The organism is Paenibacillus sp. sgz302190 (genome assembly GCF_059820445.1).
Genome location: NZ_JBZYAO010000011.1, coordinates 1 through 57,671, shown reverse-complemented (window position 1 = coordinate 57,671; position 57,671 = coordinate 1). Strand labels below are relative to the sequence as shown.

At 48.5% G+C, this 57,671-nt stretch carries 35 protein-coding genes and 2 pseudogenes (1 of these 37 running past the window's edge); 10 read left to right on the top strand and 27 right to left on the bottom strand.

Annotation, left to right across the window (positions count from 1 at the left end; all coding sequences use genetic code 11):
- The 3 genes from AC6RNO_RS14395 to AC6RNO_RS14385 all read right to left on the bottom strand — a co-directional run.
- Nucleotides 1-8,021 carry the 5' portion of an amino acid adenylation domain-containing protein gene (locus tag AC6RNO_RS14395; RefSeq protein ID WP_497105825.1) on the bottom strand. The gene continues 1,801 nt to the left of window position 1, outside the view, so the window shows 8,021 of its 9,822 coding nt (coding positions 1-8,021); it begins with the start codon at nt 8,019-8,021; its stop codon lies beyond the left edge, outside the window.
- A 31-nt stretch (nt 8,022-8,052) separates the two neighbouring features.
- Entirely contained in the window at nt 8,053-19,911 is an 11,859-nt protein-coding gene (locus AC6RNO_RS14390; protein WP_497105824.1) for an amino acid adenylation domain-containing protein, read from the bottom strand.
- 383 nt (nt 19,912-20,294) lie between these two features.
- Complete coding sequence (locus AC6RNO_RS14385) at nt 20,295-21,257, bottom strand: tyrosine-type recombinase/integrase (protein WP_488436169.1); 963 nt, start codon at nt 21,255-21,257, stop codon at nt 20,295-20,297.
- Between the two features lie 106 nt (nt 21,258-21,363).
- Here AC6RNO_RS14385 and AC6RNO_RS14380 point away from each other — a divergent pair, with 106 nt between their 5' ends.
- The 3 genes from AC6RNO_RS14380 (at nt 21,364) to AC6RNO_RS14370 (ending at nt 23,945) form a co-directional block, all read left to right on the top strand.
- The gene (locus AC6RNO_RS14380) at nt 21,364-21,951 is read left to right on the top strand and encodes an HD domain-containing phosphohydrolase (protein ID WP_497105823.1); all 588 of its coding nucleotides are present in this window, start codon (nt 21,364-21,366) and stop codon (nt 21,949-21,951) included.
- Nucleotides 21,952-21,980: 29 nt separating this feature from the next.
- Nucleotides 21,981-22,283 carry a hypothetical protein gene (locus AC6RNO_RS14375; RefSeq protein ID WP_474681838.1) on the top strand — a complete coding sequence of 101 codons (303 nt, stop codon included), beginning with the start codon at nt 21,981-21,983 and terminating at the stop codon, nt 22,281-22,283.
- Nucleotides 22,284-22,364: 81 nt separating this feature from the next.
- Nucleotides 22,365-23,945: a hypothetical protein gene (locus AC6RNO_RS14370; RefSeq protein ID WP_497105822.1), complete on the top strand. Its 1,581-nt coding sequence runs from the start codon at nt 22,365-22,367 to the stop codon at nt 23,943-23,945.
- Between the two features lie 100 nt (nt 23,946-24,045).
- Here the strand turns inward: AC6RNO_RS14370 and AC6RNO_RS14365 are convergent, their stop codons facing one another.
- The 9 genes and pseudogenes from AC6RNO_RS14365 to AC6RNO_RS14325 all read right to left on the bottom strand — a co-directional run bounded on the left by AC6RNO_RS14365 (nt 24,046) and on the right by AC6RNO_RS14325 (nt 34,456).
- Nucleotides 24,046-24,678 carry a cysteine hydrolase family protein gene (locus AC6RNO_RS14365; RefSeq protein ID WP_474681840.1) on the bottom strand — a complete coding sequence of 211 codons (633 nt, stop codon included), beginning with the start codon at nt 24,676-24,678 and terminating at the stop codon, nt 24,046-24,048.
- A gap of 22 nt (nt 24,679-24,700) precedes the next feature.
- The gene (locus AC6RNO_RS14360; RefSeq protein WP_474681841.1) at nt 24,701-25,348 is read right to left on the bottom strand and encodes a cupin domain-containing protein; all 648 of its coding nucleotides are present in this window, start codon (nt 25,346-25,348) and stop codon (nt 24,701-24,703) included.
- A gap of 173 nt (nt 25,349-25,521) precedes the next feature.
- Nucleotides 25,522-26,364 carry a YitT family protein gene (locus AC6RNO_RS14355; RefSeq protein ID WP_474681842.1) on the bottom strand — a complete coding sequence of 281 codons (843 nt, stop codon included), beginning with the start codon at nt 26,362-26,364 and terminating at the stop codon, nt 25,522-25,524.
- Entirely contained in the window at nt 26,361-27,827 is a 1,467-nt protein-coding gene (locus tag AC6RNO_RS14350) for an NAD-dependent malic enzyme (protein WP_488436175.1), read from the bottom strand. The genes AC6RNO_RS14355 and AC6RNO_RS14350 overlap by 4 nt, the downstream gene beginning before the upstream one ends.
- 5 nt (nt 27,828-27,832) lie before the next feature.
- A complete protein-coding gene (locus AC6RNO_RS14345) occupies nt 27,833-29,227 on the bottom strand; it encodes an amino acid permease (protein ID WP_474681844.1) in 1,395 nt (464 codons plus the stop codon).
- Nucleotides 29,224-30,660 (bottom strand): aspartate ammonia-lyase, encoded by a 1,437-nt coding sequence (aspA, locus tag AC6RNO_RS14340; RefSeq protein ID WP_497105821.1) that lies wholly within the window; start codon nt 30,658-30,660, stop codon nt 29,224-29,226. The genes AC6RNO_RS14345 and aspA overlap by 4 nt, the downstream gene beginning before the upstream one ends.
- 36 nt (nt 30,661-30,696) lie before the next feature.
- Nucleotides 30,697-32,142 carry an aldehyde dehydrogenase family protein gene (locus AC6RNO_RS14335; protein WP_488436177.1) on the bottom strand — a complete coding sequence of 482 codons (1,446 nt, stop codon included), beginning with the start codon at nt 32,140-32,142 and terminating at the stop codon, nt 30,697-30,699.
- Between the two features lie 54 nt (nt 32,143-32,196).
- A pseudogene (locus tag AC6RNO_RS14330) lies at nt 32,197-33,240 on the bottom strand (homoserine dehydrogenase); the annotation flags it as partial.
- A 10-nt stretch (nt 33,241-33,250) separates the two neighbouring features.
- Nucleotides 33,251-34,456, bottom strand: coding sequence for a cystathionine gamma-synthase family protein (locus AC6RNO_RS14325; protein ID WP_497105820.1), 1,206 nt, complete (start codon nt 34,454-34,456; stop codon nt 33,251-33,253).
- Nucleotides 34,457-34,784: 328 nt separating this feature from the next.
- Here AC6RNO_RS14325 and AC6RNO_RS14320 point away from each other — a divergent pair, with 328 nt between their 5' ends.
- Both AC6RNO_RS14320 and mmuM read left to right on the top strand, forming a co-directional pair.
- Nucleotides 34,785-35,438 carry a GntR family transcriptional regulator gene (locus tag AC6RNO_RS14320; protein ID WP_474681848.1) on the top strand — a complete coding sequence of 218 codons (654 nt, stop codon included), beginning with the start codon at nt 34,785-34,787 and terminating at the stop codon, nt 35,436-35,438.
- A gap of 123 nt (nt 35,439-35,561) precedes the next feature.
- Entirely contained in the window at nt 35,562-36,512 is a 951-nt protein-coding gene (mmuM, locus tag AC6RNO_RS14315; protein WP_497105819.1) for a homocysteine S-methyltransferase, read from the top strand.
- 462 nt (nt 36,513-36,974) lie between these two features.
- Here mmuM and AC6RNO_RS14310 read toward each other — a convergent pair.
- The 15 genes and pseudogenes from AC6RNO_RS14310 to fabG all read right to left on the bottom strand — a co-directional run.
- A pseudogene (locus AC6RNO_RS14310) lies at nt 36,975-37,387 on the bottom strand (class II fructose-bisphosphate aldolase); the annotation flags it as partial.
- A gap of 61 nt (nt 37,388-37,448) precedes the next feature.
- Complete coding sequence (locus tag AC6RNO_RS14305) at nt 37,449-41,753, bottom strand: hemoblobin-interacting domain-containing protein (RefSeq protein ID WP_497105818.1); 4,305 nt, start codon at nt 41,751-41,753, stop codon at nt 37,449-37,451.
- 295 nt (nt 41,754-42,048) lie between these two features.
- On the bottom strand, nt 42,049-42,630 hold the full coding sequence (locus tag AC6RNO_RS14300) for a beta-sandwich domain-containing protein (protein WP_497105817.1): 582 nt from the start codon (nt 42,628-42,630) through the stop codon (nt 42,049-42,051).
- A gap of 17 nt (nt 42,631-42,647) precedes the next feature.
- Entirely contained in the window at nt 42,648-43,652 is a 1,005-nt protein-coding gene (locus tag AC6RNO_RS14295; protein WP_474681852.1) for an ABC transporter ATP-binding protein, read from the bottom strand.
- On the bottom strand, nt 43,649-44,443 hold the full coding sequence (locus AC6RNO_RS14290; RefSeq protein WP_497105914.1) for an ABC-2 family transporter protein: 795 nt from the start codon (nt 44,441-44,443) through the stop codon (nt 43,649-43,651). Before AC6RNO_RS14290 ends, AC6RNO_RS14295 begins: the two co-directional genes overlap by 4 nt.
- 11 nt (nt 44,444-44,454) lie before the next feature.
- On the bottom strand, nt 44,455-45,252 hold the full coding sequence (locus tag AC6RNO_RS14285) for an ABC transporter permease (protein ID WP_474681853.1): 798 nt from the start codon (nt 45,250-45,252) through the stop codon (nt 44,455-44,457).
- A 12-nt stretch (nt 45,253-45,264) separates the two neighbouring features.
- Complete coding sequence (locus AC6RNO_RS14280; RefSeq protein WP_497105816.1) at nt 45,265-46,986, bottom strand: AMP-binding protein; 1,722 nt, start codon at nt 46,984-46,986, stop codon at nt 45,265-45,267.
- 22 nt (nt 46,987-47,008) lie between these two features.
- The gene (locus tag AC6RNO_RS14275; RefSeq protein ID WP_497105815.1) at nt 47,009-48,214 is read right to left on the bottom strand and encodes a 3-dehydroquinate synthase II family protein; all 1,206 of its coding nucleotides are present in this window, start codon (nt 48,212-48,214) and stop codon (nt 47,009-47,011) included.
- A gap of 13 nt (nt 48,215-48,227) precedes the next feature.
- A complete protein-coding gene (locus AC6RNO_RS14270) occupies nt 48,228-49,022 on the bottom strand; it encodes a 2-amino-3,7-dideoxy-D-threo-hept-6-ulosonate synthase (RefSeq protein WP_497105814.1) in 795 nt (264 codons plus the stop codon).
- A 13-nt stretch (nt 49,023-49,035) separates the two neighbouring features.
- A complete protein-coding gene (locus tag AC6RNO_RS14265; RefSeq protein ID WP_497105813.1) occupies nt 49,036-50,457 on the bottom strand; it encodes an AMP-binding protein in 1,422 nt (473 codons plus the stop codon).
- On the bottom strand, nt 50,420-51,268 hold the full coding sequence (locus AC6RNO_RS14260) for a hypothetical protein (protein ID WP_497105812.1): 849 nt from the start codon (nt 51,266-51,268) through the stop codon (nt 50,420-50,422). The genes AC6RNO_RS14265 and AC6RNO_RS14260 overlap by 38 nt, the downstream gene beginning before the upstream one ends.
- Nucleotides 51,262-52,446 (bottom strand): beta-ketoacyl synthase N-terminal-like domain-containing protein, encoded by a 1,185-nt coding sequence (locus AC6RNO_RS14255; protein WP_497105811.1) that lies wholly within the window; start codon nt 52,444-52,446, stop codon nt 51,262-51,264. The genes AC6RNO_RS14260 and AC6RNO_RS14255 overlap by 7 nt, the downstream gene beginning before the upstream one ends.
- Complete coding sequence (locus AC6RNO_RS14250) at nt 52,443-52,703, bottom strand: hypothetical protein (RefSeq protein ID WP_488436185.1); 261 nt, start codon at nt 52,701-52,703, stop codon at nt 52,443-52,445. Before AC6RNO_RS14250 ends, AC6RNO_RS14255 begins: the two co-directional genes overlap by 4 nt.
- 14 nt (nt 52,704-52,717) lie before the next feature.
- Nucleotides 52,718-52,981 carry an acyl carrier protein gene (locus AC6RNO_RS14245; RefSeq protein ID WP_474681861.1) on the bottom strand — a complete coding sequence of 88 codons (264 nt, stop codon included), beginning with the start codon at nt 52,979-52,981 and terminating at the stop codon, nt 52,718-52,720.
- A 78-nt stretch (nt 52,982-53,059) separates the two neighbouring features.
- Nucleotides 53,060-53,800: a 3-oxoacyl-ACP reductase FabG gene (fabG, locus tag AC6RNO_RS14240; protein WP_474681862.1), complete on the bottom strand. Its 741-nt coding sequence runs from the start codon at nt 53,798-53,800 to the stop codon at nt 53,060-53,062.
- Nucleotides 53,801-53,981: 181 nt separating this feature from the next.
- Here fabG and AC6RNO_RS14235 point away from each other — a divergent pair, with 181 nt between their 5' ends.
- The 5 genes from AC6RNO_RS14235 to AC6RNO_RS14215 are packed head-to-tail and all read left to right on the top strand — an operon-like array spanning nt 53,982 to nt 56,924.
- Complete coding sequence (locus tag AC6RNO_RS14235; RefSeq protein ID WP_497105810.1) at nt 53,982-54,995, top strand: hypothetical protein; 1,014 nt, start codon at nt 53,982-53,984, stop codon at nt 54,993-54,995.
- Nucleotides 54,985-55,464 carry an FAS1-like dehydratase domain-containing protein gene (locus tag AC6RNO_RS14230; RefSeq protein WP_488436188.1) on the top strand — a complete coding sequence of 160 codons (480 nt, stop codon included), beginning with the start codon at nt 54,985-54,987 and terminating at the stop codon, nt 55,462-55,464. Before AC6RNO_RS14235 ends, AC6RNO_RS14230 begins: the two co-directional genes overlap by 11 nt.
- Complete coding sequence (locus AC6RNO_RS14225; RefSeq protein WP_497105809.1) at nt 55,461-55,856, top strand: MaoC/PaaZ C-terminal domain-containing protein; 396 nt, start codon at nt 55,461-55,463, stop codon at nt 55,854-55,856. Before AC6RNO_RS14230 ends, AC6RNO_RS14225 begins: the two co-directional genes overlap by 4 nt.
- A 19-nt stretch (nt 55,857-55,875) precedes the next feature.
- Nucleotides 55,876-56,313: an OsmC family protein gene (locus tag AC6RNO_RS14220; RefSeq protein ID WP_497105808.1), complete on the top strand. Its 438-nt coding sequence runs from the start codon at nt 55,876-55,878 to the stop codon at nt 56,311-56,313.
- 44 nt (nt 56,314-56,357) lie between these two features.
- Nucleotides 56,358-56,924 (top strand): GNAT family N-acetyltransferase, encoded by a 567-nt coding sequence (locus tag AC6RNO_RS14215; protein ID WP_497105807.1) that lies wholly within the window; start codon nt 56,358-56,360, stop codon nt 56,922-56,924.
- The last annotated feature ends 747 nt before the right edge of the window (nt 56,925-57,671 follow it).

The following is a 57,671-nucleotide window of genomic DNA, read 5'->3' as shown; positions in this document are numbered from 1 at the left end:
CTTCTCGATACATCGATCCCGGCTTTCATCGTTAGGATCACTGGGTACATACTCGTAAACCATCCCACTGTACGCGTGATATCCACATCCGGAATGATTTGTTCTCTCCCGTGCCCTTCCATATTCACAACGATTTCTTCCATGCCTGTCCATTCATGAATGGCCATTCCCAGTGCCGTCAGCAATATATCATTAATTTCCGTATTATACGTATGATGTGTCTGCTTTAACAATTGCTCGGTTTCCGCTGCTGTCCACTGAATGGTTATCGTTTCACTATCTTTCCCGATAGTCTCATCACAATCAACATCTTTAGGCAGCGGGTTTATTTCAACCTGCTCCATACGACGCCAATATTTATCTTCTTGCTCCATCGCAGCGCTATCTGCAAAAATAGACATTTGTTCTGCCCATTGTTTAAACGAAGCCGTTTTCTGTGGAAACCGAATTTCTTGACCTCTTAAGAACTGATCATGTCCTGCTTGAATATCTTCATATAAAATACGCCATGAAACCCCGTCAACCACCAAATGATGAATGGCAATAAGTAAATGATCTCCTTCGGCACATTGGAACAAGCCTAGTTTTATGAGAGGCCCGTGATACAGATCTATACTGCACTGAATTTCTTTCGCTTTATTTTCAATGATAGGTGCAGGGTTTACTTCTTTTTTAAGGTCAACGATTTCAAGACTGAATAATTGTTCTTCCTCTATCCCCCGACTCCACGCTTCATATCCGCCTTCAGCCGCTTGACGGTAAACGATACGAAGAGCATCATGATGCTTAACAATCTTATTCATCACGTTGTGAATGAAACTGACTTCAAAACCTTGTTCTCGATAGAACATCATTTCCTGATTGTAGTGATGTGCGTCCGCCATATTTTGATCAAAGAACCAGCGTTGAATCGGTGTCAGCATCACCTGTCCGGTAACTTCCCCTTGCTCAGAAATGGTGCTCGCTGATTTAACGTGTAAACTTAACTCCGCTACTGTCGGATATGTGAAAAAATGCTTCATTTCCACTTTATATCCAGCTTGGAACAAGCGTGAGGAAACTTGAATGCATTTAATCGAATCGCCCCCAAGTTCAAAGAAATTATCCAGGATGCTAATCTTTTGAACGCCGAGCACGGCTTCCCAAGCAGATGTTATCGTTTGTTCTATATGGGTTTGTGGCGCCATATATTCTGTTCCCTTTTGCATGCTTTCTTCTGGAGAAGGCAATGCTTTTCGGTCAATTTTTCCATTTGACGTTAACGGTATTTGCTCTAATCGAACAAAATAAGACGGGATCATATAATCCGGGATTTCTTGAGATAATGCCATTCTAATTTCCTTTGCTGTTAGTGGGCTGTTGCCTTTCCAATACGCACATAATTGCTTCGTTCCATCGTCATGTTCCCGGGCAATAACGACCGCTTCTTGAATGGAGTCTATTTTCAAGAGTGCTGTTTCCACTTCGCCAAGCTCAATTCTGTAACCGCGAATTTTCACTTGATGATCAATCCGTCCCAGATATTCAATATTTCCATCCGGCAGCCATCTCGCGGCATCTCCCGTTCTGTACATTTTCCCTTTTGTAACAAATGGATTATCAACGAATTTCTCTGCTGTTAAATCAGGTCGGTTCAGATAACCTCTGGCAAGCCCCTCACCTGCTACATACAACTCTCCCTGCACGCCGATCGGTTGAATTCGTAGTTGTTTATCCAAAATATACATTTGCAAAGTAGGGATCGGTTTTCCAATATTGCTTTTTCCTGCATGTATTTCGATCCCGGTTATTTCTTTATATGTTACATGAACCGTTGTTTCGGTGATTCCATACATATTAATCAACTGTATGAATGGATATTTTACCCTCCAATCCTTTAATACCGCTGGATTGAGGGCCTCTCCTCCAAAAATCACTTTTCTTAATTTCAACTCTCCTCCATGATCTTTCAGCTCTTCTTGAAGAAGATGATAGAAGTACGTTGGCGTTTGATTCAATATCGTCACTCGCTCATCTTTTAACAATTGTAAAAATTGTTCCGGACTTTTTGCCGTCATTTGCGGCACGATGACTAATTTTCCGCCATAGAGCAATGCCCCATACATTTCCCACACAGAAAAATCAAAACAAAAGGAATGAAACAACGTCCATGTGTCTGAGGCATCAAAGTCAAACAAATTTTTACTATTAAACAATAAACGAACGACATTTTTATGTTCAATACACGTACCTTTTGGTTTACCTGTCGTTCCTGAAGTATAAATGACGTATGCCAATCCCGTTGGTGCAACGGTGATTCCCAAGTTTGAATTGTCTTCATGATAAAACTCGGGATGATCCAGGTAGGCAACCTTTCCTGCAAAAGATATGCGTTCCTGCAAATGACTTTGCAGCAATAATACATGTACTCCCGAATCCTCAAGCATATAACGAATACGATCCTCCGGATATTCGGGGTCAATTGGCACATATGCTCCGCCGGCTTTCAAAATCGCGAGGATGCCAATGATCATATCTAACGATCGCTCAGCTATGATCCCAATTAACTGATCCGCCTCAATCCCTTTGACTTTGAGCGTTCTTGCCAATTGGTTGGCTTTCTCGTTCAGATCTTTATAGGTCAAGTTTTGATCCTCAAATACAACCGCCACTTGTTCAGGAGTTCGCACAGCTTGCTCTTCAAACAGCCCGTGAATCGTCTTGTCCAATGGATATTCAGCCATGGAATCATTAAATACTTCTAAAATTTGCGTTTTCTCTTGTGTTGTTGTCCATTCCATTTCATTTATACGGATATGCGGGTTGTTGATCACTTGCTCCAACACTTGAATCAAATGATCGCGAATGCGTTCTACGCTTGCCCGATCATAGACGTTTGCATTGTAATAGAACATCCATTTCATTTCTTCACCTGGTTTGATAATCAGGTTAAAATCATAATTCGTTTGTTCATCCGCTTCTACATTTGTAATCTGAAGAGCTGTCTTCTCTTGATCTCCAAACTGTTCCATAATGCCTTGTACGGGATAATTTTCGAATACCAGAATATGATCGATCAAATTTTGTTTTTGTTGTGTTACAGCTTGAATCTCATATAATGGATACGTATCGTAATGATGCGAAGCGACAGCTTGTTCCTGATTCCGCTTCAAGAGCTCTATAAATGTCTCATTTCCTTGGGCCTGAATACGTACGGGGATTGTATTGATGAATAAGCCAATGATGCTTTCAACACCGACGATCGCCGCCGGTCTGCCCGATACCACACTCCCGAATACAACATCTTCACTGCCATTATACTGCTGCAGTAACATTCCCCATGCTGTCTGCATGAACGTATTCAGCGTAACCTGATTCTGACTGGCTGCTTGTGTCATTTGCCTAGTCAACTCTTTACTTAGTGTAAAAATCATATTCTCTGAACGATACTCGTCACTCTTCGTTATTGTATTTTCTTTCGGCAGAGCCGTTTGCTCGTCATAACCTTTTAAGTAGTCACTCCAGTATTTCAAAGATTGTTCATGATCTTGCTTTTCCAACCATTCGATATATTGTTTGTATAGGATCGCTCCCTTTTCCTCAGGTTTTCTTTGTTCTTGAATAGCAAAGTATCCTTCGAATAACTCCTTTATAACAAGAGATAGACACCATCCATCCATCAAAATATGATGATAATTCCAAATAAAACGATATGTTTTATCATGGGTATGCAAGATCGAGATACGCATTAACACATCTTGAGACAAGTCGAAACCTTTGATTTTATCTTCTCTCGTATAGGACGCCACATACGCTTCACGTTCTTCTTCGTTCATTTCACGCAAATCTTCATATATAAGTCCATTCTGTTTATGTCGATATACGACTTGCAGTGGTTTATTCTTCCATTTGCTGTGAAAATTAGTTCTTAATATGGTATTTCGTTGCATCATATGATCCAAACTCTTCGTGAAAGCTTCCACATCCAAAGACCCATGAAGATCAAGCGTCGTTTGAATAAAATAAGCTTCAGAACTTGAATGAAGCAGATTATGGAAAAACATTCCGTTTTGCATAGGCGATAACGCATATATATCTTCTATTTCACCAATGTGTGCGGATTGCTGTACAAATCCTTCTAATTCTTCAATGGTGATTCCTTTTAACGAAACATCACTTGGTGTTAATTCCGGTTTCTCTTTCGTCACGCAGTGCATGATAATTTCTTGGAGACAATCCCTAAATAATTTTGTCAATGACTCCATCGTTTCCTTTCGATATTGCGTGCGGCTATACCGAAGTGAAAGCGACAATTTGCCTTCTACAATTAAGGCGTTTATGTCAATAAGATGATTTCTTGTGTGGTTTTCGCTTGCTGTTGCACCGCCCGAGTATGGGGATATCTGCATCGCACTGTTTTGAATATCCTGATCGAATTGTCCCAAATAGTTGAAACTAATTTCAGGATTCAATGTAAATGGAACCTCTTTCCGATTCCCCGTTAAATACCTTGAAATACTATAACCAATGCCTTTTTGGGGAATTTTGCGAAGATTATCTTTGTTTGTCTTGATGAGGCGGGACAAATTTGAGCTTGCTTCCATATTCAGTACAACAGGATACTGGCTAGTAAACCAACCGATCGTACGCGTAATATCGAGATCCGGTATAATTTGTTCTCTTCCATGTCCTTCCAGATTGACCGGAACTTTATCCATGCCAGTCCAATGATGAATAGACATGCCTAATGCGCTTAACAGCAAATCGTTAATCTCCGTTTTATAGGCACGATTCGCTTGTTTTAATAACTGCTCCGTTTCTGCTGCTGTCCATTCCAAAGTTATTTCTTCACTGTCTTTTTCCAGCGCATAATCCTGTCTGTCATCTTTAGGCAGCGGCTTATATGCTGTTTGTTCGATTTCATTCCAATATTCAAGCTCTTGTTTTATGGCTTCACTGTCCGCATACAATTTCAGTTGTTCTGCCCATAATTGGAATGAATCTGTTTTTTGGGGTAGTTGAATCGGTTCTTCATTGCATAATTGTTCATATCCCCTCGAGATGTCTTCTATCAAAATTCGCCATGAAACCCCGTCGATGACCAAATGGTGAATAACAATCAACAGATGATCTCCATCTGCACATTGAAACAAGCCTACCTTCATCAAGGGTCCCTTACCCAAGTTGATACTACTTTGAATTTCATTTGCTTTATTCTCTATCTGTTGAGAAGGATCAGTTAATGGGGTGAAATCCATCACTTCAAACGTATGTAACGGTTGTTTTTCCACCCCTTCATTCCATGCTTCATAACCATGTTCCGTTGGGCGGTATACGATACGAAGCGCATCATGATGCTCGCAAATTTTACTTAATACGCGGCGAAGGGTGGCTCCGTGAAAACCTTCCTTCCGATATAACATAACAGATTGATTATAGTGATGGGCATCCACCTTATATTGCTCAAAAAACCAATGCTGAATTGGAGTCAGCATCACATTTCCAGTTATGATCCCCTGTTCTGACATCGCGCTAATCGGTTGAACATATGGAATTAAGCTTGCTATGGTTGGATATTTAAACAAATGATCCATCTGTACCTGATAGCCCGCTTGATATAATCTCGAAGAAACTTGAATCGATTTAATCGAATCCCCTCCAAGCTCAAAGAAATTATCCAAAACCCCAATTTGCTCAACGCCTAGTACCGTTTCCCAGATGGATGCGAGTTGTTGTTCCACCATAGTTCGCGGTGCTTCGTACTCCATTCCCTTCAACATATTTTCTTTTGGAGCAGGCAGCGCTTTGTGGTTAATTTTTCCATTAGACGTAAGCGGCATCTGATCCAGTTGTACAAAATAGGACGGAATCATGTAGTTTGGCAGCTGCCGGGACAGCTCTTCCCGCAGTTTTCCTATCGTTATTGCTTCCTTACCTACCAGGTATGCACATAATTGCTTTGTTCCCGCTTCATCTTCTCTGGCCATGACGATTGCCTCTTGGATCATGCTTATGTTTAAAAGTGCCGTTTCCACTTCGCCAAGTTCGATCCGGTATCCGCGAATTTTCTCTTGATGGTCCATCCTTCCTATATATTCAATGTTTCCATCCGGCAACCATCTTGCGAGGTCACCCGTCTTGTACATTTTTGCTCCCAAAACAAACGGATCATCTACGAATTTCTCCGCCGTCAGGTCTGGACGGTTTAAGTAACCTCTAGAGAGCCCTGCTCCTGCTACACATAATTCTCCCTGTACCCCAATAGGCTGCAATCCATTCTGTTCCCCTAATATATAGACTTTATTATTCGCAATAGGCTTCCCGATTGAGATGTCTTGATCCGCGCAATTGATAGAAAGAACCGTGGATACGACACTATTTTCGGTTGGACCATATTCATTGCAAACTTCGATGTGCGCATTGATGTGCTGCAATTTGTGCATTAAGGCAGGTATAATCTTCTCACCCGCAGCGACGACATTTTTCATTGAAATCCAATCTTCTGCGTTCACATTTTCCAATAGGGTCATCAAAAAACCAGGCGGACTTTGGATGTGCGTGATTCCCTGCTTTTTTATCATGGTATTGATTGCTGCAGCATCTTTACATTGTTGTTGGTTTAACACATATACCGTCGATCCAGATATAACCGGACCAAAAAAATGGGTAATAAACGAATCAAAAACGAATGGATTCAGCATCAATACCCGATCTTCTCCAGTAAATTTATAAAATTCCGATTTCCACTGAATGGAATTCGCAATGCTGCTGTGTTCGATCATAACTCCTTTAGGATTCCCTGTTGTTCCTGACGTATAGATCACATATGCCAAGTCACGCGGACTCGCTGATTGCTCCAAGTTCAAATGATTGGTATTGTAACTCTCTTCATCATCAAGGACGATGCATGTCCCTTCAAAATTTTCCGTTTTCTGTAAATGACTTTGCAGCAGCAACCATTTCACTTTTGAATCCTCTAATACAAAATGAATACGTTCTTCCGGATATTCCGGATCGATTGGAACATAAGCTCCCCCAGCTTTTAAAATACCGAATAAGCCTACGATCATCTCGAGCGAGCGTTCCGCCATAATCCCAACTAACTGACCCGCTTGCACACCATTAGATTGAAGCGTCCGGGCCAATCGATTCGATTGTTGATTTAATTCTCTGTACGTTAGTTGTTTATTCTCAAATACCACAGCTGCATGATCCGGTGTTCGTTCCACCTGTTCTTCAAATAATTGATGCATCGTCTTGTTCTTTGGATACTCCGCCGCTGTATCGTTAAAATCAAATAAAAGCTTGTTTCTATGAAGCTCTGAATGCATTTCTACTTTACTTAGCTCCAGGTCAGGTTGGTTTAAAACAACGGAAAACAATCGGTCTAAATGTTCTATAACTTGAACCATAAAATCTTGATCATAGCGATCCTTATCATAAAATAATTTCAGATGAATGAACTCATTCTCCAGATCAAAATGGAAAATAGTAGCTGCTGCTTTTACGTTGTTTTCATCAAGGGATGAATGAATTTCATTTAAAGAAACAATGGTATGGATCATAGGTAAGTGGTTCGAATCATATTGTATATTTAAATGTTCGACCATTTTTCTGAAAGGTACTCTTTGATGCTGGATGGCTTCGCTTAAACCTAATTTCACTTGATTAAATAAGGATTTAAATGACATCGTACTATTTATATGATTTTTTAAAATTAAGAACTTATTCGAAAGCGAAAGGTCATTGTTCTTTTCATCAATCGTCGGCATGCCAATAATCATCTTTGTTTCACTCGTATATTTATAAAGCAGGCAATTAACTCCGGTTAATAATATCGTATAAATCGCCATATGAGCGTTTTTCGAGATGGACTTGATTTTATGTGAAACGTCGTATGACAAAGGTTTATATATATAATTGTGATTATCCGTATCGCCTGAATGCTTTGAAGTTGTTTTACAATAGGGCAAATGAATAAGATAATCACCATCTTCAAACCGACTTGCCCAAAAAGATTCTTGTTTTTTAAAAATTGACATACGTCACCCCGATCCACATTTGTATGTTATATTAAAAATCCACTTCAATTAAATCTGTTAGCGTATCCCGATTCATTAATTCTTCAACCAGCTTGATTTTGTTAATTTCGATATGAGGGTTTTGACAAATGGATGTTAAAAGTAACAACAAATTTCTTGACATCGCTTCAATCGTTGTTTTCTCAAATAAGGTTGTACTATATTCAAAAGCGGCTTCCAGTTTATGATCAGAAACGGTTGTATATAATGTTAAATCAAATTTGGATACCCTATTATTTTGAGCATAAGGTTTACATGTTGCACCATCCATTTGAAACTCCGCTGCATCGGTATTTTGCAATACGAACATCGTGTCAAACAACGGATTGCGCCGGGCATCTTTGATTATTTGGACTCTCTCGATCAATTCCTCAAAAGGATAATCTTGATTTTCATAGGCGTTTAACATATTTTCTTTAACTTCAAGCAAGTACTCCGTAAATGTTTGTTCTCCCCTAGGATAATTTCTAACAGCAAGTGTATTCACAAACATCCCCATAACCGGTTCCAATTCTGCATGGGTCCTTCCGGCAATCGGCGTTCCAACGATGATATCTTCTTGTCCGCTGTATTTGGACAAAAGAATGGTATAGGCTGCCAATACAATCATATACAGCGTCGTTCCTGTCAGAGCTTCCATTTTTCTTAAGCCTGCAAAAATTTCTTCCTCCATAGCAATTTCGAATACATCTCCCTCATAGCTTAGGGATTCAGGTCTCTCATAGTCTGTTGGCATATCCAATAAAGGGATCTTTTCACTAAAGACATCAAGCCAGTACTTCTCCTGCTTTTTCATCCGGTCACTTTGAAGTTGAACCTGCTGCCATTCAGCATAATCCTTGTATTGAATTCGAAGAGGTGAAAGCTCGGCTCCCTTATACAACTGGCTAAGCTCAGTCATTAGAAAGTTGACGGATAACCCATCTGAAATGATATGGTGCATATCTACAAGCAATACATGACGCTCCTGCTCAAGTTCAATAAGCCCCGTTCTCATAAGAGGCGCTTGGCCGAGATCGAATGCGCGAACAAACTGTTGAATTTGGTTTTCGATATCTTCTTCCGTTGACTCTATCCATTCAATTCCAAAATTCACTTCAGGATGTATAATTTGTTTAGGCTCTCCGTGTATGATTTTAAATGCCGTCCGAAGAGACTCATGACGACGAATTAATTGTTGGAACGCTTCTTCTAATCTCATACGATCAAGCGATCCTTCGATCATAAAGAAGCCTGACATGTTGTAAACGAGTTCTTTGCCGCCTTTGATGCTCATAATGTACATTCTCATTTGCGCCGAAGAAATAGGGTAGTATTCTTTCTCCTCAGCTTTGGGGATGGATGCTAATACATTCCGCTCCATATGGTCAATGGACTGAGCCATCTGTTCGATCGTGAGCCATTCAAAGACGTTTCTTACAGATATAGTGACATTCATTTTTCGATTGATTTTGGACACCAGCTTTGTCGCTCGTAAAGAGTTGCCTCCTACATCAAAGAAAATATCTTTTACGCTGATTTTTTTTACGGCAAGCACGTCTTGCCAAATGGCCAGCATCTGTTTTTCCACCATCGTACGGGGCTCTACATATTCGCTTCCCGTTTGTATGTTTTCTTCTGGAACCGGAAGCAATCTGCGATTCATTTTTCCGTTCGATGTCAGAGGCATGTGATCCAATTGTATAAAGTAGGATGGAACCATGTAATTCGGTAAAACATTTGACAGTTTTTCTTTCAACTCTTTAACCGTCAGCGTGTAATCCGCTGTGAAGTATGCACATAAAGATTTGTCCCCGTTCACATCCTCATGTGCAATGACGATGACCTCTTTCACACACTCTATATGCAACAGTGCTGCTTCGACTTCCCCTACTTCGATCCGGTATCCGCGAATTTTTATTTGATGATCCATTCGTCCCAAATACTCGATGTTGCCATCCGGAAGCCATTTTACCAAATCTCCCGTCTTATACATTTTTGCTCCCTGGACAAACGGATCACTTACAAATTTCTCCGCTGTCAGCTCAGGTAAATTCAAGTACCCTCTGCCTACCCCATCGCCGGAAATACACAATTCTCCTACGACTCCCACAGGCTGTACTTTTTCATGTCTATTCAAAATATACAGACGGTTATTTCCTAATGTTCGGCCAATCGGCACGTAAGCCCGGCTATTCTCCGAATCAAGCTGCTCTGGAATCACACTGAACACAGCAACATCCACGCAACATTCTGTCGGGCCGTATACATTGATAATGGTTGGCGGCGCTATTTGGTTGAGCGAAAATAATGATGTTATTTCAGCTACACTTTGCTGAGGAAGAGCCTCCCCGCCAATCAGCATGTATGTTAACGATATCCTTTGAACGTTTTTTGCTTTTAAAAGTAATTTCAAGTGCGCAGGTGTACCGTCTGTTAAATCAATTTGATTGTGTTGATAGTAATTCATTAAATCTTGTCCATCCAGTATCGTTTCCTTGTCCACGATATATAAGGTATGGCCTAATAGCAGTGCGCCGAAAATTTGCTTGACAGATGCATCGAAATAGTAAGGCGCCAGTAAAGCGATATGCAAATTTTTATGCTGATCATCAATAACCTGGCTATACAACGCTTTAACCAAGTGATGAACCTGACGGTGTTCAATCATCACGCCTTTCGGCTTGCCTGTTGTACCTGAAGTATAGATCACATAAGCCAACTGCTTGGAATCTCCTGCGGACTCCAAATTCGACATATGATCTGCATAGGCTTCTTTGTCGTTCAAATCAATAACTTTGCCATTGAAAGATACAGACTGCTTAAGATGCCTTTGCGTGACTAACAACGTTGCTCCCGAATCATGTAAAATATACCGGATACGCTCTTCCGGAGAATCCGGATCGATCGGCACATACGCCCCTCCCGCTTTTAAAATTCCAAAGATGCCAACCATCATGTCAATAGAACGCTCTGTCATGATGCCTACTAATTGGTCCGCATATACTCCCTCCGCTCTTAGCGTACGCGCCAACCGATTCGCACGTTCGTTCAGTTGACGGTACGTCAATTGCTGATCTCCAAATACAACGGCCAATTGATCGGGGGTCCGCTCCGCCTGCGCTTCGAATAATTCCTGGATTGTCTTATCCCGCGAATAATCTATCTTTGTATCGTTACATTCATTTAAAAGATAGTTTTGCTCACTTTCAGACACCATTTGAATGTCTGACAAGACAACATTCGGTTCGATCACAATGTCTCTGAGGATGTTGATAAAATGCGTTTTCATCCTGTCAATGGTGTCCCGTTCAAATAGTTCCGTCTTATAATTAAAGTGCATTTCAAGGCACTCTCTGTCATCTTCAACGATGAACATTAAATCATACAACGATATACCGACATTTAATTCTCTAACTTTAAACTTGCAATCATTTTCTTGCCTTTGATTCAACTCTGTATTTAAAAAGATATACATCGTATTGAAGAGCGCTGTCCCGGTTGTATCACGATGCGTATTTAACTTCTCTACAAGGTTGTCAAACAGATAGTCTTGGTTATCCAATGCATCCAGGGATAGTTTTTTTATTTCTTCGAGATAGCATCGAAACGATTTATTCCCCGCCGGCTGTGATCGAATGGCTACCGTCTGAATAAAGACACCTATCATTTTTTCGACATCAGGATGGTTTCTTCCTGAAGTTGGCGTACCTACAATAATATCTTCTTGAGCCGAATAATGATGAAGCATCACATTATAAGCTGCCAATAGAACCATAAATAAAGTGGTTCCCGTTTGTTTGGCAAGCTTATCCAGCGAATTCTTCAAATATGGATCCAAAACGAATGACAATCTTGACCCTGCCGAAGTTAAAGAAGGTGTTCGAACAAAATCAGTAGGCAAATTAAGGTTCGGAATCTCCCCTTTAAATTGATCCAGCCAATATGTTTCTTGCTGCTTATAAGACTCTCCCGCCAAAAATTGTTTCTGCCAAGCTGCAAAGTCTTTGTATTCAACTTCAATTTCAGGCATGCTTCTTCCGTCATAATCATCGATGAGTTCATTAGCGAGAATACCAACGGAATACCCGTCCGAAATAATATGATGCATATCGATGAGTATTTCTGCATGATCATGGTTTACTCGAATGAATTCGGCACGTATTAATGGAGCCTTTGACAAATCAAATGGTCTTGCAAACTCCTTCACATCTTGTTCAAATTGACTAGGACTTTTTTGAGACCTTTTCACTTCAAAATCAACCGATGGGGCAATATTTTGGGAAAGTTCTCCGTCAACAAGATGAAAACTTGTGCGAAATACTTCGTGACGTTGCACCATTTGTTCCAATGATGAAATCAATTTATGTTCATCTATATTTCCTGTGACCGTGATGTGCCCGCACATGTTTTGAAATAGGCTATTCGGCTCAAATTGATCCAGAAAATAGATCCGCTGTTGGGCTGAGGATGTTTCATAGAATTCTTTTACTTCCAATGCCTTAATAGGCATAAAAGTTTCTTCTTTCTCGCCCGTAATCAGACTGGCAAGTTCCTTAAGATGTTGATTCTTAAAAAATTGTACAATCGAAATTTTGTGATGGAACTGCTCTTGTACCTTTGAAAGCATCACCGTCGCCTTGAGCGAGTTCCCTCCGAGATCAAAAAAATGATCATTTCTCCCCACTTGATCCACGGATAATAGTTCCTCCCAGATCAGCGCCAGCTTTCTCTCCGTATCATTGGCCGGATTTTCAAACACGGCTGCTTGATTGGCGCTAAGAACGCGCTCATATGCAAAACGGTTGTACATTTCATTTAATTGATCTTGTTGTTCAGGTGAAAATAACGTTAAAGACGAAATTTCAGCCTGTGGATGATTCGCCATATTTTGCAGCAAGCCAATAAATCCTTCAGACCACATTTTCATCATCTCATGTCCAATGAGATCGGTATTATAATCAAAATCCAGGATCAATTCATAGCTGACATCCGTAATATTAAGAAATAAATCATAAGGAACACGTTTAATGGGATACGACATAAATTCGGTCTCTATATGTTCAAATTGAAGACGATGAATCGTTCTATCCATATTAAATAAAATGCGGGTATCCGGCGCCGGCATATTGGGAAGTTGTTCGGATACGATCGTCAACGGAACATGCTGATGTTTCATTACGCGAGCTAACGTTTCCTTGATATAAAGGATATTGTCTAAAATGGACTGATCCGTTTGCACGGTATTGTGAACAGGTACAATATTGACGCAATTGCCAATAAGCACATTTGTATTCATATGGGACTGACCCGCCGTAGGAACGCCAATCACAAGTTGAGACTGACCTGTTAGTCGATGCAAATATAAATGAAACGCGGCGAACATGGTTACAAACAAGCTGCTCTTATTATTTATACTTAAAGTTCTCAGTGATTCGGTTAATTGACGATCCAACTTCATCGAATGTCTTTCCCCTGAATAACCTTTTTGAACATCCTGGAACTGCATCGTTGGTAAAATTAATTTGGGGAATGATAAGGAAAATTGCTCTTTCCAAAACTGAATCCCTTGGGTAAATGTACCTTTTTCATGTTCAAGCTGCTGCCATGTTAAATATTCACGGAATGAAGTGGCTTCAGGTAATAGAACTGGAACCCCTCGAATAAGAGCAGAATAGGTTTGTTCCAACTCTTGAATGAATACAGCAATCGACCAACCGTCTGCAATAATGTGATGAAATGTAAGTACCATAAGATATTGATTCGCTGCCTGTTTAAGCAAACTGATTCTAAATAGAGGCTCCCCGGACTGTAAATCAAATGCTTTACTCGCATCGTTAGATAACCAATTGGAAATTTCCAGTTTTTGGATCTCGTGGACATACTGTGAGAAATCCATACATGCGCACTGAAATTCAATTACGGGTCTAACTTGTTGTGTTTCACGATCTGCATGAATCACCGTTCTCAAAGCATCATGACGATGTGCTATCCGATTCACTGCCTGATTCAGTGTTGAAGGTTCTACATTCCCTGTCATCTTTAAAATAACACTTTGATTTAATGCCGCATTCGCATTTTCCCCATGTAGTGAAGTCAATAAAAGATGCTTTTGCTCTAAAGAAAGTTGATATTCCGGAATAGGCGAGTCACCAGGTATAAATCCAAGCTCGCGAAGTTCATAGATCGTTTCTTTCACAAACTTAATGATGGTATTCATGTCATCCATCGTATGCATGGTAGATATAAAACAGTTGCGACCTTCCCAAATATATAAACCTTTATAAATTAAATGATAGAAAAACAGCTCCAGATCCCCAAATGAAATAAATCTAAAAAGCGATCCATAGTTTACCATTTGTATAGGTACATTGGATTTTTTAAAAAACTCATTTAACTCTTTTACAAGATAATCCGTTTTTTCATTTAGGTCCTTATATAATTTCCCTCCTTCGGATTGAAGATACTGCAGCACCGTTAACGATACTCTCATCGTAAGCGGGTGTGTACAAAATGTTCCACCGACAAAAGTTTTCTTGTCCGCAGCTGCAGGATAGGACTGATCGCCGAAATTCCAAGTTCCTCCATCCACAGCGTTCATAAATTCGGCTTTGCCTGCAACGATTCCAATAGGCATGCCGCCACCTATAACTTTTCCATAAGTAATCAGATCTGCTTGAACGCCAAACCATTCTTGTGCTCCACCCAAACCAATTCTAAACCCAGTGATGACCTCATCGAAAATAAGTGCTGCTCCAAATCGTTTTGTAATCTCTCTAAGCTGCTGTAAAAATTGCCTTGGCTGCACATCAGGTCTTCGGCTTTGCACCGGTTCTACAAGTACAGCAGCCAGTTCATCACCGAGACTTTGAATGATATCCAGTGTTTGCGGATGGTTATAATTAAGAATAATCAAATCATTCATAAAGCTTTTTGCAATGCCGGGAGCCATTGGAAGCGCAGAAGATACAACATCCTCCGGATTCGCCACACCCAGCACACCGTCATGCGTACCGTGATAGGATCCTGAAAACAATACGACTTTAGAACGCCCCGTTGCCGCTCTCGCTAAACGCAGCGCAACCATAACTGCCTCTGTACCTGAATTATAAAATGCGACACGCTCTACACCTGTCAACTCGCAAATTTTTTCTGCGACGTCTCCTGCCAAGTCTGACATGGGACCTAATGGAGGCAATTGGTCTTGAATACTGTCCGCAATTACATTTTGGATAAAAGAAGGATTATGACCGAATAGATTTACACCAAATCCCATGGTCAGATCCAAATACTCATTCCCATCCATATCCCATATCTTTGAACCATCCGCACGTATAGAAATAATCGGATACACCATTTCTTTCCAATAAGAACGAAATCCGGATACATTGCGATTATTCGCATGGGCAAAACGAGTTTGACCTGTTTTTAACTTAGAGCCTTTTGTTTTTGCGGTATACTTGGAAATAAATTGTTCGACATACTGCTTCTGGGGATGTGAAAACCCGCTCTCTTCATGAACTTTTAATACTTGATAAGGTATGAATGGTTTCGCTTCCTTCGATTCCGTAACTTGTTTGATTTCCTTCATATCTTTCATATTTTTCATATCTTTCATTTCGTTCATTTCAGCGGTTTCTTTGACTTGAACAGCATTGATTTGGTCGCCTAACAATAGATTCAAACTTTTTAATTGTGATTCCATCAGATGAATGGCAGAAATCACAATTTGCTCCGAAACATTCGCGGATGATTGTACCGCAACCGTATTGTTCACGACTGCATGATTTTCATTGTGTTCCTCAACATTTTTATCATTTATATGCTCAGACACATATTTAACTAAGTACTTAATGTTGGTAAGAGTTTCGAAAAACATTTCCATGGGAATATCCAAACTGAACATTTCTAATATTTCTTTCTTGATTTGCATGAGAATAATGGAATCCAATCCCATTTGGAGAAAATGAGCATGAACATCTAATTCATCCAACTTAATTCCAGAAGCACGACTTATACTTGTTTTAATTTTCAATTCAATATCCTTTGTATTCATCTCCATTTGGACCTCATTCCTCTCTGAAATGTATCCCGTTGGTATCGGATGTTTCACTTCAACCCAACACCTCCTCTGTTCAAATGGATATAACGGCAATGGAATTTTTCGAATGACTTCATGGCCATAAAATTTCTCCCAATCGATCACTGCCCCCTGTGTAAATAACTCGGCTAATTGCTTCAACGATTCTGCTTTTGCCTGTTTATATAGACTATCGGAAATAAACTTTTTATCTTTTTTTCCATAGCCAAAATAAACATCTGTCAGATTACGCTCTCCTCGTACGATTCGTTTTAATTTTTCATTTAGTTCTTGTGTACTGGTTATAATGATGGCCAAACGATAATCTAAACTAGCTCTTCCCGTACTCGCTGTATAACAAATTTGTTGAATGGAAACATCACTGTGATCAGTTGTATATTGCTGATAACTTCTCACCAGTTCATCAAGTGCCCGTTCATTCGCTGCAGACAGAACAAATAGATTAGGCTCTTGAACCGTAATTTTATGTTCTGTTTTCAAAGGCACAAATTCTTCGAGTACAACATGCGCATTTGTACCGCTGAAACCGAAAGAACTAACCCCGCATCGCAGGGGCTTACCTTCCTCACCAAAAGCCATTGACTTTTGATTCACATAAAAAGGTGAAGCTTCAAATTTAACCAATGGATTAGGCCTATCAAAATGAACCAATGGCGGAATTTTCTTATTTTGAAACATGAGTATAGATTTTATTAACCCGGCTATGCCCGCTGCTTCAAATAAATGCCCGATGTTTGTTTTTACAGATCCGATAGCACAAAATTGTTTCCGATTCGTATATTTCTCAAAAGCTTTACACAGACCATTAAACTCAACGGGATCACCTAATTTAGTCCCTGTTCCATGTGCTTCAATAAAACTAAGCGTATCTGGAGAAATTCCAGCTTCCTTCCACGCTTGTTCGATCACATTCGTCTGTGACTCAGGATTAGGTGCAGTAATTCCCACCGTTTTGCCATCTTGATTAATCGCACTTCCTTTAATCACACCATAGATATAATCCCCATCGTTAATGGCTTGCTGCAATGGTTTCAATAGTACAGCTCCGACACCCTCGCCAAATCCAGTACCGTTGGAATTTTCGCTAAACGTTCTTGTTAATCCGTCTGGAGATTCCATATCCAATCCAATACTCATAGGTAATAATGCCGTTCGAACGCCGCCTGCTATTGCCATTTCACAATCTCCAGCGAGCAATCCTTTACACGCCATATGAACAGCAACAAGTGAGGAAGAACAAGCGGTATCAATCGTAATCGCAGGGCCTTTTAAATTCAAAAAATAGGCGATTCTACTCGCCAGTACGGATGGTAAATTTCCAATAATATAATTTTTAAGTTCCTCGGGATAACTGGCCGTCACGAGCCGTTCATAATCATATCCCACTTTAGAGTAACCCACATAAACGCCTACATTTCTTCCATTGATTCCTTCACCTGCATATCCTGCGTCTTCAATCGTATGCCATGCCGTTTGTAAGAACATTCTTTGATTCGGGTCCATAAATTGTGCTGTTTTCGGCGTTAAACCAAAGAACGAATAATCGAATTGATCAATTTGATCCAAATAACCGCCCTTAATAAACTGACTTTCATTCATTTCACTTCGAATGGATTGTAAATAATCCGTTGCGTCTTTTACCCGTTTTTCAGGATAATTATGAATACAATACATACCATTCTCTAAAGTACTCCAAAATTCATGCGTATTCGATGCTCCCGGGACATTTAGAGACATGCCAATAATAGCAATATCATTTGATGATGGATGATCTCCAATGATTTTGTTGACTTGTTTAGTTTCGTCATCGTTTTTAGCAAGATATTTTGCCAATTCGGATATAGACGGATATGTAAAGAGGTCAGTAATAGCAAGCTCTTCTCCATATTTTTGTTCTATACGTTCAGCGATTTGAGCCAGTTGCAATGAAGTTGCGCCCATATCAAAATAACTATCCCCAATACCAATCTTCTTCCCTGCCAACACTTCAGAAAATAGTGAAATTAATTCAGTTTCTAAAACATGAACAGACACAGGAGCCGTTTCTTTTGTTTGATCCTTCATGTTCCATTCATGGATGAATGAGGACTCTGTTAAGAATTTACCTGCTTCATATTGCTTAGCTAACTGATATCGCTGTATTTTCCCACTCGTTGTTTTTGGTAGTTTTTTAATGGGCAAGACATCTTTGACGCTCCATCCTCCGTGTATATACAAGTGTTTTTTGATTTCTTTAATAAGGGGTAGAAATTGTTCGATCGTTTTTTTATAAACCACAAATACAACAATTTCTTCACCTTTGCTCGTAGAATCATAAACACCGCAAGCTGCAACTCTTCCTAAGTCGATACCATCCAATTGAATCGCTACGCGCTCAATATCATGGGGGTATACATTTTTACCATTGATGAAAATAATATCTTTTTCCCGCCCGGTTACGACAAGATTCCCATTCATGATGAAACCCAGATCCCCTGTATTCACCCAACCATCTGGAGATAACAATGTCTTTGTTGCTTGCGGATTATTATAATAACCTTGGGTAACGTTATCCCCCTTGATTTGAATTTTTCCAATAACATAATCGGGGACAACTGTATCTTCCTGGTCACAGATTCTAAGCTGGCAATAATCAACAGCCTTTCCAACTGAAACAAACGATGCTGCATGCTCAGCATCTTTGTCTAATTCAATCACATGCTCTCCGAAGTTCAGATGATCCCGGTGTACATGCACAGCAGTAAATTCTTCTTCTACGTTTGGAAAAGCAGCTGCAACAGAGGCCTCAGCTAATCCATAAACAGTGAACATTGCCGTGTTCCTCAAGTGATACTTTGACAATACGTTTAAAAACTCATGGCATACTTCGGGTAATATAGGTTCGGCACCATTATAAATGATTCTGACACATGACAAGTCCCATTCCGCTGCTTTTTCTTCACGAAAGAAATTCAAGAAATACTTATAGCCAAAGTTAGGAGAGGATAGCACGGTTGCTTTGTGTTCATTTACTTTTTTCATCCATAGAACGGGTTTTCGAATAAATAATTCGGTTGGCATCAAGTACTGATTTATACCTGTCACGAGCGGCACGAAGTGGAATCCAATTAACCCCATATCATGGGTAAGCGGCATCCAGGAGAGGAAAGAATCACTTGAACTGATTTTTGCATCATTTATAGCAGCACAATTATTGTAAATTAAGTTTCGATGCGTGAGCATAACGCCTTTGGGATCACCTGTTGATCCGGAAGAGAATTGAATAAATGCCAACTCTTCCGGCTTAGGTTCATAACATTTTACAGATGTATAATCATATACTTTATCTTGTATAATATCCGTTTTAGCTTCTAATTGATGATGAAAATCGAATAATTCATGTTCTAAAGCGAATTTTTTCATTTTATCCAGTACCTTCTCAGATGCAATCATGAATGGGTTGTTTAGCAAATCCCAAATACGGCATACTTTCAAGTTCTGTTCTTCATCTTCACCAACGCTTACTGGCACGGGTATCATTCCACCAAGTATACAAGCCCAAAATGCTACTAAAAATCGTTTATTTTCTTGTATTTGAAAAATAATCTCTTGCTTTGGTTTCATTCCTATTTCTTGTAAATAGCCTAAATATCCTCGAGCTTCATTAAATAATTGACTGTACGATATAAAAGTTTCTATTTTATCAGCATCAATAAAAAGAATGCCACGGTCAGTTATTTTACTTCTGTCTCGTATGGCATCTACTAACGTTTGAAATTGCTTCGTATACATATCTCTCCTCCAACTCTATCTCTATATGCTTTTTCTGTAATTTTAAGTAAAATTTTACCATAGAAATATATGTATGACAATGATTTAATTGTAAAATGAAAAACAGGCTACCATCTTAAAGAGGTCGCCTAGAATGTTTTATAAGTGTTACATGAAAATAAACTTGATGTTATTTATACCGAATTTCATCAGTCAACGCGGTTTCATTCATTGAAATTTGTTTTGCTGAACAGCGGAAATTATTTATTTTTTTCGAAAAAGCCTCCGGAAAGATGCATAATAAGAGTTGAATAGGACATAATAAAATGTCGAACAATAGTGATTGTTCGACATTCATCAGACGCTGTACCTATATTGTTACCAATTATAAAGCAGATTGCTATTCATAACAAGGCATTTTTCATCATATTTCGCATACTTTCGGCAACAAAATCGGGAGCGCTTTTTTTCATCAGTTCCACCGTATGCAAATAACGCTGCGTTGTGTTAATTTGCACATGGCCGAGCGTGTATTGCACCTGCTGAAGCGATGCGCCGCCCAGCAATGCCAGAGTTGCGTTCGTGTGGCGAAGCCAATGTGGCGTCACTTGCTTGGTAATACCGCTTTCCTTGCAAGCCCGCTTGACGATCCGCTCCACCTGGCGAATCGTAATGGGAAAGATGCGGCTGTTTTCGTCCGAAGCTGAACCTTCCGCTTGTATTTTCTCCCGGATTGCCGGGTCGTTATGCAGCTTCCATAGCGCCTCAGGCATTTTTATTTGTCTGGTTTTTCCTCCCTTTCCGTTCGTTACGGTCAACCACGCACTGCTCTCTTCGAAATCAGTATGGAAATCGCTCCACCTCATTTGCACAAGCTCCGAAACCCGCAGCCCCAAAATGACCATATAAAGCACCATCATCCATTCCCGCATATTTTTTTGGCTCAAATGCGCCAGCAGGCTCATCAGTTCCCGTTGGTTAAGAAAATGATTACCGCTGGTTACCTGAATTTTCGGAAGACGGATGGAGAGCGAAGGATCGTGCCTGAATAATGCAATATTGGCGTTGCTTCCCCATTTGTAGAAGGAACGGAGCGGCGAGATCAGACTTGCTACGGCGGATGCGGTCAGCGGCTTGCTCGCGATCGTGCCCTTCATGAGTGCGGTCTTGTATTGCTCCAAATCATGCCAAGTAACCTCGCTGAAAGGCTTGACTCCAATGAATGACCGGAAACAACTGAGTGCACGACCATAATTGCGGATCGTGTTGGGACGGTGGTAACCGGCAAGAAAGCTTTGAACCACTTGTTCGTCGTTCATGCCTGAAATATCAATGGATACAGGTTGGTTGTGAGTTCGCGCCTGCATATTTTTTTCGGTCTCCTTTCTACTGGCATTCGAACAATCACTATTGTTCGACTTGCACGACAGAGCTGAAATACTTATGTGCACACAGAAACAGGAGTGGTCAAAAATGATGGCAAATCGAATTCGGATGGATCTGCTGGCATTGGTATTAAGGCAGGATCCCGGCACGTTCGCGCATTGTGTTCGTGTCGGCATGCTGGCCAAAGCAATGGCGAAGGTTGTCAAAATGTCGGATCAAGAAATAGAGATGTTCTCTGCGGCCTGCAGCTTTCACGATATCGGCAAGCTGTTTCTGCCCAAGGAGTTGCTGCTCAGGCGTGAGCCGCTTGATGAAACGGAAAAGGCGCTGATGCGCGAGCATCCCAAGCTGGGAGTACAGCTTCTTCGACACAGACTCGGCTGGAAAAACAAAGAGATGCTGGATACCGTACGTTCCCATCATGAGCGTTGGGACGGACAAGGTTATCCCGACGGGCTTCGCGGCGCGGATATACCGCCGTGGGCGCGCATGTGCGCCATTATCGACGCTTATGACGCCATGGTTCAGCCCAGACCTTACAATCGGGTCAAAACACCCGAGCAGGCAAGGGAAGAACTGTGCAAACAGAGCGGCCGTCATTTCGACAGAACTTATGTAGACGCATTTCTCGAAATTCCGCAATTGTCGATCGAACAAGCAACCGTGTGTCCATAATCATTCCCGAGAGGAAGGAAGGATCTACTATGATTGCAATGACCGTACAATCACTTCGCCCCGGACAAACATTGGCCAAGCCGGTATTGAACCAAAACGGCACCATGATGCTGGGCGAAGGAACGCAGCTTACGGAACAATATATAGAACGGCTGCGCAAGACAGCACAAAACTTTGCCATTTTCTACATTCCCCTTCCCTGCTACAATGAAAAAAGACGGTGTAACGAAGACGGGGAATCACTTGCTCATCTCCCAGTCGTCGATGGTGTATTCGATGTTGGCATTGACCACGAAGGCCCTGCAATTGTAGTTTGCTTATCGTGCTTTTGATCGCCACTAAAAGAACTCTTCATTTCCTTGACGCTAGCTGCTAGACTTGAGAAAACAGACGATGAACGAAAGGTGATGAACTTGACCAATATCCTGGATCACATAACAAGCATGGTGAAAGAAATGACATGGACTGAATTGCAGCATACGGTACTGCGTCTAGCGGAACAAAATGAGCATGTCCGATCCGCTCTTCATCAAGTATGGAAAGTGAAGGAGCGAGAGGCCCGTCTGGCGAAGTCGATTGAATGGACGCCTGATGACTGGTTTAAAGCACAAAAGCATTTTGAACCGATCATTCAAGATGAGTTCAATCAATGTGCTGCTTTGTTTGAAGATCGTTATGAACGCAGTTATCGAGGCTATCATGATTATTCTGATGAAGGACGCTGGGATTATACCGCCGGTCTGGAACAGCTTGAGCGCTGGTTTGCGGAGCTGCTGGAAATGGCTGCCGACGGCGAATGGATCGATGCTTCCGTTGGGATGCTGCTTACCCTGCAGCGTTTGGATGATTGGGCACAAGAAAATGGAGATGAAGACATGGGCGGCGAGGATTTGCAGGATGAATGTGTGTCTTTTTGGCCCAAATCGGAAGAACTCATCAAGATTATTCGGGATTCGTCTGCCCCCATCAGCAACAAAAGCGCGTTTTTCCTAGAATTGATCGACTGGATAGTCGGACTTTGCGAGGAAGAAGAGGATTGGGCGGCATGGAGACAAACGCTCGGTTACTGCTTATTTGGCGGTGAGCATTATGAGCGGTTAAAGAACTATGTTACCCGTTTCGAGCCGAATTTGTTTCGTGATACCGCTGCTGCGGAGGCAATCGAACCGGAGGTGATCCGTTGGTGGGTTCAGATCAGCCTCGAATCAGACCGCGAAGCAGAGGCGGAACGCGCGGAAGCCATGCTCAACGCATTCGATGCGGACACTTCCGCCTGTTTTGTCCGTTATTACGAACGTTTTCATCGCTTGGATGAAGCGATCACTCGACTTCAATTCATCACCGGCCAAATGCAAGAGCAGCTTCAGAGGCAATCGTCCGAACCTTTCCGCGCGATTCGATTCCACTACGTATCCGAACAGCAAGTAAATCACTATTTTGAATGGCTGGTCGCGATATATGAACAGGCCGAACGCCAAGCGGAAGCGATTTCGTGCCGTGTCCATTGGTTCGAAACACTGCCATCACTGGAGCTATTCCAGGTCTGTTTGAACGAAACTCCCCCGGAAGAAAGAGACCGTCAGGCGAAAAAATGGATGGCTCATGTTGCTAGCCTGAAACGTCGTGGATTCGAAACTCTGTTAATTGATATGCATCTGCACATTGGTGAGCTGGACCGAGCCTGGTCGGTTTATCAAGAAAGGCGCCTGGATACATCCGATAGGCTGAGCGATTCTGTACGGCGGTTGTTCGAAGCGGTCAAAAAGCATGATCCGATAAGGCTTCTTCCGGTACTTCGCCAATTTGCCGAGAAGAGAATTGCCGAGAAAAGCCGCTCCAGCTATCAACATGCCGCGGCGTGGTTAACTGAATTGAAATCCATTTATCTTCTGCTAAATCAGACAGAGGAATGGATGCTCTATTTGCAAGAAGTGAGAGAAGAGCATCGTCGTCTACCGGCTTTACAAGATGAAATCACAAAAGCCAAGCTTTAGAGCTTGGCCGAAGTGTGGAAACATCACAATAAGCCGAGAAAGCGATCCTTTTGTATTATTGTCATTCATGACACGTAACTGCACCTGCATGTAATGTCTCTTATAAATGGGAAATAGCTTCCCGTGTTGTCCAAGTAGCGGCGGCAAATGCCTTGTAATTGGTAACGGCTGCTTGGAAATCCCTTTCACTAGTAGCTGCTGTCGCATCGTATACAACAGCGGTTTCAAACCCATTTTCGATTAAATGCCTCATATGGGACTCTACGCAAATGTTGGAAAGTACTCCTGCAATAACCGTCTTCTCTTTTCTATGTTGTCGCAACTGGTATACCAAGTCATTTGTTTGCGGACTAGCAACCTTGTGCGGAGTTGAAACGATTGTTCTCCTGTCAAAAATGTAAGGTTTGAAAGAAGGAACAAAATCAGCTCCTACAGACGGTGGTGTGTATTCATTTGCTTTTTGATACATTCCAAGACCTAATAACATCTTTTGTTCGGATCCGGTAAATTGCCAGCCATAATCATGAGGGTATAAATAATGGGGGGATATAAAAAGCTGATACCCTTTATTCAAGGCAGTGCTCATTAAGAGTTCAAGGTTTTGTATCGTGTTGTTTTGCTCAATCGTATCTTTTGTTAGATGATAGCCTCTTCCCCCTGGACTCATGAAATCATTTTGCGGGTCTGTAATTACAATGGCGGTATGACTGGGATGCGGTTTAAACTGCAACATACACTTCTCCCTCCCTTATGAACTAGCCCCAATATGGATTGCGCCTGGATATATATGGATTTTGGCGCTGTTGATGGTGACTATATGGTAGTTGTTGATACTGTAGATTGGAGCGACGGGGCATATTTTCATTTTTACTATTGCAATTTTTATATGGACCGATATATGTTGTAGGCTGTACGGGGGCGATTGCTTGTTTCCATTGATTTTCGTCAAGACAATACGTATGTGCCATAATATTTGCAGGAGTAAATTTGAGCAGATCGGAACCTAAAATCACCTCTGGAGTCGGTGCGTTAAAAATGGCCAAAAGATGTGTTTTATCCGTTGTCGCTATCTCATAATGCCACCAACCTTGCGGAACGTTGGCAACCTGTCCCGGTGTAATGGAGTAATTGAGAATTTGTTTGGTAAAGGGGTTCAACATCGATACAGTCGCAGCTCCGGAAATACAATAGACTAACTCGGCTGCATTTTGGTGATAGTGAGGTTCCACAACGTTATTAGCGCTTAAAAAAATGTCCAGCAAGGACACATTTTCCAATGTATTTAACTGTTGGATGCCTAGTACGTTAATTAAATTGTTTTTATCCTTTATAAACAAGGGACTGGTATTGACATCAAATGCGAATTGAGCTGACGGTGATGTGTAATCCATATACGAAACCATAATTATACTCGCCTCTTTACATGAGCAATGAAAAACTTTATAGGCATTTATATGTATTTACAGTTTGTTTGGTGTAAGCGGAGATAAGAAAATAAGTGCACCGCGGTTTTTGAACAAAAAAAAGCGGAAGGCCGCCGCGCAGAAACCGTCAGCTTACTTCCGCAAATCTCCAACTATCCTTTTTCGTGCATCGGATTAAAGCCTTCTCCGAAAACCTCGAACACATCATTTACTGTGACAAAAGCTTCCCGGTCGATCGTATGGACCAGCTTCTTCAACCTGCTAATTTCGGAGCGGCCGACTACGCAGTAAATAATCGTTTTCTCATCATAGCTGTAGCCGCCCTTGCCGTACAAAAAGGTCGTACCTCTTTCAAGCTCATCGTGAACTCGTGCGGAAATCTCTTCCGCCCGACGACTCACAATAATAGCCGCTTTGCCTTTTAGCGTTCCTTCCAGCACGTAATCGATGACTCTGGAGCCGATAAAAACAGCGACGATCGTGTACATCGCACGTTCTCTGTCCAAATAGATGAGTGAGAGCACAATCGTAATACTGTCGAACAAAAACACGGTCCTGCCGATCGGCCAGCCGAACACCTTTTTCAGCATCTGGGCAATAATATCCGTTCCTCCGCTGGTCCCTCCGTACCGGAAGACGATGCCTAAGCCTACTCCGACTGTCGCGCCGGCGTATAGAGAGGCCAGCAGCAGGTCGTGCATGGCAAAATGAATATTTTTAAACATATATACGAATAAAGAAAACATCAGTGTGGCAAAAACCGTGTAAAGAAAAGCTCTTCGTCCCAGCACCTTCCAGCCGATAAAGAACAACGGGAGATTCATCAGGAAATTCGTAATCCCCGTTTCCCAGCCGAACATGTACTTCAGCAGCAGGCTGACACCGGTAATGCCTCCCTCCGCCAGACCATTCGCCGTATTAAAATAGTTGATGCCAAAACCCATAATGGCGGAGCCCAGGGTGATGGCCGCACCATTCTTTATATGCTCATTCATGCATACCCACCGCTTGCAGATAAGACCGCGGCGTCTTCCTTCGCAGATTCCCGCATCATGTTCCGTCTGGCGGCCCCGGATTGATAGGCCGCGTCGATGACGGCCTCCCGTACTTTTTCCACGACCATTTGATTAAACACACTTGGGATGATGTAGGACTCATCCAGTTCTTCATCGCTAACGACGGAGGCAATCGCTTTCGCGGCGGCCAGCTTCATTTCTTCGGTTATCCGGGAAGCGCGGCAATCGAGCACGCCTCGGAACAGTCCGGGAAAGCACAGCACGTTATTAATCTGGTTCGGGAAATCCGATCTGCCGGTTGCCATAACACGCACGTACGGCGCGGCTTCCTCCGGCATAATTTCGGGCGTCGGGTTCGCCATCGCAAATACGATCGGATCCGCCGCCATATGTTTCACATCTTGGGCGCTCAGCACTTTGGGACCCGACACGCCGATGAAAATATCGGCTCCTCGGATAACTTCACTCAGCGGTCCCTTCAAATTTTGCGGATTCGTATGATCGGCATACCACTGCCAAGCCTGATTATCGTAATGCTGCCCCCGAGCAATCGCACCTTCCCGGTCCACCCCGATGAGGTTGGTTACCCCCAAAGCCAGCAGCATCTTCGTACAGGCAATGCCGGCCGCACCGATACCGCAAACGACCACTTTGCAGCGGGTCAAATCCTTTTTGACGACCTTCGCCGCATTGAGCAGACCCGCCAGAATGACGACAGCGGTCCCATGCTGGTCATCGTGGAACACCGGAATATCCAGCTCGTCGATCAGCCTCCGTTCGATTTCGAAGCAGCGCGGAGCGGATATATCCTCCAAATTGATGCCCCCGAACGTAGGGGCGAGCGCTTTAATAATGTGAATAATGTCCTCGGTGCTGTGCGCGTCGAGACAAATCGGGAATGCATCGACACCCGCCATTTGCTTGAACAGCATGGCTTTTCCCTCCATGACGGGCATCGCGGCCTCCGGGCCGATGTTCCCGAGCCCCAGCACGGCCGATCCGTCCGAAACGACGGCGACCGTGTTTCTTTTGATCGTAAGCGAGTGCGCTTTGGGCGGATCGTTGTAGATCGCCATGCACACCCGCGCTACCCCTGGGGTATATACCCGCGAAAGATCTTCGCGGTTTTTGATCGCGATTTTGGGGACCGTTTCTATTTTCCCGCCCAGATGAGAGAGAAAAATTTGATCGGAAACATGGATGACCTGTACCCCTTCCAAATTTTTGATTGCGCTTACAATTTCGTTTGTGAGGCTGTCATCGCCCACTTGTACGGTAATATCCCGGATCGTCTTCGCTTTGCCCGATTGTGCGACATCGACCGCAACGATATCGCCCCCCGCTTGTCCGATAGCCATTGCAATGCGGCCGAAAGCTACCAGTTCTTTTCTCATTTCCAGCCTTATTACAATCGTTGTGCTTCCTCTTGCCATTCCCGCCATCAAGCTCACCCCTTATTAAGCGTTTTTTTTCTGTTCTTTACATAGTAAATAAGATAGCATGCCGCTACAAAAGGAATTCCGCAATACAAGGCGATGCGTTGGGCAGGGTCGAAGTATAAGCCGATGCAAGAGGCCAAGCACAGGATGAAGGCAGCGATCGGTACAATCGGGTATAGCGGCGTCCTATATTTCAGATCGTTCAGGTTGCCGCCCTGCTTAAGGAATTGTCTGCGGAACATGAATTGGGATGCGACGATTCCCATCCATACCGCCACTACGGCAAAGCCGGAAACAGCTATGAGAACGACATAAACGGTATCCGCCGCGTAAACGCTGGAAAGCAACGACAAGCAGGCTACCATCATACTGACAATCAACGCGTTAAACGGAATGCCCTGTTTCGTTACCCGGCCGAGCCAAGGGCTGACCATACTCTCCTGGGAAAGCGCCCAAAGCATCCGCGTGGAGGCATAAAGTCCGGAATTTCCTACCGACAGGAGAGCCGTCAAAATGACCAGGTTCATGATATCGGCGGCATAAGGAATACCGATTTTTTCAAAAACGAGTACGAACGGGCTCTCGATAACCCCGGCTTCCTTCCAGGGAATAAGACCTGCCAGCACGATGATGGCGCCAATGAAGAAAACCATCGTCCGCCATACGACCGTACGAATCGATCTCGGGATGCTTTTATCCGGGTCTTCCGTTTCGCCGGCCGTAACCCCGATAAGCTCCGTCCCCGAGAAAGCGAAGTTAACGGAAATCATAACGAACAGCACCGGCAATAACCCGTTCGGGAACAAGCCGCCTTGATCCAAAATATTGTGAAGCATCGGAGCCGCCTGGTCTTTCATCGGAAGCAGTCCGAACATGGCCGCCCCGCCCAATATGATAAACAAAACAATAACAATAACTTTAAAGCCAGCAACCCAGAACTCGGATTCCGCAAAAAACTTGGCCGAATACGCGTTCAGAGCAAACAGCAAAACGGCGAAAATTGCGCTCCAGACCCATACGGAAATATCGGGAAACCACCGCTGCATAAGCAGTCCGGCCGCTGTAAACTCGGAGCCTACCGTGACCACCCAGGTCAGCCAGTACAGCCAACCGATCGTGAAGCCTGTTGCGGGTCCGATAAATTTGGTCGCGTAGGCCGGAAATGAGCCTGTAGTCGGCATTGCCACACTTAATTCTCCGAGACACAGCATGACCAAATACATAATCAGGCCGCCTACCAAATAAGAGAGAATGGCTCCTCCGGGACCCGCTTGATTAAGAATGTACCCTGTGCTAAGAAATAAACCCGTTCCGATAACTCCCCCGAGAGAAATCATGAATAAATGCCTGCTTTTCATTGTGCGTTTCAAATTGTTTTGAGTGCTGTCGCTCGTGTTGTTCATCCTCTGTTCGCTCCCTTTTCCAAGTTTTCAAAGTATTGAAAACCGGCAATTCCCGGTGTCGTCATTTCATAAGGATTCAGTACTTGTTCCAATTCAACCTCGGTCAGCAGTTGCCTCTCCAAAATGATCTGTCTAATGGTTTGTCCCGTTTGGAGCGCTTCCTTCACGATTCGGGCCGCCGTTTCGTAACCGAGGTGGGGGTTGAGAGCGGTAATGACGCCGAAGCTCTTGTCCACATAAGACTTGCAGCGTTCCTCATTCGCTTCGATCCCTGCTAAAGCATGCCTTTGAAATACGGCCAATCCGTTAGTTAAGATTAACAGGGATTGAAGCAAATTACTAGCGATTACGGGTCCCATCACATTAAGTTCGAATTGTCCTGCCTCGGATGCCAAACAAATCGTATGGTCGTTGCCGATCACTTGAAAGGCAATTTGATTGATCATTTCGGGCAGCACTGGGTTTACCTTGCCGGGCATGATCGAGGAGCCCGGCTGTCTCGGGGGGAGCCGAAGCTCTCCCAGTCCCGTCATCGGGCCGGAAGCCATCAGACGGATATCATTGCATATTTTCGACAAGTTGACCGCCATAATTTTTAAGGTTGAGGAAAGCTCGGTAAAAGCATCCGTATTTTGCGTGGCATCCACCAAATCGTCGGCAGGCCGGACGGGGATGCCCGTTTGCTCCGCCAAATACGAGCAGGCTAAAGCGATATACTCCGGCTTGGCATTCAAGCCCGTACCTACGGCCGTGGCCCCCAGATTAATGCGGAGAAGGCCCCGTGCCGCCATTTGAATTCTTGCTTTATCCCGGCCGATGACTCGGGCATAAGCGCCGAATTCCTGCCCCAGCCGTATCGGCACGGCATCCTGAAGGTGGGTGCGTCCCATTTTGATGATACCGTCGAATTGTTTGGCCTTGTGAAGCAGCACCGATTCCAGCGAATCCAGCGTATCGATCAAGTTCCGGGCCAGACGGTAAGCGGCAATCCGGAGTGCCGTAGGTACCGTATCATTCGTGGATTGGGCCATGTTCACGTGACCGTTCGGCGAGCAATGAAAGTAATCGCTCTTGGCTTTGCCCATGAGCTCCAGGGCTCGATTAGCCAATACTTCGTTCATGTTCATATTGATGGAGGTGCCTGCGCCTCCCTGAATGGCATCGACGATAAATTGGTCGGAGAGCTTGCCCTCGATGACCTCCTCCGCGGCTTGCACGATAGCCGTGCCGATGGTCCGGGGCAGCAGGTTCGTCGCCATATTGGCTAGCGCCGCTGCCTTCTTGATCTCGGCTAAAGCGAGGATCAAATGCTTATTCACCGGCGTACCGGTGACAGGGAAATTTTCGGAGGCGCGGATCGTTTGTATGCCGTAGTAGGCTTCGGCCGGCACCTCTTTTTCCCCTAAAAAATCGTTCTCCATCCGTATAGCCATGATTCTTCTCCCCTACAGCCCAAAATATGAAGCCGCTTACTGAGATATCTTGAAACAAACGACCTTCGGCTCGGTCATTTCCATCAGGGCAAATTTCACGCCTTCTCTGCCGATACCGGAGCTCTTCACTCCGCCGAACGGCATGGCGTCGATGCGGTAATCCGAGCTGTCGTTCACCATGACGCCCCCCACATCCAGCTTGCGTACCGCCTGAAAAACTTTATCGATATCGCGGCTGAAAATACCTGCCTGCAGGCCGAAATCAACGCTGTTGGACTGCTGGACCGCCTCCTCCAGATTCGCCACCTTGAAGATCGTGACCACCGGGCCGAACACTTCGTCCTTCACGATCCGGCAATCTTTGGGCACGTCCACCATAACCGTAGGCTCATAGAAAGCGCCGTCGCGCTTGCCTCCGCAGAGCAGCTTGCCTCCGCTGTCCACAGCCTCCTGCACCCATTTTTCCACGCGCCTCGCTTCCAGTTCGTTGATCATAGGTCCCATATCCGTATCTTCCAGGCTCTTATCCCCGACTTTATACCGGCGGGTTCTCTCCACGAATCGGGCGACGAACGTATCGTACAGTTCCTCTTGAACATAAATGCGCTGGACGCCGAGGCAATTTTGCCCTGCGGCCCAGAAGGCGCCGGATACGTTCGATTCCACCGCCTCATGCACATCCGCATCGTTCAAAACGATGACCGGCGAGTTGGAGCCCAGCTCCATGCTCATTTTTTTCAGGCCGGCCTTTTGCATAATCAATTTGCCGGTTGCAAACCCTCCTGTGAAGGAGATCATTCTCACTTCCGGATGGGTTACCAGCACTTCCCCGATTTCCGCGGCGTTCCCCGTAATGACGGACAGTACTTTGTGCGGCAGTCCCGCTTTATCAAAAGCCTCCGCAAGCATGAGAGCGCTTAACGGAGTGGCCGGCGCCGGTTTTACGATAATGGCGTTGCCCGCGGCGATCGCCGGCCCCACTTTGTGGGCCACCAAATTCAACGGATCGTTAAACGGGGTAATCGCCCCGACGATTCCGACAGGAAAACGGTAATAGTATCCGAGCCGGTGCTCGCTTCCGGGCATTTGGTCGAACGGAATCGTCTCCCCGTTCAGCCTTCTTGCTTCCTCCGCGCTGATGCGCAGCGTTTCTACGCACCGTCTGACTTCCTTGCGCGCCTCGCGGATCGTCTTGCTGCCTTCCGATGCGATGATAGTCGCATAAAGCTCCCGGTTTTCGTGGACCCAGTCCGCAGCCCGGTGCAAAATGGCCATACGCTCATGGGTCGGCAGCTCGGAGCAGACGCGAAATCCTTCCTTCGCTTCCTCGATGGCATACAGCATGTCAAGCCGGGAAGCGGCCGGTACGGTCGCAATCAAGCGGTTATCCTGAGGATCGCAAACCGGCATCGTATTTTCGCGGTACACCCATTGTCCGGCCAAATACATTTGATGTTTCTTAGCTATCGTTTCCAATATCATCTACAGCACCTCATCCTTTTGTCTATTGATAGCGGTCATTGACTGATGCGCATACTACAATTGGTTGCGATGAATATTGATAAGATCGATCAGGATGGAGAAGCCTGTCTCCTTGCGCCCCGCTCCCGCTCCCATCAAGGTGATCGGGCCGGCCAGATCGCAATAATAAGTGATGGCGTTGACGGCACCGCCGACACCGGCGAGCGGATCATCGAGCGGCACCATTTCCGGGCCTACCTTGGCCAGGAGGCGTTCGCCTTCGCGATAACACCGGGCAATCAGCTTCCACCGTTTCCCTTCCGCTTTCGCCCGCCGAATGTCCGCCTGGGTGAGCTTGCTGATCCCCTCGCACGGGACATCCTCTCTCTCGAGCGGCGCATTCATTACGATATTGCTGAGAATCGTAATTTTGTATTGAGCGTCGTAGCCTTCCACATCGCTGGTCGGATCCGCTTCGGCGTAACCTAACGACTGAGCCTCGGACAATGCCTCCTCATAGCTCATCCCTTCCTCCATCCGGGTCAGCATGTAGTTGGTCGTCCCGTTCAAAATCCCTTTGATCTCATCGATCCGATTGCCGGCCAACGTAGTAATCGGCATCCGGAGAGCCGGGGTTCCGCTCATAACGGTACCCTCATAGCCCCAACGGACTCCATTGCTGCGCGCCAGTTTCGACAGCTCTTGGTAGGCAAGAGCCACAGGGCCTTTGTTGCTCATGACCACGTGCTTCTTGCATTCGAACGCCGCGCGGCAGTGATCGATAGCCGGTTGACCCGTCTTGACATCCGTAAAAGTAAGTTCCACGACGGTATCCGCGTTCGTCTCTCGAATCGTCTTGAAGCTATCCAAGCCCCGAATCAGGCCGGGCGTCTCCGGATAAGCATCCAGCTTGCCCGTCTCCTTGACGGCGCGGAGCGCTTCCGCGATCTGAATCCCGTCGGGATGGTACACGGCTCCCTTCATCAAATCGGAGATAGCGACTATTTTGGCTTGGAAGCCGAGGCTGTCCGCCAGCTCCTGTCCTTTTTCCTGCAAAATTTCAGCCAATCCCTGACCGACAACCCCGAATCCAAGCAGCGCGATTTTCATTTCCATCGTTGTTCTCCCCCTATTTGTTGTGAACGCTAACCGGCATTTGAGCCTCTACATAAGCCAATGCTTGTGTCAAATCCGCAATCAAATCCTCGGTATCCTCGATGCCGACCGAAATCCGCAGCAAGCCTTCCGAAATCCCGAGCGCTTGACGCTCCTCCAAGGTACATTCCACATGGCTGGTCGTTCTCGCAGGCCCGTATATCGTTTCGACCGCCCCCAGATTGCCGGCCCGATTCGCATACTGCAGCTTGAGGAGCAGCAGCTTGATGGCCTCCATCCCGCCCTTGAGCACAATGCTCAGAATGCCGCCGAACCCTTTCATCTGACGCTTGGCGATATCATGGTGAGGATGCGTTTCGAGACCCGGGTAATTCACGCTCTCCACGAGCGGGTGCCGCTGCAGAAACTTCGCCATCGCCATCGCGCTTTGCGCCTGCTGCCGTACGCGCAGATGAAGGGTTTTTATCCCGCGGATGATGAGGAAGGCCGACCACGGATCCAATGTCGCCCCATTAATCTCGCGATAATGGTAGATTTTCTCCATCAGCGCTTCGGACCCGCACACGACGCCGCCCAGCACATCCGCATGTCCGCTCAAATATTTGGTCGCACTGTGGATGACCAGGTCGACACCGAGGCGAAGCGGATTTTGGTTAATTGGCGTAGCAAATGTATTGTCTACCATCACCAATGCGCCTACGGCTTTTGCAGCCTTAGCCAAACGCTGGATGTCCGTTATCTTCAACGTCGGGTTCGTCGGGGACTCGAGATAAACCACTTGGCAGCCTTTGGCTATCTCCGCTTCGATTTCTTCATGATTTCCCGTATTGCAGAGTGTCACCTGCACATTGATACGCGGCAGAAATTCCGTGAAAATTTTATTCGTTCCCCCATACGTATCCTTAACGGACACGACCCGGTCACCGGGCTTCAAAAATGTATACAATGTGCTGCTAATCGCCGCCATACCCGAGGAAAAAGCGTACGCATTCTCGGCTCCCTCCAGCAGCCTTACCTTCTCTTCCAAGGAGCGGACCGTCGGGTTGGACATCCGATTATACGTATAGCCCGGTTTATGACCCATCGCCACCTCATACCATTCGTCCACATCTTCATAATCGTAAGCAACGCTCATCATCACCGGGACTTGCGTTGCCCCGTAGACTCTAAAATCTCTCTCCCCGGCCCATACCGCCTTCGTTCCCATATTTATTTGCATATCGCATTCCTCTCGCACGTCGCTCACCCTCGCTTATGTTTTGAATGTTTTAAAATATATTGTATACAAAATAGCGCACAACATATGTTCATTACACAGCCTTTTCCCGATACATAGGGTAATTTTAGCTTTTGCAAATTTGTATACAATATACTATATTCTCTGTGATTTAGATCATAGCACGCTGTATTTTGAAAATCAACAAAAAAATAAAGCGTTTTCAAATCGGTTTGACTCTACTTGAATATAGCTATTCACAATGTTACTATGGATCGTAGAACTTACGTATATCGTATATTGTATTATTTGTAATTTCATGAGAGGGTGAATGATCATTTCGGCCAACCGCTATCAATCTTTGAAGGATCACGTCTACAATTATATTGCGGAGAAAATCCAGAACGGCTCCCTTCTTCCCAATCAGAAAATAAATGAGGCCTCCATCTGTGAAAAGCTCGGCGTCAGCCGTACGCCGGTCAGAGAAGCGCTCATTCAACTGGCATCGGAAAATTTGCTCGAAAACATGCCGCGAAGAGGCTTTATCGTCAAGGAACTGGATACCAAGAAGAAGCTGGACGTCTTCCAAATTGTCGCCGCGCTCGATGGATTGGCCGCTTCATTGGCCGCCGCGCATCTCACAAACGAGGACATTGCCCAAATGGTCCAATTGGTCGATAAAATCGATCTTGCCATTCAGCAGCAGGATTACTCCGAGTATCAGCTTTATCAAAATCAATTTCATCATGTATACCATTTGAAATGCAACAACAGCTCCCTGGTCGAACTGCTGCATTCGCTGCAGCAAAGCTTTGTAAGACAAATTTATTTGAGCAGCGACAAGGAAAAATTGTTTTCCGTCCTTTCCCAGATGAATGAAGAGCATAGGCAAATCATCCAATATTTCAAAGCGAAGGATGCGCAAGGAGTTGAAGCGTTCATCAAGAACGTACATTGGAAAATCGACTATACGGATATGATTTAGAATGAGAAAAATCAGTACATCGGGCCAGCCGCTATGCTGGTTTTTTTATTCTTTTATATATTGTATATTGTATAAATATTTGTTACGATGGTTCATATTCTGTCCATTGGTGAGGTGTAGATAGTGAACCCGATACGACATATTTTTGACCGGTTTCCCGTTATGATATTGGACGGCGCTTTATCCACAGAACTGGAACGCCGCGGCTGCGACATCAACGATTCCCTGTGGTCCGCCAAAATCCTGCTTGAGAACCCCGGTGTCATAGAGCAGGTTCATTTCGACTATTTCGCGGCCGGTGCCGACTGCGCCATTACCGCCAGCTATCAGGCAACGATTGGCGGCTTTGTTCAACGCGGCTTAAGCGAAGCGGAAGCGGTTGCGCTTATTCAATCTTCGGTGCGCCTTGCCGTAGAGGCCAGGAATCGTTTTTGGCAGGCATGGGAGCATAAAAACAGCAGGCCGAAACCGATAGTGGCCGCTTCAGTCGGCCCTTACGGGGCTTATTTGGCGGACGGTTCGGAGTATCGCGGGGACTACTCGGTGAACGAACAGGAGCTTACTGAGTTTCATCGTCCTCGTATGAAAGCATTGTTGGAAGCCGGAGCCGATCTTCTGGCATGCGAGACCATCCCCTGCTTGACGGAAGCCAAAGCAATTGCCGCCGCGCTGCAGCAATTTCCTGATGCATACGCATGGGTCAGCTTCAGCGCCAAGGATGGACAACATATCAGCAATGGGGACACCATTGGCGAATGCGCCGAATGGCTGGACCGCTGCGATCAAATCGCGGCCATAGGCGTAAACTGTACATCGCCCCAATACATTGCGGAGCTTATTCGTGAAATCCGCCAGCATACCTCCAAGCCGATTCTGGTATACCCCAACTCCGGCGAGCAATACGTTGCGGTCACACGGAGCTGGCAAGGGACATCCGATGACCAGTGCTTCGGCGACAGCGCACAAACATGGTACAACCAGGGAGCCCGGATCATCGGCGGCTGCTGCCGTACCACACCCGACGATATCCGCTCCATCGCCTCTTGGGTTAGAGAACTCCCGCTGCAGGGCTGAGATGGCAATTTTCGAGGGCTCGGTATACCAAGCTCCGCTCCCGGCAAAAGAAAAGAGCGGAAACTTTTTCGCTCTTTAATCTGCCCGACCCTAATTAGGGGGACAGCCGCTTTTTCCGGGCACGCGCCTCTCTTAGCGCATGTTATGGAACTGCGCAACTGGTCAGGAATCAGCCTGACAGAGAGAAAACCTGCGAAAGTGCAGGTTTTTTCTTTGAAATTGGTTTATTTTGGTGAAAAACCTGCAAAAGCGCAGGAATTTTCGCTGAGAGTGAACCGGAGTCCATCTATTCGGTGAAAAGCCTGTACTTTTGCAGGAATTCAGCTTCGCCAGCGATTTAGGACGCAAATTCATGTATTTTTGCAGGTTTTCTTCGTGCAGCCAGGCAGATTGTGGCTATCGCCTCTGACGCGAGAGATTTAGTGCAGCCTGCAGAGCGGAGATTTTCCCTGATCATTCTCATTGCTTCACTTGTTCCGCAGGAATTCCGGAGCCCCCATGCCATACAAGTGGAACCGGTACGCTCCTCGCGATCTCGGCAATCCGGTCAAAGGCAATCCTCGGTTCACCTTTATAAATCCCGTGTGCCGTACCAATCGCTGGAGCCAATGTAGGAACTCCCGTCAATTCAATAAATTCTGCACATTCCTTCGAATTCGCCAACATAGCATCCGCTTCTTCAACCACAATATCATCTTCTACCCCGCCGACTTTTCCCAGTTCTGCTTTAACATGAATCCCAGGGCTTTTGCTATTTCAACGACCTTTTTCGTCCTCTTTACGTTTTCCTCAAAAGCGTGCATGGAAGCATCAATCATGACCGATGTATAGCCCGCATGCATGCACGGTACAATTAACTCAAAATCATGGCAATGTAAAGGCTTCTTCTTATGGCTTATTGCCGTATAGGAGAAGCCTTTTGAAGAAGGCTGTATTTTACTTGTTTTTATGTGCCAGCATATTCAATAGAATCGTTACAGCTTCTGCCCTTGTTGCAGGGTCTTGAGGGGCGAATGCGTTATCGCCTTTCCCTTGCACAATACCCGCTTGCTTCACATAAGCAACGCTGTCCTTCGCCCACGCCGGAATGTCCTTGTCGTCCGCGAAGCCTGTTGCTGCATTCGTTTCGACAGATTTGCCCAGTGCCTTAGCGATCGTCACCGCCATCTCTGCTCGCGTAATTTCTTTATCCGGACGGAAGCTGCCATCCTCATAGCCCTTAATAATGCCGTCTCGCACCGCCTGCGCGACTGCTTGCTGAGCCCAAGCTCCGATCTTCGCTGCATCTGTGAAAGTCAGCGGCGCTCCTGCTCCTTGCAGCTTCAGCGCGTTCATCAGCATGACGGCAAATTCCGCACGCGTAACGGTATGATTCGGTTTGAATGTACCGTCCGGATAACCCGTGACGATTCCGCCTTTTACCGCTTGCTTGATGTCGGCCTCAGACCAGTGTCCGGATATATCGCTAAAATTCAGTTTCGTATCGGTCAAAGAATCTTTCTTTGGCCCTGCTGCTGCTTGGCCTACGGCGAACACCGCATATTTCGTAAAGTGGTTCACCTCTACACGGATGCGGTTGCCGTTTACTACACCGCCGACTTCCACCCATTCCTTCTTCGCTTCGTCAAAGTAAAATACCGAGGCCCTTTGGCCGCTGCTCAAGCTTGTCGGATCGAAAGCAAAAGTCAGCGTTACCGGATTGCTAAAGTTGCCCGAAAAATTTTTCAAAATCTCGAAAATCGCGCTGGCCGGAACTTCTTTATTCGTTAGCAGGTTGTGCGTGTCCGACAATTTGTCTATCGTCACTTTCAGTTCTTGAGCTGAAGCATTTGCCGGGATCGAAACTGTGACCTCGCTTTGCAAACTAACCTCGCCCGCTGTACCCATCGGAAGCGTTAAATGACCGTCAACGGAGTTTACCGGTGGGTTGCTTGGTGCTGCTGAACCGCCATCCCCGCCTCCATCACCGCTTGGCGCTACGGCCGGTGCCTCGCGTGTCACTGCAACCTGATACAGCTTGTGGCTGCCGTTTTGTGCTGTAACAACGATGGCGATTGGATTAGGGCCAACATTCAGGCTGATCGCTCCGCTCGCTTGACCGCTGGAAATCAAAATTCCGTTCACGGTAATCGCCGCCCTGCTGTCATATACGCTCGCTGTTACGGTAAGACTCGATACGACGTTATCCACACTGGAAGTGTAGGCCGTTGTTCCGGATGCGAAAGCGGGACTTAGCGCTCCGCTCGACAACGATAGACCGCTCAAGTCTGCATTGCTGCTTGCCATTGGCGCACGGTTCACAGTGAGAGAATACGTATTCATCGTCATGCCGTCCTGCGCGGTCACCATAATTGGGATCAGGTTAGACCCGACATTCAAGTTGGAAAAAGTATAGGTATACACGTTGCCCGTAACTGTGCCGTTCGCCGCGCCTGTAACCGTAAGCGTTTGATCCGGATTCGCCTTGGTTACGGTGAAATTGAGAGTTGAAACGGCGTTGGGCACATTCACGCTGTATTCAAGTTCCGATGGCGCAAACGCAGGTGAAATCGTGCTTTGATCTACAGTCAAGCCGGACAGCAGCGCATCGTTGCTGATCCTGATGACATGGATCGTATAGGTTTTCGTGATGGCGCCGTTCTGCGTTTTTACAACTACTGCAATCGTATTCGCTCCTACGCTCAGCGGAATCGCTTCGCTTGACTGGCCGCTTGTTACAGCCGAACTCGCTCCTCCATTTGCTGCAACCGTCACGCTCGCTGTTGCATCCGCCGCCGTCGGCGTGACCGTCACGCTCGCAACGCTGCTCGGAACGCTCAGTGTATAGCTCGTCTTTGCCGCTGCAAAACTTAACGAACCGCTGCTTAAGCTCAAGCCGCTCAAATCCGCTGTGTTCGCTTGGATCGTCTGATTGACGCTTGTGTCCGCATAGCCGGTTGCGGATACGGTAATCGTATGATTGCCTTCCACAAGCACGCCGGCGCCTATCGTGATCTTCCCGGCGCTTACGGTGTAACTATCCGCCGGCACTGTTGCCGCGCCGTCTTTTACTGCCGTAATCGCTCCGCGCCATGCCGCATCGTCCGGGAACGTGATGTCGATCGCGTTCGCCGCATTGTTGCCTGTCGTGTCCGCCGTTAACGTCGGCGATCTCGGTGTTATCATCTGACTTAATGTCGCATCCGCATAATGTCTCGTCGATACCGTGATCGTATGGTTTCCTTTTGCCAGCACGCCCGGGCCCAACGTGATCTTCCCGGCGCTAACCGTATAATCCGCCGCCGAAATCACGGTCGTTCCGTCTCTCACCGCAGTAATTTCATTGCGCCAAGCCGCTAAATCCGGGAACGTAATGTCGATCGGGCTTGCCGTGTCATTGCTCGTCGTATCCGCCGTCAACGCAGGCGGTGTCAAAAGAAATTTCTGAACTCCCGGCTTCCTGTCGATAGCGGGATCTCCACCCATAATAAATACGGAATTCGCCAAATAGGGAACGCCGTTATCGAGGTAAAGAGAGTTTCCAAGCGCCGTGCTTTCCGTAATCCCCGAGACGCCCACCGTTACCCAACTGCTTCCGTTAAATTTCTTCACTGTGGCTTTAGCGTCACTTCCCGCATAAGCCACATAGAGAGTCCCCCCGGAAAAATAGAAGGAAGTGTAATTTACAAACCCTCCACCATCTCCCACTATTTTTAAACTCCCGTTGTCTATCCTCGTCCAACCGCTTCCCCCGTACTTTTTCAGCGTGATGCTATTGCCGGTTAGCCAATCCACATAAGCAACATACGGGATGCCGCCGTCTACGGCCAAGGACGCGTTTTGATTTCCTCCATCGGCAAATTGGCCCAAATCGACCCAGCTTTGCTTCGTTTTGTCGAATTTTTTGGCCACACCTGTGTAAACGGTGATATCCTGCCATTTTCCGCCAACAAATATACGATCCGGTTTCTCGTTTCGATATGCCACGTAAGGGGTATCGTCGTAGACTGACAAGGAGATCTGCGACACGGCATCCTGCGAAAATCTTTCGCTGCCCATCGTCACCCAACCGCCATTGCTTTCATCGTATTTTTTCACCGTAATTTTATAGACCTTTAGCCCATCCTTATCCATATCCTCATCCGCATACGCGACATAAGGGGTGCCGTTAGAGACCGTCAGGGAAATCCCGCTCGTTTGGTGTGTCGATATATCTCCGCTGCCTACAGGCAGCCAATTACTGCCATCGTATTTTTTTACGGAAACTTTATTTCCGTTTGCCGCGTCGTTATAAGCCGCATACAAGATGCCGTCCGAGACGGAAGTGGACATCGAGCTGACTAAGCCTATAGAAAGCGCACCGTTCCCGGCAAGCGTCCAACTGTTTGTGTTTGCATCGTATTTTTTCACGTAAAGTTTGCCGCCAAGCCCATCGCCGATGCTAATGCCATCGACATAAGCAAGATAGGGAGTGCCGTCAATGAACGCCAGAGACATTTGAAACGATTTGCCTACCGATACGCCTCTATTGCCTACGTACTGCCAACTGCCCAGGTCATTCTCGTCGAGATCGTTGATCTCTATCGGCCCATTGAAAGGTTCCCTTACGATATCCGCAAGTGCGCCTGCTTCTATTCTAATCTGGTTGCCCAACCCCATCAGCGGGTTTTTAAAATTGATTTGAAGCTTGCTGGCCCCGCCTGATGTGGAGTTGCTGATGGAATCCTCCGAATCGAGCGCTTTAAAGATCGCCTCATCCGTTCTTTTGACGCTGATTTTGCTTTTCAGATCGGCAAGCGTACCCACTTGCGTCTCCGGAACGGTAAAAGAAACCGTAACCGTCTTATTGCCCTCGCCGACGGATGCCGACCATGCGGCATCAAGCTCCGGGCCAGGGTCGCGATATAAGCAACCATTGCCAAATATATTTGCTGGTTCTACATGAGCAAACTCGCTTTCACCGCAAAATACGCCTGCAACAGACGAACCGTCAGCTAGCGTATACGTTTTGGAAGTCAGCTTTTTAGTTATGTAACGCTGTTGGCCATCTATTAACGACGTCGAACCATATTCCACGAGTTTCGTGCCGGTAAACGAACAATATTTCCCGTCGGCGGCACAGTAGGTCCATGGAGGCGGAGACGCCGCCGACGCAGGGGACGCAAGCGGAGAGAAAAGCGATAATACGGAGAATAACGCACACCCGGCTAAAATAATGGCGAACTTCAGCAATAACCCCTTCTTTATTCTTGTTACGAGCATTGTTGTTTTACTCCTCTTGACTGAATTTTTAGTGATTTCAAATCTCTGAATCGTAACTTTTTTAAGTATACTACAGCCAAATGAAAGAATAATAAAAGATTTGACCATAAACAGGAATAAAACCGCACAACATCAAGCCTTCGCAGCTTTTCAGCCGAAACAAAGTTAGCCTATCCCTTCCCCCGAAAAAAGAAAAACCCCGGCTGTAACAGCCAGGGTTTAACTAATAAGGAATGAATCATCCAGGGTCCACTCCGGTAAAATCAGGGTCCTCCTGGCCCTGAGGCGTTCTTCCTCAACGGGGCTCTACTCCTTCAAGCGTCATGGCAAACAAATACATGTTCGGATTGTCGGGCAGTTCGATCGATCGGATCGCCCTGGTCTCATCCAGCTTAATCCGGTCCACATAAAAGCCGTGAACCCGGTCTATTTTGATCTCTTTTTCATGGCAGTACGGGAATGTGAAGGCCGGTTCGTCGTGGAAAAATCCGGTCTCCGCTTTTTGGGGCTGGATCCAGTCCGACAATGCAAGCTCTTTTTTCTCTTCCGTCCCATCCGCATAGCGGATTGTTGCCTGCCCTTTAAAATTCCCCCACGTACAAAATCCGAGGAACGCCGCTTGTCTGCAGCGGACGGCATCCAACTCCAACAATTGCCCCTCGCAGCTGATGTGGTCATTGTCAGGACTATCGGTTTTTGGAAACACAAACGCCGTATCCCCTACCTTCACAGTCTTCCCGTTCGGGACGATGTCACCGTGAATGTGCAGCCCCTGAAAGTCCAAACGGCCCTCGATGCCGAGTTTTTCCCATGTGATCCCTTTGCCGTTGAAAGTTGGCGTCAAATCGACACAAATATGATTTTCCGTCCCATTCATGGAATAACCTCCTGAGTTTACGCGTTTCGATACGCTTTTTGTTCGTATATATGCTTGATGATTTCTTCAATCCCCGGCTCCTTGATCGTGAGGTCTACAATCGGCAGCCGCTCGTTCAACATGCCGATCATCGGTGCGATATGGGCGTCGTCTTCGATTCGGAACCACAGCTTTCGCTCTTCGGTCCTGACGATCTCGGGTCCGTGCCACTCAGGCTCGCCGAGTTTCCAACCGCCCGTATCGACGACCAGATACCGGTGCTCGCCAAATTCTCTCACCATTTCCAAAGTCGAGCCGTCGTAGATCACCCGGCCCTGATCGATAAAGATAACCCGCTTGCACAGTTTTTCGATATCGTCCAAATTATGCGTCGTCAAAATGACCGTGATGCCCAGTTCTTCATTGATTTTGCGAATAAACGACTGAATATTCGTCTTGGCCACGATATCGAGCCCAATCGTCGGCTCATCCAGAAACAAAATTTCCGGACTGTGCAGCAGCGCAGCGGCAATGTCGCCGCACATCCGCTGGCCGAGGCTGAGCTGCCGGACCGGCATATGCAGGATGTGCTCCAAATGAAGAACGTCCGTGAACGTAGCCAATCTGTCCTCATAAATCCGGCGAGGAATGGAATAAATTTTGGCGAGCAGGCGGAAGGACTCGACGAGCGGCAGATCCCACCACAGCTGGGAGCGTTGGCCGAACAGGACGCCGATGCTGCGCGCGTTTTCCTGCCGGTGCTTGTAAGGTTCTCTGCCCAGCACTTGGACAGAGCCTGAGGTCGGAACAAGAACGCCGGAAAGCATTTTGATCGTCGTAGACTTTCCCGCTCCGTTCGGACCGAGGTAGCCGACGAATTCCCCTTTGCAAATCGAGAAGCTGACCTCGTCGACGACACGCTTGACGGTTTTACGCGATCCGAACAACCCGGCGAAGCCGCGTGTCTGCCGATTTTTCTCCCCGCCTGCAGCCGGAACCTTGAATTCGCGGACTAATCGGTCCGCCACGATTACTTCGCTCATGTTCCCGCTCCTTTATACACATTGATGCCTCTGCGCCACACCAGATACGTCAACCCGCACAGCAGGACGGCTATGACCGGAGGCGCGTAGACGAGTCCCGTGTAGAACGGAATAGGCTTGTTGTCCTGAAAAAAATGCAGCGACGGATAGTACGAAATAAAGCCGACCGGCAGCACAAAGGTAAGCAGCACCTGCACCCATTTGCTGTATGCAGTTAACGGAAATTTGCTGAACTGGAACAGGAATGTGTCGAAAATCCCCCGCAATCCCTGCGATTGAAGCGTCCAGAACGACGTGCAGGCAATGAGCGTGAACAGTGCCCATTCAATCGCTGCGGCGCTTACGATCATAACGATCAGCATCGCCATATGCATCAAGTTCCAGCCTTCGAAATAGCGCAGCGCATAGGCCAAGCCGCCGCAGCCAACGACCAGATCGCCGAGCCCGCCGATTTCCACGGTCCGGGTGAAATATTGGAAGAGCGGCGGCAGCGGCCTGACCAGAAGTCGGTCGAACTCCCCTTCCCTCAAGGTCCGGTCGAGATCGGAAATCTGCTGGAACACGACGATATACAGACCGTGCGTCAACCTCCAGACGGACAGCATAAACAGCAGTTCATGGAAGCCCCAGCCCCCGATCTGCGGGACGCGCTGCGTCAGTACCCATGAAAGAACCATGTCGACCAAGCAAATGATGGCGATGCTGATCGTCCCGATCAAAAAATTGGCCGGGTATGCCGTTCGTGAACGGATATTTGCCCACTGCAGCGTTATGTACAGCTTTACATACATGATCACCCGCACTACCCTCCCGCTGCGGCCAGCCGCCGCCTCTCGAAGTACAGCATGGCCTGGCCGAACAGAAAGAGCGCCATCATCCATGCCGCCTGAAAGCCGAGAGCGCCGGCCAATTCCCCGCCGGTCTTTTGTCCGATATAGATGGACAGCGGTATATAATAAATCCCCTGGAACGGAAGCCAGTGCAGGAAGGCCCCGATGGCTTCCGGGAAAAACCAGAGCGGTACCAGAAATCCGGAGCAGACGCGGACCAAGCCTTCCTTGATGACATCGAAGCCCCAGCTCTGGGTGAAGCGGAAAGCCAGAATGCCGACACAAAAATTGATGCAGAACGATAGCATAAAAGCCATGGCGGCGCTGATCCCGAACAGCATCAGCCGTCCCGCGTCCGGTATGTCGATCGGATAAATAAACCAAAGCGCAATACCAAGCGGCACGACGACAAAAAGAAGGGAAAACACCGCACTTGCGGCCGATTTCGCCAGATACATCAGCATCCAGTTCCAGGGCTTCATGAAATCGGTCACGATGGTGCCGGTTGAAACCTTGTGTCCCATCTCGCCCGCCATGTTCGGTGCAAGCAGCATGCTGACGATAACGGATACGATCGCGTAAGTGGCCATCGTCTTGGCATCTACGCCGGTATCGGCGGCAAGACGAGGCGTAAATTTGTACATGGACAGCCAAATCTCCCGCATGGCCGTAACTAATATGATGGAGCCGGCCACCTTGAGCACCAAATCGAGCTTATACACGTTCATGCTCTTGAACGTCGTTACCGCGAAATAAAAATATTTCTGCATTACGCACGTATCCTATTCCGCCGCCGAGGCCGCATGCCTGCCGGAGTCAGCCGGATCGAAGGCGACGGCGTCCCCTGACGGCAGCGCATTCGGAATCCGGAGCGCGTCCCGAAACCGTTCGCGCAGCGCGCGCTTCAATATTTTGCCCGTCGGGCCGCACGGAAGGTCTTCCTTGGCCTCGGTTACGGCCAGGAACGCAAGCCGGCTTTGTCCGGCCTTTTCAAGCGCGCTGTTGACGAGAGCAAGCCATCCGTCCGGCGATAAGCCGGAACCGGCAGCTATGAGAAGCACGGCCGCCGGCTGTTCGAACCCGTCTTCCGCCGAAATTCCGAAGACAGAGCAATCCCGGACGAGAACGTGCGCGTTGAGCGCCGTTTCTTCCATCGGCAAGCTGTAGACCGGACCGTTCTTCCCCCGGATAGTATCCTGGATTCGGTCTACATGGTAGAACATGCCCTGCTGGTCCTTATACACCATATCGCCGGTAAGCCAGTAACCGTTCAGGCGAGAACGATAAGTAAGCTCCGATTGGTTCCAGTATCCGCTTGTAACCGTCGGAGATTTGATGCCCAGCATGCCGACCCGGCCCGGCGGCAGCGTCTCTCCCTCAGGGTTCAGCACAGCCGCGTCGACGAATTCATTCGGATAGCCGACACAGCGGTCGTAAATTTCCGTGCGAATAGAGTGGATTTTGCGGAACAGGGTGAAGCCCATCTCCGATGAGCCCAGACCGTCAAGGAAGGTCGAGCCTTTCTCTTTTTTGCCGTTCCGGATGTGCGAGCCGGCGCGGATTAGAGGACGGATATGACGCTCATGCGCGCTGTCGCCCGTGTTCATCCACACCTCGATCGACTCGGTATTGCGGCTGGCCGGATCAAGCTCCGCGAGCTCCGCATACGTCTGCGGAAAGGCGATTACGGTCATCGGCTTGAACGATTCAGCCTGCTCAAGGACTGCCTCTCCCGACAAATCGGCCATAATCAGGAGAGGTGAACCAACCAGCATATAGTACATCGGGAAAGCAATGCCCGCCGAATGCGAATGCGGAAGCGCGGACAGGACGCGCTCCGAGTCCCGGCCGACTGTCAGCCGGGTGCGGATGCCGGCAAAAAATTGATGATGCTCGAACGTAATCGCCTTCGGCATTCCCGTCGTTCCCGAGGAGTGACAGATCAGCACCGGATCCCGGGGCGCGTGGCGATAAGGGTAGACGGGAGGCAAACTTCGATCCTGCCATCCACCTTCCGCTTTTGCCGCGATCTCGTCGGTAATCAGCAGACCGCATGACTCGTCTGCGCCGGCTGCAATCGCGGCATGGCGCCGGGTATCGGCATAAACCGCCTTGACGCCGATGCGGCCGATGAATCGGACCGCGATCTCAGGCTTCATCGCGCCGTTCACCAACACCGGAATAGCTCCCAATGACGTTAACGCCAAATAATGAACCATGCTGCCGATGCCCTCATCCAGGTATACGGCGACGCAATCTCTTGGCTCTACCCCAAGCCGGTGATAGAGCGACGCGTAGTGGCGGGCCAACGCCTCCAGTTCCCGCAGGCTAAGCGTTTCATAGGAAGCGCCGTCATACGCAGCGAACGGCTTGTGCAGCCATAATAGCGGATGGTCCGGCGCGGGGTTTCCCTCAAGTGCAAAGGAAAGAAAATTGCCGCAGCCCAGCCGTTCGTCGTTCTGCCATCGTTCCCGGACGTCCAACGGTACAAAAGTCTCGCTCACCGTCATCCACTCCTTTCGTTCCCTATTGTTCAAGAATAAACTCATCGACTTTGACGCCTACATGACGGCCCGAAGCCATCGTATGGCCGAGCACCTTCGTGCCGGGGCGCAGATTCGTAATGTTGAGCGGCTGCCCCTCCGAGCCGAAAATGCGGACATGCCAATCTTCCTGCATGATCGTATTGACCCGCGTGCCGTCGGCCGCTTCCGCCTCGATATACAACAGCGGCCTGCGTTCGATTTTGACCCGCCCTACCGCGGCCCGCCGAGCCTTGCCGTTCGTGGCTACGACAAGTATTTCCATGCCTGCGCGGAGATCGGACAAATACCAGGTTTGATTGTCAGGGGCGAGAACGTAGCTGTGCAGGCTTCCCGCGTTCACGCGGAACGGCCGGGTAGGCATGTACGGTAGAGGATGGGTTTCGCTGCAGGCAAGCAGCCCGCCGTTCGAGAACGAGCCGAGCAGGATGCCTTCGTCCAGGCCCAGGTAGGTCGTCAGGTCGATGCATGCCCGGTCGCCCATTCCGACATGGGACGTCCTGACCACGGTGAGTGTCTCCACCCGCTGCTCCGGCCGGGTGCAATTCGCGTGGACGACATCGTGCAGCGCGTACAGCTCGTTCCAGTCGTCCGTAGCGAAGATGACGCCGTCGGCCCCGCATTCGAGCACGCCGAATACAACTTTGGACTCCAACTTGTCCCTCACCTTCATAACGACCGCACAGCCCGTATTCTGGGCATCGGCCAGTACGATCTCCAGCGGAATTTTGGTATCGTCCCTGAACTCTACGATGAGCAGCTGCACTTCGTGCGTGAGCGCGACCGCCCGCTGCAGCGATGCAGGATCGGTAACGTTCACGAATGTCCCTGCCGTAACGCCGATCGAATGTCGATGCTGCTTGAACCAGCCGCTTTCGACGGCCTCCGGTTCGAGAATGAGGACGGCGTCCCCGATCCGGTTGTAGCGTTCGATCTCCTCGGCGGTCGGTATGCCTGTCGTGAACACAATTTTGCGCAAGCCGGCCGGAATCCGGTCAAGCTGGGCTTCATCGGCGATCACGCCGTCGAATTTCAGGTGCGACAGGAGAGAAAGAATAGGATCGGGATCGGATGGACCGCCGGCCTGCCGCAAATCAAACCATGCAAATTTGGATGTGCCGCTCCTGATCGAGATGTGATCGGCACTTTTGGCGATGCTTATTTCGATTTCATTGGTAATGGCTTTCATTCCCTTTCCTCCTTTAGACCCACTGCAATAAGCCGGCCGTGCTATCGATGGCCTCGGACACGGCCCTGACGACTTCTTCGGGCTGCCCCGCTTCGAACACGTTGCGCCCCATAGCCACGCCTCGTGTACCTGCCTTGATCGCTTCGCGGGTAAACTGAACGACGTCGCTCAGGGAGGTTTTCTTTTCTCCGCCCGCCACCAGGATCGGGATCGGGCACGATCGGACGACCTGGCTCATTGTTTCGACCGAGCCGGTATAGACGGTTTTGACGACGTCCGCGCCAAGCTCCGTGGCCAAATTGACCGCATGGGCGACAAGGCCGGGCTCTTGCGGATTCGCGATGCGGGGGCCGCGCGGATAGACCATCGCGACCAGGGGCATATTCCAGCGGCTGCAGGCATCTGCGGTTCTGGCCAGATCGGACAGCTGCGCCGCTTCCGTCGGCGACCCCATGTTGACGTGCACGCTTATCGCATCCGCCCCGAGACGAATGCACTCTTCGACCGATGCGACAATCGTCTTGGCGTCGACGTCTTCGGCGTGAACGGTGCTTGCGCTAATGTGGATGACAAGCGATAGCCGCTGGAAGCAGGCCGGATCGAAGAACCGGACGCGCCCCTTATGCAGAACGACGGCATCGGCCCCGTTCGCGGCAATCGCTCGGTTGAGCGCCGCCATGCCCGCCAAGTCGCTGATGGGCCCCCTTGTCACAGCATGGTCGAGCGGGACCATGAACATGCGCTCTCCGCTGCGGCTGAACAACCGCATCATGCGCATTTGCTTCGTGCGCGATTCCATTTCAAACATGAGCTCTTCTCCTTTACTCCGTTATTCCCGGGGCGTGCCAGGGGGGCAAGCCCGCCAATGCTGCCGGATCGCGAACCGGCTTCCCGCTCGCAGTGCGGGGAAGCGAATGGACCCGGTGAAACATTTGCGGGATTTTGTAGGCGGCCATCCGGCCGGCGCACCACCGAAGCAGCTCGGACATGTCGAGTCCCGGCTTCCCGACAAGATACACTTCCAGCCGCTGATCCTCCGTAAAAACCGCGCGTGCCTCCTCAATCTCCGGATGCTGGCCGATGCTGTTCTCCGTCTCTACCGCATCCACCTTGAGCCCGCCGATAATCCGTATCGAGTCGAGCCTTCCCTGCAAGTGAAGCAGCCTGCCGCCGGGCTCAACCTCGACCGCGTCGCGGGTATGCAGCCAGCCCTCCTTGTAGCGCTCGTTGCCTGCCTCGTCCGCATAGGGGGACTGCGAAAGCCCGATGAGCAGTTCTCTATCTCGAATTTCCCACTCGATGCCGTTCAGACATGCTCCGATAGTACCCGGAAAGTCGCCATGCCAATCGGCGGCCAGCATGCCTGTTTCGGATGTTCCGTAGGCTTGACCTATCCGCACGCCAAACCGTTCGCGAAACTTCTCGGCCACGGTTTCCGGCAGCATCTCCCCGCCGCTGACGGCGATTCGCAAGCTGCCGACGTCCGTCTCGGCCAAGCCGGCCAGCAGTTCAAAATGAAACGGTACGGCAAATAGTGCGGTGGTCCGCGAAGCCGCCATGCTCTGCACAATGCGCTTGCCCTGCAGATCCGGCGGAATTAATACAGCCGCACCTGTCGAGAGGGCCGTCATGACGGCGCCGACCAGTCCGAAGGAATGGTGCAGCGAGGCGAGAACGGCCACGGTATCGTCCGGCCGGATGCCGTTTGGGATCGCGGCCAGCCGATCCAGCTCCGCGCGAATGGAGGCGGCGGAACGGACGACGGCCTTGGGGCGGCCCGTCGTACCGGAAGTGAATTGCAGAATCGCGTAAGGCCTAATCGCAGCCCCGCCTTGGCAGTAATCCTGTCCGTAAGCGGTGATGTCAACGTCAAGCTCTTCCCTAAAAACCGGCACGCCCCCGGACTTGAGCCTGTCACGAATACGGTAGCCCGGGCGAAACCGGTCCAGCAGTTCATCCGCTTCGTCTTGCTGAAGCCGCGGATCAATGATTATGATGCCGGCGCCAAGACTCCAGAGCGTATAGACCAGATAGAGATAGGTGAACGATCGGTTAACCTGCAAGGCGACAGTAGTCCCCCGGCCGATTCCTCGTCTCTCCAGTTCCGGAATCCATGTGTTGATCTCGCGCTGCAGCCGGCCGTACGAAACGGTTTGCCCGGCAATCAGAGCGGGTCGGTCCGGGTCGGTCCGGGCAATGAGCGACTTAGCCCAATCCGGCGGGATGTGCCAATCGGATATCATACAGGTCTCCTCCCATACTGTAGTCGCGGAACAAAACGCTTGCCGGGGCCGGCAGATCGTTAAGCCGCTGCAAAGCAAGCGCCAAACCGATCATTCCCTGTATGCCGCCAAGGCGCAGCGGCAGCGCTTCATACGCATTGCCTGCGGTTTCGGCGCAGTCGGAAACACCTGACCCGACCAGCTCAAGGACAGCCAGAATCGGGCGACCGTCTGCGGACGCATCGGCTGCAAGCTCTACGACGAATGCGGCGGCTGCGTCAACGACTGCGTCATGCCCGGTTCCGGAAGGGTCAAGCAGGCTCCACGTCTTATCCGTCTTCACACTCCCTGACACTTCAGCGCCGACGATAATGACCTGCCTGGCATCTCCGGAAGCAAGCAGCAGTTCCGCCTGCTCCAAGAGCGCAGACGTCATGTTCCCGAACGCCGCCATACACAGGGTCGTTCCGCTGATGCCCATGTCGCGCGCAATGTAGCCGACAATGGAATTCATAACCGACTGGTAGAACAGCATCGGATTGTCCGGTTTGCCCTGGATCAACAGCTTGCTGGCCAGGTCGTTGGTCGTCGCGTCGCCGAACAAGCTGCCCAGAAGCAGCGATGTCCGCTCTCCCGCGGAGAAAGCTCCAGTATCAAAGAGGCGTTTGACGACGGCATATACAAGCGGGTTAAAGGCCGACTCGATGAATCCGGGTACGGGCGGAACGTCGGCGGGAGCCTGTTCCTGCCAGTTCCGCCCTTCGAGCCGACTGACATCGTCGCCCCAGGGCCCCAGACAAACGGCCGAAGTAATCGCAAGCCGGGTCACCATATCCCTCCTTCCTTGACATTCTTAAGTAAGATCGCGCTGTTGAAGCCCCCGAAAGCCGCATTCAGGTTGACCGCGCAGCGAATCTCGGACACTCTCGCGGCATGGGGGACGTAGTCGAGATCGCAAGCCGGATCGGTATCGGTAAAGCCGGCGGTCGGCGGAACGATGCCCGCATTCATGGCAATCATCGTAATGGCCGTCTCAACTGCGCCGGTACCGTCCAGCATGTGGCCTGTCATCGTTTTCGTGGAGGTGACGGGGATCCGGTAAGCGGCGGAGCCGAACACTTGCTTGACCGCTTTTGTTTCGCTCGCGTCGTTGAGAGGCGTACCCGTGCCATGCGCATTGATGTAATCAACGGATTCCGGATGGACGCCCGCTCTCAGAATCGCCTTCATCATGGCTCTTGCCATGCCTCCTCCCTCCGGGTCTGGCTGGCAAACATGGAAAGCGTCGTTCGCAACGCCCCAACCGGCGATTTCCGCCAAAATATCGACTCCGCGGTTCCGGGCATGGTCGAAGTCTTCCAGCACGAACATCGCTCCGCCGTCCCCAAGCAGCATGCCGGTCCGACCCCTGCTGAACGCGCGTACTTTACCGTCCCGGGAAAACGCCCTTCCCGAATTGAACTTCGCAAAAATCTCCTCGGTAACGAGCGAGTAGCCGCCGCAAAGCGCCGCGGTTTCCTTGCCCTGGGCAATGAGTTCGCAAGCGGCGGCGATGGCGCTGCTTGATGCGATGCACGCATTCGTATACGCCCACTGTCTGCCATGAAGCTTGAACCGTTCCGCCATCGCTGCGAGATGGTAGGCGGGCAGCCATTCCATACCACCTCTCGTTTCCGCCTTTCCGTCCAACTTCTCACGCCAAAAGCGGTTAAGTTCGCCGTAGTCGCCCATTGTACCCAGCATAATTGCGACATGACCGCTGTCGAGACGAGCCATGCGCAGCGCCGCTTCCGCAAGCTCCATGCCAAGCTCCAGAAACCTTCCGGTAAAGCCGGATTCCGCTGCCACGGCGTTTTTGAACTTATCTGTATCAAACCGTGTTACCGGCGCAAACCGGTCTTCACCGCGAAACAAATGACGTCTTACGGCCTCTTCACCGAAACCGAACGGAGTCAATAAGCCGAATCCGGTAATTGCGACCCGCCGGCCTGGCCGGCTCAACTGCTTCAATGCGATTCAGCTCCTTCCGCTTCTCTGCTTTTTCGGTGGAGCAGCCTGTGGATGGCATTGATGGAACGGAATTGCTCCCAATCCTCGTCATCGAGCCGCAGGTTCAAACCGTATCGGGTCTCCAGTCCGTTCAAAAACCAAACAAGCGTCAACGAATCCAGCACGAGCTCCGTATCGTAGGCCAGAATGTCCGTTACCGTTCTGAACAGGTTGCGCTCAAGCAGCAGTTCCTTGATTTGCTCCTTCGTGATATCCATCTGCCGCATGCCGACTATGCCGTCACTTGCTTGCCGCTTAAATACGCCGTCAATTCCGCAACGTTGAAGCGCGAGATGCGGTCCAGGTCTTCGTCAGGCACCGCGATGCCGAATCGGGCTTCCAGATTGACGGCAAGTTCTACAATCGCCAGCGATTCCATTTGCAGCCCGCCTATGCCAAGCTTCGTTTCCGGATTAATTTGACTCCGCTCGGCGGGAAGGTTCAGCTTTCCTTTCAGGAACTCAAACAAAAACTGTTCAACCATGGTCTCATTCATTTCTTTTTTTCTCCTCCTCGATAAGGTACTTCTGTCCGAAACGGCAACACGAACATTCGCCCGTTCCGCTAAGTTCGCTTAGACGACCATACCGCCGTCCACGCGAAGTGTCTGTCCCGTCACATAGGACGCTTCGTCCGAGGCGAGAAAACGGACTGCCTTTGCGACCTCATCCGCCCGTCCCGGCCTCGCGAGCATAATGCTTCTCTCCTGCTCTTGACGCCATGCTTCGTCCCGGTCGCCGGCCATACCGGCATCAATCCAGCCCGGCGAAACCGCGTTCACGCGAATGCCGAGCGGCGCGAGCTCGCGGGCTGCCGTTTTGGTCAATCCGGCGAGCCCCGCTTTGGAGGCGGCGTAGTTCGCTTGCCCGCGGCTCCCGAGGAAGCCTGCCGCTGAAGACAAATTGACGATACTGCCCTGCCTTTGCAGCAGCATACGGCGAGATACGGAACGGATGCAGTAGAAAGCCCCGGTCAAATTGGTACGGAGGACCTCATCGAATTGGGAGTCGTCCATTCTTAACAAAAGCCCGTCCCGGATCACGGCAGCATTGTTCACCAGCACATCGATACGGCCAAAAAACTCCGTCGCCCGGATCACCATGCGTTCCACCTCTTCCGACGATCCGACGTCCGCTTGAATTGGGAGACATTGCCGCCCCAATGCCTCGATCTCTTTTACCACTTCGCGGACAGCCGCTTCGCTTGAAGCGTAATTCAGGACCAGGTCTGCACCCGCAGAGGCAAGCTCCAGCGCAATGGCCCGCCCGATTCCCCGCGAGGCTCCCGTCACCAGGGCGATTTTTCCGTCAAGCATGGCAGTCCCTCCAAATTCTTTGTCCTTGTCTAGACTATGAGGATATATCCAAATCATTCCAATATAAAAAATAACATTTTTTGTAATTGTCCTTCACATTTCCCCATACAAATAGATCGTCCGGTATCGACCCAGCCGCCCGACTGCCGAAACCGATCTTATCATTAGGAGGTTAGCAGACATGATAAGCACACTTCCGCTTTCACCGCCGGTTATGAAAGTTGCGCAATTCCTGGATTGCAACGAACAATTGATGATGTCTTTTCTGGAGGCGAACGGTGCGCCGTTTAAATGGCTGTTTTCAGACAGCTGGAATTTTTATTACCACTCTCTTGACAGTTTCGCTTCGTCGCCGTCTCTCAAACCGCGCAGAAGCAATCTCGAAACCTACCATCAGTCCGACCTCTGGCGGAACTTGGAGCGATTTTTCCAGGTCAAAGCCATTCGCTACAAAGATGAGCCGCTGAAGCCGCTGGTCCGGGACATCGTTGGAAGAGGCACTTGTCTGTATACGATGGCACGCATGCATTTTCTGCCTTGGCACGCACTTTACGGCTCTGAGAGCTTCGGTACCCATTTCTTTGTGATCAACGGCATCGATGAGGAGACGAACCGGTTCCATATCGTCGATTGGTCGCCGCATCAAGTCGGGTGGGTAGATGCCGAAACTATCGAAAAAGGTTATGAGTACAGAGGATTTTGCTATGAATTATCGGCGCCCGTCGTACCGGTTCTGGACGAGGCACTCCTCGTTTCGCAGCTGCGCAGCTGCCTGAACCACATGCGCGGCGAGATTCGAGAGGAATATGCATCGGGTCTCATAGGGCTGGAGCGTATGTACGAGGATGTACAGGAGATGAATCCGGATGTCGACTTTCTTGTATCTATCTGGGATCGAATGAAAGATGTGGTCGAATCGCGCGAGGGGTTTACCGAATTTATTCATTCCATGAAGGACGACGAGACGTTCTGCCGCATCCTGGACAGCCGGTTCTGCGACACGCTTTATGAGACGATCAACATGTGGTACTCCTTCCGCAACGGCGCCATGAAAGCCAAAATGACCGGTAGATCGGATATCACCCCCCACCTTCGCAAGCTGGCGGCCATCATTGAGTTGGAGCGCGAATGCGAACGTCAGTTGGATCGTGTGCTGAAAGATTCATTATCGATTTCAGGAAAAAATGGAAAATAAAGAAGGAATGCATGTTTCCGGCGTAGAATCTCTTGTAGGTACAGTGTTCGAACCGTTCCATTGCAGTGTAGACCTTTCGGCGGTCCGCGCTTTTGCGAAGGCGATCGACGACCCGAGCCCCCTCTATTCGGACAGCGATACAGCCAAGCAATGCGGCTACCGGAATATTCCCGCACCGCCGACCTACGCATTCGTTCTCGAGATGGCGGCAGGCCCAGGCCAAGCCGAAATCTGTCGGCGGCTGGGCCTGAAACCGGCGCAAACTCTGCATGTCCGGCAATCGTTCGAATGGCATGGCGATGTGTGCGCCGGCGACGAGCTTACCGGAGTCACAAGCGTCGTCTCGGCGCTCTCCAGAAATCGGATGAAGACATTCACGCTCGAGACGGTTTGGACGAACCGCGAGTCGGGGCTTGTTCTGGTCAGCCGTTCCCAACTGGCTGAACAAGGACGGGAGGCGGGACAATGAACACGGAATCCATGGTTCGGCTTCCCACCCTCCCGCTTCCGGTCGTCAGCCTGTCCCGCATCAAGGAGTATGCTCACGCATCCGGCGACTTCAATCCCATTCATACGGATCCCGACGCCGCGCGCCTGAGCGGATTTCAAGGCATCATCGCCCACGGAATGCTCGTGATGGGCATGTCCGGCCATGCCTTGACCGAATGGTTTCCCGGGCGCAAGCTCCGCTTCTGGCATGCCGCGTTCGTGGACTTCGTTTTTGCGGACGAACGGCTTTATGTCTGCGGCTCCTATCAATCCATTCCGCCGGATCGCTCCGGCGATCTGATTGAAGGCGTATGGACGGTTGCGGACGAGGCGGGGCGAATCAAACTGTCAGGCCGGTTCACCATGGCTTAAAAAAAGGAGGTAAGCGTTCATGCATACGTTTCAAGTTCAAAGCTCGATCAGCCAATTCCAGCCCCTTCTCGGGAAACTGAGCGGGTCTTCCGGCGCGCTTGACACCGGTTTCTCCCTTCCCACCGTTTGGGGCGGTGTCCCCGAGAATACGGGGACGGGCGAGCTGCTCGCCGGTGCTGCAGCTGCCTGTTATTTAATTACGACGAACATTGCTGCGAGTCAGGCCAATATCAAGCTGTCGAAGCTCGAAGTCACCGTTGAAGGCGACATGGTGTCGGACCGTTCCGGAGTGCGAATCTCCGAGCTTCGCCTATATCCCACCATTGCCGTAGACGGCAGCAAAGAACAACGCGAACAGATGCGTCAGCTTGCGAGAAGCTGTTCCTCTAATTGCGTCATTTCCAAGGCTATAGCAGACAATGTCGGCTATATTGTTCAAGAACCGGTCATGGAATAAGCCGCATCATTGTCATACATAACACGGAGAGGGGATTAAACAGCATGCTCATGTCGATCAGGCAAACTCCGCTAGCCGCCGGCAGCGTTAAGCTCGTTCCGCTTGACATATCCCATACCGAGGCGCTGTTCGAAGCCGGCTCCGATGCCGCAATCTGGAATCACTTGCCTTTCCGCGCAGCCACGCCGGACCATATGCGCAGAATCGTCCGGCAAGCGATCGAGGATGCGGAACGGGGCCATCGCATCACCTACACGGTTATGCAGCAGGATTCCGTTATGGGCAGTACGAGCATCCTGAACCCGTCCGCCGAGCACCGCAGCTTCGAGATCGGCTTCACTTGGCTTACCCCCTCTACTTGGGGAACAGGCCTCAATCAGACCTGCAAATACTTGCTGCTCCGCCACGGTTTCGAAGATGCGGGAGCCATCCGCATCCAATTTCGCACGGCGGCCGGCAATATCCGTTCGCAGCAGGCACTGAAAAAAATCGGAGCCGTATGCGAGGGCACGCTGCGAAAGTCCTTCCAAGGCGCGGATATGATGTTCTTCAGCATCCTTGCGGACGAATGGCCGGCCGTCAAGGAAAAGCTGGAGCCGTTCGCCGTCTAGGCGGGGGTGGCTGCTCGCCCGGAGGACCGTCGTGTCCGCCCTGGCCTGCAAGCTCAGGGAAAACCGGTACGGGTCTGGCGGACTCGGACTCGGACGCGCTGCGCGCAGCTCCCAGCGTGCGGTGCTGCGCTGCATGACGGCGGTCGGTCGACCACATCCGGCCCTGCGGGTGACCGGAAATGGATGACCGGCATCGCCGGCATAGTATGAAAAACCTTGTGAATGACCAATATCACCAGCCATTCGCAGAAAAGAGACTCTCTAAAAACTTGCCCGCTGTCAGTTGAGCGCGTAAAATCAGCGAAAGTCAGGCAGTGGAACTCGCGCGCAGAGCCGGATGGCCTGGCTGTCTGGCTGCGCGGAGAAAGCCCGCAAAGTGCAGATTTTCGTTCGGTCTTACGCTGAAGACGAAACATTCCTGCATTTGTGCAGGCTTTTTGCCATTATCGAAATCCTCTGCCGCAGTCTGCCTAGATGAACGAAGAAAACCTGCAAAAATACATGAATTTGCGTCCTTGATCATTGGCCACGAAGAATTCCTGCAAAAGTGCAGGCTTTTCACCGAATACAGGGACACAGACTCACTTTCAGCAAAAATTCCTGCACTTTTGCAGGTTTTTCGCCAAAACAAGCCTATTTCGTAGGAAATACCCACTAGCTTTGCAAAGAAGCTAACATCAAATGGATTAAAATGGACAAATTTCTTTTCGAGTTATTAGATACTTATTTTTCCATTCGTTACTTCCG

Bases quoted from the DNA above. Each gene is read 5' to 3' on its own strand.
- AC6RNO_RS14390 (WP_497105824.1), bottom strand. From the start codon at position 19,911: ATGTATACGAAGCAATTTCAAACGTTAGTAGATGCCATACGAGACAGA.
- AC6RNO_RS14385 (WP_488436169.1), bottom strand. From the start codon at position 21,257: ATGCAGGCGCGAACTCACAACCAACCTGTATCCATTGATATTTCAGGC.
- AC6RNO_RS14380 (WP_497105823.1), top strand. From the start codon at position 21,364: ATGATGGCAAATCGAATTCGGATGGATCTGCTGGCATTGGTATTAAGG.
- AC6RNO_RS14375 (WP_474681838.1), top strand. From the start codon at position 21,981: ATGATTGCAATGACCGTACAATCACTTCGCCCCGGACAAACATTGGCC.
- AC6RNO_RS14365 (WP_474681840.1), bottom strand. From the start codon at position 24,678: ATGTTGCAGTTTAAACCGCATCCCAGTCATACCGCCATTGTAATTACA.
- AC6RNO_RS14360 (WP_474681841.1), bottom strand. From the start codon at position 25,348: ATGGTTTCGTATATGGATTACACATCACCGTCAGCTCAATTCGCATTT.
- AC6RNO_RS14355 (WP_474681842.1), bottom strand. From the start codon at position 26,364: ATGAATGAGCATATAAAGAATGGTGCGGCCATCACCCTGGGCTCCGCC.
- AC6RNO_RS14350 (WP_488436175.1), bottom strand. From the start codon at position 27,827: ATGGCGGGAATGGCAAGAGGAAGCACAACGATTGTAATAAGGCTGGAA.
- AC6RNO_RS14345 (WP_474681844.1), bottom strand. From the start codon at position 29,227: ATGAACAACACGAGCGACAGCACTCAAAACAATTTGAAACGCACAATG.
- aspA (WP_497105821.1), bottom strand. From the start codon at position 30,660: ATGGCTATACGGATGGAGAACGATTTTTTAGGGGAAAAAGAGGTGCCG.
- AC6RNO_RS14335 (WP_488436177.1), bottom strand. From the start codon at position 32,142: ATGATATTGGAAACGATAGCTAAGAAACATCAAATGTATTTGGCCGGA.
- AC6RNO_RS14325 (WP_497105820.1), bottom strand. From the start codon at position 34,456: ATGCAAATAAATATGGGAACGAAGGCGGTATGGGCCGGGGAGAGAGAT.
- AC6RNO_RS14320 (WP_474681848.1), top strand. From the start codon at position 34,785: ATGATCATTTCGGCCAACCGCTATCAATCTTTGAAGGATCACGTCTAC.
- AC6RNO_RS14305 (WP_497105818.1), bottom strand. From the start codon at position 41,753: ATGCTCGTAACAAGAATAAAGAAGGGGTTATTGCTGAAGTTCGCCATT.
- AC6RNO_RS14300 (WP_497105817.1), bottom strand. From the start codon at position 42,630: ATGAATGGGACGGAAAATCATATTTGTGTCGATTTGACGCCAACTTTC.
- AC6RNO_RS14295 (WP_474681852.1), bottom strand. From the start codon at position 43,652: ATGAGCGAAGTAATCGTGGCGGACCGATTAGTCCGCGAATTCAAGGTT.
- AC6RNO_RS14290 (WP_497105914.1), bottom strand. From the start codon at position 44,443: ATGTATGTAAAGCTGTACATAACGCTGCAGTGGGCAAATATCCGTTCA.
- AC6RNO_RS14285 (WP_474681853.1), bottom strand. From the start codon at position 45,252: ATGCAGAAATATTTTTATTTCGCGGTAACGACGTTCAAGAGCATGAAC.
- AC6RNO_RS14275 (WP_497105815.1), bottom strand. From the start codon at position 48,214: ATGAAAGCCATTACCAATGAAATCGAAATAAGCATCGCCAAAAGTGCC.
- AC6RNO_RS14270 (WP_497105814.1), bottom strand. From the start codon at position 49,022: ATGTTTGAAATGGAATCGCGCACGAAGCAAATGCGCATGATGCGGTTG.
- AC6RNO_RS14265 (WP_497105813.1), bottom strand. From the start codon at position 50,457: ATGATATCCGATTGGCACATCCCGCCGGATTGGGCTAAGTCGCTCATT.
- AC6RNO_RS14260 (WP_497105812.1), bottom strand. From the start codon at position 51,268: ATGGTGACCCGGCTTGCGATTACTTCGGCCGTTTGTCTGGGGCCCTGG.
- AC6RNO_RS14250 (WP_488436185.1), bottom strand. From the start codon at position 52,703: ATGGATATCACGAAGGAGCAAATCAAGGAACTGCTGCTTGAGCGCAAC.
- AC6RNO_RS14245 (WP_474681861.1), bottom strand. From the start codon at position 52,981: ATGAATGAGACCATGGTTGAACAGTTTTTGTTTGAGTTCCTGAAAGGA.
- fabG (WP_474681862.1), bottom strand. From the start codon at position 53,800: ATGCTTGACGGAAAAATCGCCCTGGTGACGGGAGCCTCGCGGGGAATC.
- AC6RNO_RS14235 (WP_497105810.1), top strand. From the start codon at position 53,982: ATGATAAGCACACTTCCGCTTTCACCGCCGGTTATGAAAGTTGCGCAA.
- AC6RNO_RS14230 (WP_488436188.1), top strand. From the start codon at position 54,985: ATGGAAAATAAAGAAGGAATGCATGTTTCCGGCGTAGAATCTCTTGTA.
- AC6RNO_RS14225 (WP_497105809.1), top strand. From the start codon at position 55,461: ATGAACACGGAATCCATGGTTCGGCTTCCCACCCTCCCGCTTCCGGTC.
- AC6RNO_RS14220 (WP_497105808.1), top strand. From the start codon at position 55,876: ATGCATACGTTTCAAGTTCAAAGCTCGATCAGCCAATTCCAGCCCCTT.
- AC6RNO_RS14215 (WP_497105807.1), top strand. From the start codon at position 56,358: ATGCTCATGTCGATCAGGCAAACTCCGCTAGCCGCCGGCAGCGTTAAG.